This is a genomic window from Holdemania massiliensis AP2 (assembly GCF_000327285.1).
In the GTDB taxonomy this organism is placed as follows: domain Bacteria; phylum Bacillota_I; class Bacilli_A; order Erysipelotrichales; family Erysipelotrichaceae; genus Holdemania; species Holdemania massiliensis.
Window position 1 is genome coordinate 1630527 of the sequence record NZ_HE998567.1, and the last position, 54563, is coordinate 1685089.

General features: G+C 49.1%; 57 protein-coding genes (1 of these 57 only partly in view). 3 read left to right on the forward strand and 54 right to left on the reverse strand.

Going from position 1 to position 54563, the window contains the following annotated elements; genetic code table 11:
• The 6 genes in view from BN162_RS07675 to iolD are tightly spaced (at most 15 nt apart) and all read right to left on the reverse strand, a layout consistent with a single transcriptional unit that may run on beyond the window.
• Positions 1-740, reverse strand: partial view of an ABC transporter ATP-binding protein gene (locus tag BN162_RS07675; protein ID WP_020224493.1) — the 5' portion only. 352 nt of this gene lie to the left of the window's left edge; only the first 740 of its 1092 coding nucleotides appear in the window; its start codon is at positions 738-740; its stop codon lies off the left edge, out of view.
• A gap of 12 nt (positions 741-752) precedes the next feature.
• The gene (locus BN162_RS07680) at positions 753-1808 is read right to left on the reverse strand and encodes a transaldolase family protein (protein WP_020224494.1); all 1056 of its coding nucleotides are present in this window, start codon (positions 1806-1808) and stop codon (positions 753-755) included.
• An 11-nt stretch (positions 1809-1819) separates the two neighbouring features.
• Positions 1820-3256, reverse strand: a complete 1437-nt coding sequence (locus BN162_RS07685) for an aldehyde dehydrogenase family protein (protein ID WP_020224495.1) — start codon at positions 3254-3256, stop codon at positions 1820-1822.
• Positions 3243-4283: an inositol 2-dehydrogenase gene (gene iolG, locus BN162_RS07690; protein WP_020224496.1), complete on the reverse strand. Its 1041-nt coding sequence runs from the start codon at positions 4281-4283 to the stop codon at positions 3243-3245. Before iolG ends, BN162_RS07685 begins: the two co-directional genes overlap by 14 nt.
• A 15-nt stretch (positions 4284-4298) precedes the next feature.
• Complete coding sequence (gene iolE / locus BN162_RS07695) at positions 4299-5195, reverse strand: myo-inosose-2 dehydratase (protein WP_020224497.1); 897 nt, start codon at positions 5193-5195, stop codon at positions 4299-4301.
• Between the two features lies 1 nt (position 5196).
• Positions 5197-7122: a 3D-(3,5/4)-trihydroxycyclohexane-1,2-dione acylhydrolase (decyclizing) gene (gene iolD, locus BN162_RS07700; protein WP_020224498.1), complete on the reverse strand. Its 1926-nt coding sequence runs from the start codon at positions 7120-7122 to the stop codon at positions 5197-5199.
• Positions 7123-7295: 173 nt separating this feature from the next.
• Here iolD and BN162_RS07705 point away from each other — a divergent pair, with 173 nt between their 5' ends.
• A complete protein-coding gene (locus BN162_RS07705; protein ID WP_020224499.1) occupies positions 7296-8051 on the forward strand; it encodes a DeoR/GlpR family DNA-binding transcription regulator in 756 nt (251 codons plus the stop codon).
• Between the two features lie 23 nt (positions 8052-8074).
• On the opposite strand, the gene BN162_RS07710 is transcribed toward BN162_RS07705, so the two are convergent.
• From BN162_RS07710 to BN162_RS07820, 23 genes are all read right to left on the reverse strand, one after another.
• On the reverse strand, positions 8075-9004 hold the full coding sequence (locus BN162_RS07710; protein WP_208854743.1) for a carbohydrate kinase family protein: 930 nt from the start codon (positions 9002-9004) through the stop codon (positions 8075-8077).
• On the reverse strand, positions 9001-10383 hold the full coding sequence (locus BN162_RS07715) for a family 4 glycosyl hydrolase (RefSeq protein WP_020224501.1): 1383 nt from the start codon (positions 10381-10383) through the stop codon (positions 9001-9003). Before BN162_RS07715 ends, BN162_RS07710 begins: the two co-directional genes overlap by 4 nt.
• 15 nt (positions 10384-10398) lie before the next feature.
• Entirely contained in the window at positions 10399-11451 is a 1053-nt protein-coding gene (locus BN162_RS07720; protein ID WP_081587846.1) for an amidohydrolase family protein, read from the reverse strand.
• A 2-nt stretch (positions 11452-11453) separates the two neighbouring features.
• Positions 11454-12164: a PIG-L deacetylase family protein gene (locus BN162_RS07725; protein WP_020224503.1), complete on the reverse strand. Its 711-nt coding sequence runs from the start codon at positions 12162-12164 to the stop codon at positions 11454-11456.
• The gene (locus tag BN162_RS07730; protein ID WP_020224504.1) at positions 12152-12619 is read right to left on the reverse strand and encodes a hypothetical protein; all 468 of its coding nucleotides are present in this window, start codon (positions 12617-12619) and stop codon (positions 12152-12154) included. Before BN162_RS07730 ends, BN162_RS07725 begins: the two co-directional genes overlap by 13 nt.
• Positions 12619-13440 carry a carbohydrate ABC transporter permease gene (locus tag BN162_RS07735; RefSeq protein ID WP_020224505.1) on the reverse strand — a complete coding sequence of 274 codons (822 nt, stop codon included), beginning with the start codon at positions 13438-13440 and terminating at the stop codon, positions 12619-12621. The genes BN162_RS07730 and BN162_RS07735 overlap by 1 nt, the downstream gene beginning before the upstream one ends.
• 10 nt (positions 13441-13450) lie before the next feature.
• Positions 13451-14356 carry a carbohydrate ABC transporter permease gene (locus BN162_RS07740; protein WP_020224506.1) on the reverse strand — a complete coding sequence of 302 codons (906 nt, stop codon included), beginning with the start codon at positions 14354-14356 and terminating at the stop codon, positions 13451-13453.
• Positions 14357-14431: 75 nt separating this feature from the next.
• A complete protein-coding gene (locus tag BN162_RS07745) occupies positions 14432-15712 on the reverse strand; it encodes an ABC transporter substrate-binding protein (protein WP_020224507.1) in 1281 nt (426 codons plus the stop codon).
• 390 nt (positions 15713-16102) lie between these two features.
• Positions 16103-16894: a MerR family transcriptional regulator gene (locus tag BN162_RS07750; RefSeq protein ID WP_020224509.1), complete on the reverse strand. Its 792-nt coding sequence runs from the start codon at positions 16892-16894 to the stop codon at positions 16103-16105.
• Positions 16895-17221: 327 nt separating this feature from the next.
• The gene (locus BN162_RS07755; RefSeq protein WP_020224510.1) at positions 17222-18109 is read right to left on the reverse strand and encodes an RluA family pseudouridine synthase; all 888 of its coding nucleotides are present in this window, start codon (positions 18107-18109) and stop codon (positions 17222-17224) included.
• Positions 18109-19392, reverse strand: a complete 1284-nt coding sequence (locus BN162_RS07760; protein ID WP_020224511.1) for a M20 metallopeptidase family protein — start codon at positions 19390-19392, stop codon at positions 18109-18111. The genes BN162_RS07755 and BN162_RS07760 overlap by 1 nt, the downstream gene beginning before the upstream one ends.
• 62 nt (positions 19393-19454) lie before the next feature.
• Positions 19455-20636, reverse strand: a complete 1182-nt coding sequence (locus BN162_RS07765; protein WP_020224512.1) for an ATP-grasp domain-containing protein — start codon at positions 20634-20636, stop codon at positions 19455-19457.
• Positions 20633-21409, reverse strand: a complete 777-nt coding sequence (locus BN162_RS07770) for an alpha/beta hydrolase (protein ID WP_020224513.1) — start codon at positions 21407-21409, stop codon at positions 20633-20635. Before BN162_RS07770 ends, BN162_RS07765 begins: the two co-directional genes overlap by 4 nt.
• Positions 21410-21548: 139 nt before the next feature.
• Positions 21549-22304, reverse strand: coding sequence for an esterase family protein (locus tag BN162_RS07775; protein WP_020224514.1), 756 nt, complete (start codon positions 22302-22304; stop codon positions 21549-21551).
• A gap of 5 nt (positions 22305-22309) precedes the next feature.
• The gene (locus BN162_RS07780) at positions 22310-23500 is read right to left on the reverse strand and encodes an ATP-grasp domain-containing protein (protein WP_020224515.1); all 1191 of its coding nucleotides are present in this window, start codon (positions 23498-23500) and stop codon (positions 22310-22312) included.
• Between the two features lie 290 nt (positions 23501-23790).
• Positions 23791-24864 carry a type IV pilus twitching motility protein PilT gene (locus BN162_RS07785; protein ID WP_020224516.1) on the reverse strand — a complete coding sequence of 358 codons (1074 nt, stop codon included), beginning with the start codon at positions 24862-24864 and terminating at the stop codon, positions 23791-23793.
• Positions 24864-25070, reverse strand: a complete 207-nt coding sequence (locus BN162_RS07790) for a hypothetical protein (protein WP_020224517.1) — start codon at positions 25068-25070, stop codon at positions 24864-24866. The genes BN162_RS07785 and BN162_RS07790 overlap by 1 nt, the downstream gene beginning before the upstream one ends.
• Entirely contained in the window at positions 25063-25482 is a 420-nt protein-coding gene (locus BN162_RS07795; RefSeq protein WP_020224518.1) for a hypothetical protein, read from the reverse strand. Before BN162_RS07795 ends, BN162_RS07790 begins: the two co-directional genes overlap by 8 nt.
• A complete protein-coding gene (locus BN162_RS07800) occupies positions 25479-25946 on the reverse strand; it encodes a DUF4860 domain-containing protein (RefSeq protein ID WP_020224519.1) in 468 nt (155 codons plus the stop codon). The genes BN162_RS07795 and BN162_RS07800 overlap by 4 nt, the downstream gene beginning before the upstream one ends.
• Positions 25943-26251, reverse strand: coding sequence for a hypothetical protein (locus BN162_RS07805; RefSeq protein ID WP_020224520.1), 309 nt, complete (start codon positions 26249-26251; stop codon positions 25943-25945). Before BN162_RS07805 ends, BN162_RS07800 begins: the two co-directional genes overlap by 4 nt.
• Before the next feature lie 4 nt (positions 26252-26255).
• A complete protein-coding gene (locus tag BN162_RS07810; RefSeq protein ID WP_020224521.1) occupies positions 26256-27290 on the reverse strand; it encodes a type II secretion system F family protein in 1035 nt (344 codons plus the stop codon).
• Between the two features lie 15 nt (positions 27291-27305).
• Positions 27306-28208, reverse strand: a complete 903-nt coding sequence (locus tag BN162_RS07815) for a transglutaminase family protein (protein WP_020224522.1) — start codon at positions 28206-28208, stop codon at positions 27306-27308.
• Between the two features lie 238 nt (positions 28209-28446).
• Complete coding sequence (locus tag BN162_RS07820; protein WP_020224524.1) at positions 28447-29601, reverse strand: AfsR/SARP family transcriptional regulator; 1155 nt, start codon at positions 29599-29601, stop codon at positions 28447-28449.
• A gap of 144 nt (positions 29602-29745) precedes the next feature.
• On the opposite strand from BN162_RS07820, the gene BN162_RS07825 reads away from it, so the two are divergent.
• Positions 29746-31071 (forward strand): GGDEF domain-containing phosphodiesterase, encoded by a 1326-nt coding sequence (locus BN162_RS07825; RefSeq protein ID WP_020224525.1) that lies wholly within the window; start codon positions 29746-29748, stop codon positions 31069-31071.
• Positions 31072-31256: 185 nt separating this feature from the next.
• Here BN162_RS07825 and BN162_RS07830 read toward each other — a convergent pair whose 3' ends face one another.
• The 10 genes from BN162_RS07830 to BN162_RS17840 all read right to left on the reverse strand — a co-directional run bounded on the left by BN162_RS07830 (position 31257) and on the right by BN162_RS17840 (position 40559).
• Positions 31257-31739 (reverse strand): COG2426 family protein, encoded by a 483-nt coding sequence (locus tag BN162_RS07830; protein WP_020224526.1) that lies wholly within the window; start codon positions 31737-31739, stop codon positions 31257-31259.
• Between the two features lie 880 nt (positions 31740-32619).
• Positions 32620-33072, reverse strand: a complete 453-nt coding sequence (locus BN162_RS18885; protein ID WP_315969565.1) for a PDDEXK nuclease domain-containing protein — start codon at positions 33070-33072, stop codon at positions 32620-32622.
• Between the two features lie 83 nt (positions 33073-33155).
• Positions 33156-33356, reverse strand: a complete 201-nt coding sequence (locus tag BN162_RS19250) for a DUF1016 N-terminal domain-containing protein (protein WP_206671274.1) — start codon at positions 33354-33356, stop codon at positions 33156-33158.
• A gap of 258 nt (positions 33357-33614) precedes the next feature.
• Positions 33615-34256 (reverse strand): GIY-YIG nuclease family protein, encoded by a 642-nt coding sequence (locus BN162_RS07840; protein ID WP_020224528.1) that lies wholly within the window; start codon positions 34254-34256, stop codon positions 33615-33617.
• Between the two features lie 2 nt (positions 34257-34258).
• Positions 34259-34909 carry a hypothetical protein gene (locus BN162_RS07845; protein ID WP_020224529.1) on the reverse strand — a complete coding sequence of 217 codons (651 nt, stop codon included), beginning with the start codon at positions 34907-34909 and terminating at the stop codon, positions 34259-34261.
• A 195-nt stretch (positions 34910-35104) separates the two neighbouring features.
• Positions 35105-36487, reverse strand: a complete 1383-nt coding sequence (rlmD, locus tag BN162_RS07850) for a 23S rRNA (uracil(1939)-C(5))-methyltransferase RlmD (RefSeq protein WP_020224530.1) — start codon at positions 36485-36487, stop codon at positions 35105-35107.
• Positions 36488-36498: 11 nt separating this feature from the next.
• Complete coding sequence (locus tag BN162_RS07855) at positions 36499-37302, reverse strand: YihY/virulence factor BrkB family protein (RefSeq protein WP_020224531.1); 804 nt, start codon at positions 37300-37302, stop codon at positions 36499-36501.
• Positions 37303-37462: 160 nt separating this feature from the next.
• Entirely contained in the window at positions 37463-38599 is a 1137-nt protein-coding gene (locus BN162_RS07860) for a DHHW family protein (RefSeq protein WP_020224532.1), read from the reverse strand.
• A 15-nt stretch (positions 38600-38614) separates the two neighbouring features.
• Positions 38615-40012 (reverse strand): MBOAT family O-acyltransferase, encoded by a 1398-nt coding sequence (locus tag BN162_RS07865; RefSeq protein ID WP_020224533.1) that lies wholly within the window; start codon positions 40010-40012, stop codon positions 38615-38617.
• Position 40013: 1 nt separating this feature from the next.
• Positions 40014-40559: a DUF4358 domain-containing protein gene (locus BN162_RS17840; RefSeq protein WP_020224534.1), complete on the reverse strand. Its 546-nt coding sequence runs from the start codon at positions 40557-40559 to the stop codon at positions 40014-40016.
• Positions 40560-40859: 300 nt separating this feature from the next.
• On the opposite strand from BN162_RS17840, the gene BN162_RS07875 reads away from it, so the two are divergent.
• Positions 40860-41399 carry a hypothetical protein gene (locus BN162_RS07875; RefSeq protein ID WP_020224535.1) on the forward strand — a complete coding sequence of 180 codons (540 nt, stop codon included), beginning with the start codon at positions 40860-40862 and terminating at the stop codon, positions 41397-41399.
• An 83-nt stretch (positions 41400-41482) separates the two neighbouring features.
• On the opposite strand, the gene BN162_RS07880 is transcribed toward BN162_RS07875, so the two are convergent.
• The 15 genes from BN162_RS07880 to BN162_RS07950 form a co-directional block, all read right to left on the reverse strand.
• Positions 41483-41875 (reverse strand): hypothetical protein, encoded by a 393-nt coding sequence (locus tag BN162_RS07880; RefSeq protein WP_020224536.1) that lies wholly within the window; start codon positions 41873-41875, stop codon positions 41483-41485.
• A gap of 126 nt (positions 41876-42001) precedes the next feature.
• The gene (locus BN162_RS07885) at positions 42002-43024 is read right to left on the reverse strand and encodes an alpha-hydroxy-acid oxidizing protein (protein WP_020224537.1); all 1023 of its coding nucleotides are present in this window, start codon (positions 43022-43024) and stop codon (positions 42002-42004) included.
• A gap of 93 nt (positions 43025-43117) precedes the next feature.
• Positions 43118-43939: an HAD hydrolase family protein gene (locus BN162_RS07890; RefSeq protein ID WP_081587849.1), complete on the reverse strand. Its 822-nt coding sequence runs from the start codon at positions 43937-43939 to the stop codon at positions 43118-43120.
• A gap of 63 nt (positions 43940-44002) precedes the next feature.
• Positions 44003-45199 carry a helix-turn-helix domain-containing protein gene (locus tag BN162_RS17845; protein ID WP_020224539.1) on the reverse strand — a complete coding sequence of 399 codons (1197 nt, stop codon included), beginning with the start codon at positions 45197-45199 and terminating at the stop codon, positions 44003-44005.
• A gap of 102 nt (positions 45200-45301) precedes the next feature.
• On the reverse strand, positions 45302-45865 hold the full coding sequence (locus BN162_RS07900) for a 3'-5' exonuclease (protein ID WP_020224540.1): 564 nt from the start codon (positions 45863-45865) through the stop codon (positions 45302-45304).
• Complete coding sequence (locus BN162_RS07905; RefSeq protein WP_020224541.1) at positions 45865-46215, reverse strand: ArsR/SmtB family transcription factor; 351 nt, start codon at positions 46213-46215, stop codon at positions 45865-45867. Before BN162_RS07905 ends, BN162_RS07900 begins: the two co-directional genes overlap by 1 nt.
• Positions 46216-46508: 293 nt before the next feature.
• On the reverse strand, positions 46509-46880 hold the full coding sequence (locus BN162_RS07910; protein ID WP_020224542.1) for a VOC family protein: 372 nt from the start codon (positions 46878-46880) through the stop codon (positions 46509-46511).
• Positions 46877-47362: a hypothetical protein gene (locus BN162_RS07915; RefSeq protein WP_020224543.1), complete on the reverse strand. Its 486-nt coding sequence runs from the start codon at positions 47360-47362 to the stop codon at positions 46877-46879. Before BN162_RS07915 ends, BN162_RS07910 begins: the two co-directional genes overlap by 4 nt.
• A gap of 76 nt (positions 47363-47438) precedes the next feature.
• A complete protein-coding gene (locus BN162_RS07920) occupies positions 47439-48500 on the reverse strand; it encodes a serine hydrolase domain-containing protein (RefSeq protein WP_020224544.1) in 1062 nt (353 codons plus the stop codon).
• A gap of 3 nt (positions 48501-48503) precedes the next feature.
• Complete coding sequence (gene hflX, locus BN162_RS07925; protein ID WP_020224545.1) at positions 48504-49652, reverse strand: GTPase HflX; 1149 nt, start codon at positions 49650-49652, stop codon at positions 48504-48506.
• 155 nt (positions 49653-49807) lie between these two features.
• Entirely contained in the window at positions 49808-50758 is a 951-nt protein-coding gene (locus BN162_RS07930) for an L-lactate dehydrogenase (protein WP_020224546.1), read from the reverse strand.
• A 251-nt stretch (positions 50759-51009) separates the two neighbouring features.
• Entirely contained in the window at positions 51010-51924 is a 915-nt protein-coding gene (locus BN162_RS07935) for a TPM domain-containing protein (RefSeq protein WP_020224547.1), read from the reverse strand.
• A gap of 3 nt (positions 51925-51927) precedes the next feature.
• A complete protein-coding gene (locus tag BN162_RS07940; protein ID WP_020224548.1) occupies positions 51928-52479 on the reverse strand; it encodes a hypothetical protein in 552 nt (183 codons plus the stop codon).
• A complete protein-coding gene (locus BN162_RS07945) occupies positions 52476-53132 on the reverse strand; it encodes a 5-bromo-4-chloroindolyl phosphate hydrolysis family protein (protein ID WP_020224549.1) in 657 nt (218 codons plus the stop codon). Before BN162_RS07945 ends, BN162_RS07940 begins: the two co-directional genes overlap by 4 nt.
• Positions 53133-53413: 281 nt before the next feature.
• On the reverse strand, positions 53414-54400 hold the full coding sequence (locus BN162_RS07950; protein ID WP_020224550.1) for a Gfo/Idh/MocA family protein: 987 nt from the start codon (positions 54398-54400) through the stop codon (positions 53414-53416).
• Between the last annotated feature and the right edge of the window lie 163 nt (positions 54401-54563).

Sequence of the window (54563 nt, forward strand, 5' to 3'; positions counted from 1 at the left end):
ATCTTACCGGGAATGAAGTTCATCGCCGGAGAGCCGACAAAGCTCGCAACAAACATATTGACTGGATGATTGTAAATTTCCTTCGGCGTACCGATCTGCTGGATATAACCGTCCTTCATGACGACAATCCGGCTGGCCATCGTCATGGCTTCGGTCTGATCATGTGTGACGTAGATCGTCGTTGCCCCCAGCTTCTCATGCAGCTTGATGATCTCCGAACGCATCTGCACACGCAGCTTGGCATCCAGATTGGACAGCGGTTCATCCATCAGGAAAACCTTGGCATTGCGCACGATTGCCCGCCCCAGGGCAACCCGCTGCCGCTGGCCGCCGGAAAGTGCCTTGGGTTTGCGTTTGAGATATTCTTCAATTTCCAGAATCTTCGCCGCTTCCTTGACACGTTTGTCGATTTCTTCCTTCGGCATTTTCTTCAGCTTTAGTCCGAAGGCCATATTATCATAGACGCTCATGTGCGGATACAAGGCGTAGGATTGGAATACCATGGCGATATCGCGATCCTTCGGCATCACATCGTTCATCGTCTTGCCGTCGATCACCAATTCGCCGGAAGTGATTTCTTCCAAGCCGGCAATCATGCGCAGGGTTGTGGATTTACCGCAGCCTGAAGGGCCGACAAAGACGATAAACTCTTTATCTTCAACGTCCAAATTGAAATCAAACACTGCCTGAACCTTATTGTCATAGATCTTATTAATATTTCTTAAACTGACCGTGGCCATGTCGCTTCCTCCTTATTTCATCATGTAGCTGCGGATCAGCCTGACTAAATCGTCATAGCCGCCCAAAAACTGGTTCATTGTCGCTAAGAATGCTCCGTAATGCTCAAATTCTTCTGGTTTCAGTCCGTCTTCCAAATAAGCTTTCTTGAATTCATCCAGCTTCATTAATTCCTCCATCAGCTTGGGTTCCACCGGCGTGTCGATGTTGTTTTTGATTTCCACATCGCTGCCGTTGTACTTGCGCTGCCAGTCGCTGGTGATCGTCAGCACGATATCCCCGCCGATGAATTCTTCCCAATGATGCTGATTGCGGAAGGCTGCCACTAACAGCTTGGTGCGGTAGCCGCGTTCTTGATATAAGCGGTAAGCATTCTTGACGACCGCAACTCCGGCCCAATCCAACGCCTCAGCGCTGATCAGCACGTCATGCTGCTTCACCCAGGCTTTTAAGTAGTCGTCGGTCCGGCCGGCCATGATCGTGCAGACCGGATGCATTTCAGCTGTCGGCAGGCCTTCGGCTTCGCGCCGGGCTAATCCGCGCTCAACCGCTTCCGCCACCGCAATCGCCTGGGCGCAGGTGAAGGAAACCGTCGCGTTGATGCTGATGCCGCGATAGGTTAATTCCTCGAATGCTTCAACACCGGCTTTGGATGTCGGAGCTTTGATTTGGGAGTTGGGTACGACTGCCGCTAACTCGCAGGCCTGTTCAACCATCTTGTCTTTGCTGCGGTAGAACTTGGCGTTGGTCTGAAAGGAAATCCGGCCTTTCTGACCCTGACTGGCTTCAAACAGTGGCAGTAAGAGCTTGCTGGCCTTGGCGCCCAGGGCTTTGATCACATCCCAAGCGACTTCATCTTCGGTATAAGCCGGATGATCGGCGATGATCGTTTTGATCGTTTCTTCCCATTGCGGCAGTTCTTTCTTCAGGACATTGCCGACGATGACTGGATTTGTGGTCGCGCCGCTGGCACCGTTGTCGATCGCGTACTGCAGTTCCGCGCAGCTGCAGGAGTCGTTCCAGACTTCGGTCTGCGGAAACTGCGTGACGGTTTCATATAATTTATTCATTCGCCGTCCTCCTAACTCAGCCAGTCCTTTTTATCCTTGGGATTCCATTTCGTCGTGACCTTGCGCGTCGTTGTCAAAAACGGCAGCGAACCATAGCCGGTAATATCGCCATATCCAAACTTAGAGCCTTTCAAGCCGCCGAAGGAAAACGGATCGCGCGGAACCGGAACGCCGATGTTGACTCCCAGCATGCCGCTGGATAATCCCAGCACCGCTTTCTGAGCGTAAAGTCCGGTATCCGTAAAAATCGAAGCCCCATTGCCGTACGGCGAACGATTCTGATAAGCAATCGCCTCTTCCAGCGTTGCGGCTTTGATGATTTCCAGAGTGGGCCCGAATACTTCTTCCTTTGGCATAACCTCGAAATCGTCATACAGAATGACGCTCGGACCGATATAATAGCCGTTAGGATCCCCTTCTATTTGGGCTTTTCGACCATCGACAACAATGCTGCCCGGTGTTTTCTCAAGATATTGACATACCTTGTCCACGGCCTTTTGGGAAATCAGCGGCGGACAATCCCGCCCAGCAACCATTTCTTTCGACAGTGTGATGATCTGATCAATGACAGCGTCGCAGTGACCGATCGCCAGCACCACCGAAGCTGCCATGCAGCGCTGGCCGCTCATGCCGTAAGCGGCGGAAGTAATCTCTTTCGCCACGATCTGCGGGTCGACTTCCTCGGTCACCAGGATATGATTTTTAGCTCCGCCCATGGCCAGACAGCGTTTCAAGCTGGCTGTTGCCCGTTTGTAAACCAGTTTGGCAACCGGTGTCGAACCGACAAAGGTCAGGGCGTCGATCCCCGGATGATCGCACAGCGCTTCCACGACTTCCTTTTCGCCATGGACAACGGAAAGCAGACCGTCCGGCAGCCCCGCCTTGGCAAACAATTCCGCGATTTTCATCGCGGTGATCGGCGTGGCTTCACTCGGTTTCAGAATGACCGCGTTGCCGCAGACCAAGGCATTGGGAATCGTCCACATCGGCACCATCAGCGGAAAATTAAACGGAGTAATGCAGGCGAGAACGCCAACAGGAAAGGTCATTTCCTTGACTTCAATTCCACTACTGACAAATTCGGTCCTGCCCGCGATCACGGCAGGGATGCTCACCGCAAATTCACACAGCTCCACAGCCTTGGCGAGGGCGGCGTGCGATTCGGCTAACGATTTGCCGTTTTCCTGCGTGATGATCTGCGCCAGTTCTGCTTCATGATCCAGCAGCTGCTGACGCATCGCAAACAACACTTCGGTGCGTTTCTTATAGGTCAACTGCGCCCATTGCTTTTGGGCTGTCCGGGCTTTGGCCACGGCCTTATCGATCATCGCTGAATCGGCATAGCTGACCTCACCGATCACCTGACCGTTTAGCGGGCTGGTAATCGGATGAACAGCAGCGGGGTTATGCAGCGTTTCGCTGCCGATTTGATTATCAACTTTCCACATCTTCGATGCCTTCTTCCTGCTTGATTTCCGCAATCGTTACCGGACGATGCTCACGCATGGATTTCTCTGCCGCCTTCGCCATCAGCACCGGGATCAGGCCGTCGGCTCCGCCGACAGCGGTCGGTTTGTTTTCCTGAATGGCCTGCGTGAAGCTGATAATCTCCTCGGCAAAGGACTGCATGTAGCGTTCCAGAAAGAAATACAGCGGCTTTTCCGATTGGATTCCCTGTTCATCGCTGAGAATCAGCGTGCTGGCCGTATCATTCTGCGTCGCGGCGCTGCCCTTGCTGCCAAAGACTTCCGCCCGCTGGTCATATCCGTAAGCTGCCCGGCGGCTGTTGCTGATGCAGCCGATCGCTCCGTTTTCAAACCGCAGCGTAATCTGAGCGCTGTCGATATCCCCAAGCTCCTGAATCCGCGGATTGACCAGCGCCGCGCCGGCGGCGTACACCTCGGTGACCTCACTGCCGGACAAATAGCGAACCATATCGAAATCATGAATCGTCATATCCATCAACATTCCGCCTGAAACCTTAACATAATCTAAGCTGGGGGCTTCAGGATCGCGGGAAACGACGGTGATGAAATGGGGGTCACCGATCCGCCCCTGTTCCACAGCCTGACGCAGCGCTTTGAAATTATGATCAAAGCGGCGGTTGAAGCCTACCTGAAAATGAACGCCGGCCTGTTTCACAGCTGTGATGACCTCAACGATTCGCTTGGGATCCGGGTCGATGGGTTTCTCACAGAAAATATGTTTTCCGGCCTTGGCGGCTTCCATGGACAATGCCGCATGGGTATGGGTTGAGCTGCAGATCAAAACGGCATCCAGACGAGGATCCTGGATCAGTTCCTCCGTATCTCTGCCGCATTCCATGATTCCTAATTTTCGGGCTTCGGCTTCCATTTCAGGATTCATAAACGGATCGCAGACCCGCAGAACGCAGGCGTCCTCAACCCGCGTCTGAATGCTGCGGGCATGAACTTTGCCGATCCGGCCGAAGCCGATAATTCCAATGTTCAACATTTTTCATTCCTCCTTTTAACAGCCAGTCTTTTCCCGGATAAATGTCCGGGCCTTGATGGCGTATTCCAATGGATTGGCTTTGGCCGGATCCTGTTCCGCTTCCACGACCATCCAGCCTTCATACTGATGCTGCGCCAGACAGGCAAAGATCGGTTCAAAGCTGATCACGCCGTCCGAGGGTACGGTAAAGCTTCCAGTCCGCACACCTTCCAGAAAACTGAGCTTCTCGCAGCGCACTTTTTCCAAGATTGCCGGCCGGACGTCCTTAAGATGAACGTGAACTACCCGGTTGATATGTTTTTCCAAAACACGCATCACCGCTTCCTGCGTTCCTTCGGAATAATAGAGATGACCGCAGTCGTAAAGCAGGCCAACCTGATTTGAGGTGTGTTCCATTAAATAATCGATTTCGGCTTCGGTCTGGACGCCGGTGCCCATGTGATGATGGACGCCCAGCTTCATGCCCTTTTCCGCCGCCAATGCCGCAAGCTCTTCAAAGCCTTCGATCACAGCCTGCCATTGGGCTTGGGTATAGACCGGCTTGGCGTCGAAGATCGGCAATGTCGTACCCTGAATGCTGTTGCCCTGCTCGCTGATCCCGATGACTTTGGCTCCTAACGCATGCAGGAAATCGCGATGTTCAATAAATTTCGCGATTGTTTCCGCTTTCTGACCGCGGGTGAAATAGGTGGAAAACCAGGCGTTGCAGATCTGTAACCCGCGCAGCTTCAGTGCTTTTTCCAACACTTCCGGATCGCGGGGATATTGGTTTCCGATCTCGCAGCCCGCATAGCCGGCCAGCGCCATTTCACTGATACATTGTTCAAATGTGTTTTCCCTGCCTAAATCAGGCATGTCGTCGTTGGTCCAGGCAATCGGCGCAATGCCGATTTTCACATGATTCAGCTTCATCTTAATATCTCCTTGCCTTTTCGCGCTGACTCTGCAGCTGCTGGTAGGCTTCCTCCACCTTCTCAAACGGACTGACCGAAGCCAGACCGACGTTCCACCAGGCATCATAACCGTCACTCATCGTTTTAGGCAGCACCTTGATGTCAATCAGGACGCTGTGCTTAGCGCGCGCCGCTTTGACGAGCGCCTCTTCCAGCTCTTTCTCACTACGCACCGTCCACGCTTCACAGCCGTAACCGCGGGCCACAGCCGCATAGTCAATCGGGATATAGCTGCCGTCAAGCTTTCCGCTCTGCAGACCGCGGTAGCGGAAATCCGTACAGAAACTCTCCAGACCGTTGGACATCTGCAGATTGCTGATGCAGCCGTTGCTCATATTATCGAACAGGCAGACCGTGATCTTGGCATTTTCCTGCAGCGACGTCACCAGCTCGCCATGCATCATCAGAAAGGCCGCGTCCCCGACCATCGCGTACACCTCACGCTGCGGCTGTGCCAGTTTAGCGCCCAAGGCGGCCGCAATTTCAAAGCCCATGCATGAATATCCATATTCCACGTTGTAGCTGTTTTCACTGCGGCTGATCCACATCCGCTGCAGATCACCCGGCAGCGAACCGCTGGCAGCGACGATTAACGAAGAAGGCGCAATTTTCTCATTGATCAATTTGATCGCGGCGGTCTGCGACAGACAGGACGCCGTCATCCGCTGATATTCCTGCAGCTGCTTTGCGTAATCGTTTTTGATTTCCGGCTGCACTTGCTCGGAATGCCGCACACGGGTAAAACGGGCGACTTCCTCATTCCATTGCCGTTTTACCTTGCTGATGCCGATATCATTTTCATGATGATAGTGATGCTGACGCAGAATCTGAGCCAGCTGCTCCAAAGCCACCTTGACGTCGGCCTTGATCGGCAGCGCGTCCATTTTTAAGCCGTGAAAATCCGACAGATTGATTTGAATCAGCTTGGCTTGGGAAAACAGCTCTTTAGACCCGGTCGTAAAATCCGTCAGCCGCGTACCCAACCCCAGAATCAGATCACAATCCCGAACATAGCGGTTGGCTGCGAGATTGCCGGTAACCCCGATTCCGCCCAGATTATAAAAGAAATCCGAGGTCACGGTGGATTTGCCGGCCTGCGTTTCCGCCATCGGCAGCTTGAACTCATTGCAGAATTCGCGGATCCTTGCCCCGGCCTCGCTGTAACGGCAGCCGCCGCCGACAATTAACAGCGGATGGCGGGAATCCAGAATCTGATAGGCTGCTTTGTGCAGCATCTCGCTGTCGGGAAGCGTACGGATCAGCGTATGAATTCGTTTCTTAAAAAAGCTTTCCGGGAAATCCCAAGCTTCCCCCTGCACGTCCTGCGGCAGGGCGATCGTGACCGCGCCGGTTCCCTGCGGATCACTCAGCACCCGCATTGCGTTGATCATCGCGCTCATCAGCATCTCCGGCCGCAGAATGCGATCAAAATAACGGCTGACCGGACGGAAGGCATCGTTGGTCGTCAAGGACAGATCATACGGCTGCTCAATCTGCTGCAGCACCGGGTCAGGCTGACGGGTCGCGAAGGTATCCCCCGGCAATAGCAGCAGCGGCAGATGATTGGCCGTGGCGGTCGCCGCCGCCGTCACCATGTTGGCGGCCCCCGGACCGACGGAGGAGGCTACGGCGATGATCTTGCGCCGCTGATGCTGCTTCGCAAAGCCGAGCGCCGTATGCGCCATCCCCTGTTCGTTGCGTCCCTGGAATACCTTCAATCCATGATCTTCATGAAGCAGCGCTTCGCCTAATCCCAACACGATTCCATGACCGAAGATCACGCTGACCCCTTCCACAAACTTACTTTCTTTTCCATCCAGGCTGACATACTGCTGATCCAGAAACCGAACCAGCGCCTGCGCCGTTGTACAATGCACTGTTTTCATTCCTTACCCTCCCGATTGCTCCGTCCGTACTTTCTTGTTGTTTCGGGTGCCGATCCCATTCGCCTCTGAAAGTCCCCTATGTTTACTGGACTTTTTAAAGCGAAGCCGCACCGGCGCTTGATTCCTCTGACCTCATTTCTTATAATGAAAACAAAGTCGAGGATAATGAAGCTATGAAATATAACCGTTTAAATGAAATTGAACTGTATTTGTCGCAGAAACAATATGCGTCGATTGAAGATCTTTTGGAAAAATTCAATATTTCCCTGCAGACGCTGCGGCGGGATCTCAAAGAACTCCAGGCCCGCGGCATCATCACCAAGGTATACGGCGGCGTGCTGTTCAAGCGCGGCAATTCCGTTCAGCTGGATCTCAGCCAGCCGGCAGCTCATTCGACGATCAACATTGAAGAAAAAATTAAGATTGGTGAATTAGCCGGATCGCTGGTGGAAAACAACGATATCATCTTCATCGATTCCGGATCCACGGCCCATTACATCGTTGATTTTCTTGCCGACAAAGAGAACATTACCGTCGTCACGCACAGCCTCGACGTCCTCAATGCTGTAAGCAAATACCCGTCAATCCATTGTCTGGCCTTGGGCGGCGCCTATCATCATGAAAGCCGTTCCTATTACGTCGATACCGATACGATGCGGTATCTGTTCAACAAATCCTTCATCGCCACCGTCGGCTTATCTCTGCCCCGGGGTTTAACCAACATGAACTTTTACGAAGCGGCGGTCAAAACCAAGGTCATCGCCAACTCAATCAAAAATTACGTGCTCTGCGATCATACCAAATTCAACGTGACCGCCTTCAATAACTTCGCTTCACTGGAAAAAATTGAAGGCGTGATCACGGATGAATGTCCGCCGGACAATTACCTGAATTACTTCAAGCGCAGCAATATCCAGCTTTTTTATTAATCAATTAGGCAGATCGCCTTGGGTTAAAGTTCAAAATGGGTGACTTCTCTGGCCCTTGGGCATTGCTTCCAATAGTCTTCGATCATCTGTAAATTCAGATCCCAGCGGAAGCAGCCCAGCACTTCCGTGCACAGTCCGCCCATGATATTGCCATAGCGGATGCAGTCCACTAACGGCAGTTCATGGTATAAACCATAGATCAAACCGGTCAGAAAGTTATCGCCGGCGCCGGTGGGATCAATCGTCTTAAACGTTAAGCCCGGCACGTGGATATACTTGGAATTCAGCTTAGCGATGCAGCCCCGCCGTCCGAGTTTGACGATCGGGGTTTTTGTATACGCTTCCAGCCGATCCAACATCGCCAGCGGATCGTGCGTGCCGGTCAGCTTTTCCGCTTCTTTTTCGTTGGGTGTGAAGTAATCGCAGACCTTGAGATGCTCGCCGATCTTCTGAAAGGACAGATCATCCGTCCAGCCGACGTCGAACACAAGAATTTTGCCTTCTTCCTTCAGCTTGCGCGCGACTGATAAATCCTGCGGACAGAAGCAGATGGAACTGGACTTATAAAATTCATAAATCGTTTCCGGACCGCAGTCCAGCTCATCCGCGCCTTCGTTGTAACAGACAAAGCTGCGCTCAGCTTCCGTCGTGATCACGCAGGTCACGACTACCGGATGTTTTTTCCTTGTCTGAAGTGTTTCCACATAATGAAAGCGGATGTCGTTCAGCAGATCGCTGGCAATTCGGGATTGAAAATCATCGCCGAAATACGTTCCCAGTTTGACCGGAATTCCCAGCCGGTTCAGCATGATCGGAATGACCATCGGTCCCCCGCCCAGCTCGATCTTAAAATCGGTTGCGAACACTTCTTCCCCTTCGTTGGGAAAACGGTTGATATCTTTATAGATGAGATCGACGTTCATCTGACCGATCACGGCCACGATTTTACTCATTTCCATGGCGGCATCCCGTCCTTTTGACTTTCCTTTAGGAAAGCATCGACCAGTTTTTCCGCCAGATCAAGATTGGCGACCAGCGGGTGGATCAGCAAGGCTTTCACAGCCAGATCCCGGTCACGATTTAAAATCGCGCGGACAGCGGTGCGTTCGTATTCCTTCATCGTCTGAATCAGATTCATGATCGGCTGAGGAATGTGCTGCTGAGGGATCGGATGAGCGCCGTCATGATCGATCCGGCAGGAAATTTCCACGACGTCCTCATCCCGCAGTCCCGCAATCGCACCGCGGTTGGGAACGGAAAGAATCATTTCAACCGGTTCATCCTGGAAAAGCGCCTTGACAAAACGCAGCGCTACCCCAGCATAGCCGCCTTCATCCGGGGTGGATAAAAATTCCTCCACGCTAGGCACTTCGTAATGCCGCACGCGGGCCTTGCCGGATTCATTCATCATATAGTGATTTTCCCGAATGTTATAATGCTCAAAGAAAATCCGGAACGCTTTTTCAAATTCCTGATCGGGATCGACGTTTTCCAGCGCCTTGTTCATCATCGTGTTGACGCGTTCAATCAGCTGCGCCCGTGATTCCCCGGCCTGTCGGCTGGATTGAATGACCTTGCGGGTGTAATAGTAAAAATACAGATATTCATTAGGCAGACAGCCATCGGTCATTTTCAGAACCTGCGGCTCAAACAGCCGCATCTCGGTTTTGACAAACAGGTTAGGATCGGTAAAGATCGGCTCGGTAACGTCCTTGCCGTCGACCTGAAAATGGGTAAACCACGAGAGATGATTCAAGCCGAAGCATTCACAGGAAAAGCGGTTTTCCGCCACATTGAGCATCGCTGCCAGCTGCTTGACAAATTCGCTTGGGGCATCGCAGATCCCATAAACCGGATAACCGCAGGAATTCAGCGCCTGGGTGACAATCCCGCTGGGATTGGTAAAGTTGAAGATCAGACAGCCGGGATGAGCCAGCTGCTTGATTTTTTCGCAGTAGTCCAACAGCACCGGAATGGAGCGCATCGCCATCGCAAAACCGCAGGCGCCGGTCGTTTCCTGCGCTAATAAACCAGTCTGACTGACGATTTCCTCATCCCGAACGCGGCTGTGATCGCCTCCGGAACGAATTGTCGTGATTACGAAATCCGCGTCGGTTACGGCTTCCTCTACGCTGCGGGTCAGTGTGACCTGCAGCGCGGGGGCGATGCGGATCGCGATCTGCCGGGCCAGTTTGCCATACCGATCCAGCTTGGCTTGATCGACATCCATCAGCACGACTTCCGTCAGATTCGCCAAACCGGCATTGCAGGCAATACTCTTGGCCAGAAAACAGGATCGGACGCCGCCGCCTCCCAATACGCACAGTTTCATAAGAGTTCCCCTTTCTTACAGATAACGGGCAATTTCTTCCTTAAAGAAGTCGATATCGGCAGTGATCAACGCTTCTTCCGGCAGCCCTTTGGCCTTGGCATACAGAGTGTCGGCATAGGTCAGCACCGCGCGGACATCAAGCGGTTTGCCCAAGCTGTTGAACTTGTAGTAATTGTTATGATAGATATCATCCAGCACCGCATCCGGCAGATCCAGACCCCGGCAATGTTCCTCAAACGCCGTAAATTCTTCCTTGGTTTCCAACACCCGCTGCAGGCAATCCACTGTCTGCTGCCAATGATCGGAGAAGGTATCCGTACCATAGAGAATTTTATGGGAATAATCGCGGAAGAAATCCCGCCATAATTCCACATCCTTGGCAAAGTTCTCAAACATTTCCCAGCCCGGCGTGATATCGAAATACAAATTTGGGTAGCGGTCAAGCATTTCACAGCACAATCCGTGCTGATCGGAAATGAAGAAGAAATGCGGAATGCACAGCTTCAAATTGGGATGCTTGCGCAAAAACCCGAAGGTTTCCTGATCAATTTCCAGCTTTTTCGGAAATGTCCCGTCGCCGTAGAAATTCCCCTTGCCCACAGCCCACTGCGGAAGCAGATCGGCATGCCAGAATTCCATCGGATCGTTGATATGATACAGAATCGGGAACTGACGTTTAGCGGCATAGTCGAACATCAGATCATAGGCCGGATCATCCAGCCGACGGTTTAAGCGCTTGCGGATTCCCGGCTTGCCATCGAGCATCTTGATTCCGTCATAGCCCATTTTGTCAAACATCTCGATCTGCGCCCGCAGATTTTCCCCATCCGGCAGCTGCATGCCGTCATAATGAAATGAGGCATAAGCCAAGGCGCGTCCCTGGCCTTTCAGTTTCAGCAGCGCGCCCATCAGATTCTGCGTCAGCGCGCGGCTGCCGATTAAGGTACAGCCTAAGAATGTCCAGTGATCATATCCGCAGGTTTCAACCATGTCGAAGCATTCCTGAATCTTCTCAGGATCAAATAGGTGGATGTGACAGTCGCTGATCGGTCTTCTAAATTGCAGCATGATTAATTCCTTTCCGTTGTCGGAACGATTTTTTCCGGCAGCTCATAGTCGTCGTGGGGCAAAAGCTCATAGGCTTTAACCCATTCAAAACGTTTGTAAAGCCGAAAGCCTTCGGCGTAGCGGATTTCCTGGCGCCGGCACTGCAGCGCGCGGAAACGGTTGACGATTTCGATCATTTCCTTCGGGTCTTCGCTGAACTGCGACTGATGCTGACGAGCCATTGCAAGCTTGGTTTCCATGAATTCAGTAATATCCACATAATAATCCGGATTGAAATCGACCCCGCAGGCTGTATCGGCGAAGAACACCGGCGCCCAGGCGCTGTTGAGAACTAAGCGCGACAGACAGCGGTGATCATTGTGGTAATCGTTGGGGGCACAGGTAAAGATGACGTCGGGGGTCAGCTGTTCCATCACCGTGATGACCTTTTCATAACAATCCCGATCCTCGATCAACCGATGATCCTCCAGATCCAGAAAAATGGGTTCAACGCCCAGCATAGCGCAGGAACGCCGGGCTTCGGCATGACGAATGGAAACGATTTCCTCAGCACTGACGGAATCAGGAAGATGTCCCAGCCCCCGCCGGCCATCCATGGCAATCACCACATGCACCTCATGCCCCTGGGCTTTGTATTTCAGCAGGGTGCCGGCAACCAGTATTTCCATATCATCCGGATGCGGCATCATCGCCACGACTTTTAATTGACGCATAAGGCTCCTTTCTGAGCGCGCTTTTCTGTTTTCAATTCGCGGAATACAGCGCGGCAGGCTGTAGCTTTCATCAGCCAGGTGGCGCTCATAAACAAGATCGTCACGGCTTCAATTCCCCAACCCCAGCGCGCTTCCGCAAAGCTCAGGCATTGATAGATCATCGAGAAGCCGATCCAAAGATAGCTGTAACGGGCGCTGGGTGAAGTCCGAAGCGTTCGTAGCGGATAGAGCATAACCACAAGAGCTGTGTTGATAACAAAAAGCAGAGAAGGCAGCGAAGCACACAGCTGCAGTATTCCTTTCTGCGAATCCAGGACTTCCAGCTGATACAGATCCTGCGCCGGATCGATCAAAAGATAAGCATTATTCTTTAAGATCAAGGTGATCAGACCCGCGCTGATCAGCAGAGAGAACATCCCCAGAATCAAGGTAACCTGATAAACTTTCTTTTTCATCAGCCCTTCACCCCGGTCTTGGCAATGCCTTCAACAAATTGTTTCTGGAAAATCATAAAGATGATGATCATCGGCAAAACGGAAATGACCGCACCGGCCATGACCTGTTCATAGTAAGTCGTATGCTCGCCGATCAGCATCGCCAGACCGGCAGACAGCGTCATTTTTTCAATCGAACGGTTGACGATGATCGGCCACATCAGATTTTTCCAGGTGCTCAGCATCGTCATGATGCCCAGCGCCACTAAGTTCGGCGTGACTAGCGGCAGCATGATCTGCCAGTAGATCCGAAAATACGAACAGCCGTCCATCCGCGCCGCCTCATCCAGATCCTTCGGGATGGTCTGAAATGCCTGACGCAGCAGGAAGACGCCGAACACGCTGAACAAGGACGGCAGCACTAAAGCCGTTAAGGTATTAGTCAGCTTCAGCTGCACCATCAGCCGAAACTGCGGGATCAAGAAGATCTGACCCGGCACCATCATCAGTCCCAGCATGCCGATAAATAGAATGTTCTTCAACGGGAATTCCAGCCGTGCAAAGGCATAGGCTGCCAGAGAAACGATGAACAGCTGTCCGGCAATTGTAACGAGGGTGACGACAATGGTATTCCAGTACAATGTCAAAAATGGAAATTTGTTGTATACGATCTCATAATTGACCCATTGAATTTCCTTTGGAAACATCTGCAAAGGAATCCGAATCGCTTCCTCATAGGTCTTGATTGAGGTCAGAAACATCCAGACAAAGGGGATCAGCATGATCAGCGCAAAGATCACCAGCGCTGCATGAAACAGAAATTTGACTTTATTCTCTTTCATAAGGACCTCCTTAATCGTAATTAACCCAGTATTTCTGGGCTACAAACTGGACGGCGGTGATCGCCAGAATAATCAGAAACAGAACGACCGAGATTGCCGAAGCATAACCACGGATATTCTGGGTAAATGCAATTTCATAGAAGTAGCTGACCAGGCTCATCGAATATTGATAAGCTACGGTATTTCGCTGAATCATTAGGAAGATGAAATCAAAGATCTGCAGGATATTGATCATTGACATGATCGTAACGAAGAAAATCGTCGGGCTTAATAACGGCAAAGTGACCTTGAAGAAAATCTGCATTTTGTTTGCGCCGTCGATTTCCGCCGCCTCATAATAAATCTTAGAAATTCCCTGCAGTCCCGCCAGCATGATGATGACCTGATAGCTGACCATCGACCAGACCAGAACGATCAGAATGGCCCATTTTACAGTATTGGGATCGCTCAGCCAGGCAATCGGCTGTCCGCCGAGCTTGACAATGATGTAGTTCAGCAGGCCGTACTGGTAATTCATCAGCCAGCGCCAAAGCAGGCCGATCGCTGCCGGCATCGTAATCGCCGGAAGAAAGATCGCGGTGCGGTACAAGGTTTGACCCTTGATTTTCTGGTTGAGCAGCCAGGCGATGACGACCGAGAAGCCTACGACTAACGGGACGCCCAGCACTGTGTAAAACAGCGTGTTTTTTAAGGCCGTCCAAAACAAAGGATCGTTGAACAGCCGGATGTAGTTGCTCCAGCCGACAAAGGTCGGCGGTCCGAAGGCACCAACTTTATTGAAGCTGAAATAAATATTTTGAATGAAAGCAAAGAAGTAAAAGATCAGTAAGCCGATCACCATCGGTGCAATAAACAGATACGCCGCGCCGGCTTCCTTGACTTTTCGTCTGGAAAATTTCAGTTTGTTTGTACTCATGGGACTCCTCCTGATTCCAATGAATCAGAGTTAGGCAAAATCAGCTTTGCCTAACTCCGGATCTCGCATAATAAATTAATTCAGCTGATCAAGCACCGCCTGCGCCTTGGCTGCTCCATCCTTCAGCGCCTGTTCGACCGGCTGCTGACCTGAAAGGGCCATCGCAATCGCATCGTTGACGAAGGTGTTCCATTCAAAGTTGCCGTTGGTCGGATATGGGAATCCGGTCTTGGTCACGTCGGCAATCACCTGCGCGTCGATATTCTTAAAGCTCTTGACATATTCTTTCTGAGCTTCAAAGTTAGCCGGGAAGTCGATACCATTCTGTGCTTCCACGCTCATTGCTTCTGCCCCAGTCAAGTATTTGATCAATTCCCAAGCTTCTTCCGGATGCTTGGTCTGGGATGCAATCGCATAGCCTAAACCGCCCAGAACCGACTTGTTATTGACTGCCATGGAAGGCATCGGAATTAACTGAATCGCACCATTCTGACCTAAGCTTGACGTATCCAAAACGGAGGCTTTCCATGAACCGATAAAGACGATCGCGCCCTGACCGGAAACAAACAGGTCTGTCCCTTTAGTTTCGGATAAAACGGTATACGGAGCCATCATTTTCTGATCCATCAGATCAACCATCTGTTGGATTGTGTCGATTCCTGCCGGTTCTGCGACGCCGGTCTTCTTTCCGTCTTCAGACAGATAAACCGCACCGTTTTGTTCAAAGAAATTGACGAAGGAAGGCTGAGCATCCAGTTCCATGACGATCGGATATTCCGTGCCGCCTGCCGCTTCAATCGCATCGCGCAGCTGACCGGCAATTGTCCGCATATCATCCCAAGTCCAGCCTTCTTTCGGCAGCTCGACGTTGTACTTCGTAAAGATTTCGGTATTCAGCGCGACATAGACGGCATCCAGCCCCTTCGGCAGACAGTATTGTGTGCCTTCATAATTGAACGCCTGAACACGGGCATCGACATACTGCGTCAAATCATAACTTTCTGCCTGAATGAATTCATCCAAAGGCTTTAAGACGCCGCCTTCGACATACTTCGGCAAATACGTGTTCATCCACATAACGTCTGCGGATTCTCCGGATTCCAGCGAAGCATCCAGCTTCTGCCAGTAGTTGCTCCACGGAACCTGTTCAATGGTCGCGACGATTTCACCGTCATGCAGTTCATTGAATTTGTCGATATTCTTTTGGATAACTGGTGCCTGAACCTCATCCCACAAGGTAAGGCTGATCTGTACCGGACCGGAGGTTGTACTTTGTCCGCCATTGCCTCCATTAGAACAAGCGGACATGGATAAGACCATAAAGCTGCAGAGAAGAATGCTGAGTAATTTTTTCATAATAATGTTTCTTCCTTTCCGTTGGCGTCAGTGTAAGCGATTACATTTGAAAGTGTCAAATTTTATGTGTTCTTTTCTTGGTATTGTGTAAGAATTATTTTTGTATTTTTTGATACTCTTTTGATACTTTCTTGACTATTTCTTTTATCTTTTCTTATTTCCCGCATCTCATGATCAACAAAAAAAACCGTTCAATATCCACGGTTTTCTCGCCTTTTTCTGTATTTACTGAATTTTGAATCTGATCATTTTGATTTTTGCCGATTTCCAAAAACTTTTTTTACGCTCCTCAGTGCTTTTTTGAAATTCGCATTCAAGTTAGTCAAAAAAACTTTTATTCTCAAGAACTTTATAGCATCCCTGTTTATAACTTTTTTATTTCATCAAGATTTATAAAACACCGGAAACACCAATGCCATGAACAAAACGGCCAGCCCGCATATAGCTGATATAAATCCGCCCGACAATATCCTCTTGGATCGGTTTCCCGCGCCGCTCACATTCGGTAATTAAAGGCAGAAGATCCTGGCGTGTAAGCTGAAAAGGGTCCGCAGCTTCCAGCATATACTGCACTGTTTCCCCTCCTGGTAAAACTGCCATTTCCGCGGGCAGATCCAGTCCCAGCTTATTTTTATTGCGCTCCAGAATTCCCAATCCGATACACACATCCAAGGGTTTTCGATCTTGGATCAGACTTTCAATACCGATTTTAATGGATACGTAGGAAAACGGCATGTTTTCTGCCAATAACTCAATGGCTTCCAAAAGCGCCGGCGTCATCTTAGCTGAAGCGCCAAAATTCCAGACATTATAGCTGTTATCCCGATAATAAAGGGAAAAACCGTTGCGGTATTGGGTGACCATTTTAAAATACTCCTGCATTTCTTTTAATCGCTGCAGCTTAATTTCCTGTTGGTGAATTTGCTTTTCCAGTTCAAGTTCATGAGTCCCCACCCAACGATCAATTTCTTCCAGTTCCTCATTTTCAGCATTTAGTGATTCCTGGATGCTCATATCAAAACTGCGCAGCATCTGCGCATGATAGATTTTCAGCGCATCCTGTGCGGTAAAATTACGGTAATTGTTGTCCTGACGTTCTCCCTGAATCAAGCCCATACGATCATAGTAACGAACTTTACTGCTGACAATACCCAGCTGTCTGGCAAACTCATTCACCTTCATGTCCTTCACCTGTGTTCCTTCTGTTTTACTAGCTTGGTTTTCATCTTAAAACTAATGAAATTTCCGTTTTCATCCGAATCTCTTTCTTTTATTTAAACATAGTTTTCTTCAATTTACAGATGATTCTGTTATAAACTGAAAAAAATATATCATTCCTTTATTATTTCATTCTAAATTTCATCCTGAATTTGATCAAAAATTGAATTGATTCTTTCCTTTAATAATTTCAGCTCATGATCAAAAAAACAGCATAAGCTCAGGCAGAGTACGCTGTTTTCCTTGATTCTAAGCCTCTGTGACACGTTGGATAAAAGTCTGATCCTGTCCTCACCAGAACGCCTGGGGCAGTTCATCCACGACTTCTCTGCGGCAGCCACTCAGCGGATCCGTCCAGACGCATTTCCAGGCATGCAGCTTCATCCTGCCTTGAACAGGACGGGGATTATACAGCGGATCATTGATGATCGGATGCTGAATCGAAGCCAGATGCACACGGATTTGATGCGTTCTGCCCGTTTCCAGTTCACAGCGGACAAGCGTCTGATGCTGCTTTTGACGGCATTGCAGAACCTCAATATGCGTACAGGCTGGCTTTCCTGTGGACGAGATGCGATATGCCTTAGACTGGTGGCGATCCCGGCCAATCGGTTGATCAATCGTCAGTTTCGCCTTCGGCTTCATCACCCCGCTGACCACTGCCAGATAGGTGCGGTAAATTTGCTTCTGCGCCAGCGCCTGATCCAGACGAGGCTGAAAAAACGGACATTTACTGAACAGGACGATGCCGCTGGTTCCTTCATCCAGACGATGAATCGGACGCACCGTGCAGTGCTGGCCTGTGCGGTGATAATACGCTGCCACCTGATTCGCCAGGGTTCCGCTCTTCTGTTTATCATCCGGATGCACAATCATGCCGGAAGGCTTGGACACAGACAGAACCAGCTCATCCTCATACAAGACCGTAAGCGGCTGATCCCACGGGACAAAATCCGGCTCCTCCTGCTGAAATACCTTCAGCGCAAGCCGATCCGCCGTTTTTAATTTTACGTTTTGCCGGACAGGCTGATCGTTAAGCTGGATTCTCTGCTCGGTTTCCAGCTTATACCGATAAGCTTTGGAACACGGCCACGCCATTAAAAAGTCCGCAATGGTTTGTCCCTCGGCCTGCCTCGGAATAATCAGATTCAGCCAGGGACTGTCAATTTGAAAATCCATCAATCCCGACCTTCCGGAAACAAATAGCCAGCCTGTTCAAACAGCGTATCCAGATCCAGCGGATTGGGTTTCCAGTCCTGCGGCCGCGGTTGTTTTAAAAACGCTTCGGCACAAGCCGCATGCGCTGCCGCGCCCTTCCACAGCACGCTTTCGTCCAGATCATGGCGGGAAGTATGCACGTCGGCCGTAATGCCGCGGGCTTCATTGCGCATTCCCAAAAAGGCATACACGCCCGGCATCCGCTGCAAATACAAAGGAAAGCTATCCGTTCCCATCCACGGCTCAGCTTCCATCACTGTCGCTTCCCCCAACAGCTCACGGCAGACCTCGGCCGCCGTTTTCGCATAAGCCGCATCGTTGTTTAACGGAAAGCCTGGGGCGTTCAGTTTCTCAAAATGCGCGGTGCAGTCGTACGCCTCGGCAATATGTTCAACGACATGCCGCAGCTTGGCCTGGAAAGCCAAACCGACCTCACGATTATAAAACCGCACCGTTCCCTTAAACAGACAGGTATCGGGGAGTATATTGGATTTGGTTCCGGACTGAACCAGTCCGGTCGAAATCGTCAGCGGCTCAAACGGACTGACCGTCCGCATCCGCAGCGCGGCCAGCGCCTGACCGATCGCCGCATAACAGTCGATCGGATTGATGCACAAGTCCGGACGTGAGCCATGTCCGCCGCGTCCCTGCAGCCGGACATGAAAGGAGAACATGCCCGCCATTAACGGACCTGCCTGAATTTGCAGCGTCCCGGCTGGCGTATGCGGGGAAACATGCAGACCGAATACACTGTCCGGATGAATTCCGGCTTTTTCCAGTGCCTTCATGATGTGATAAATATTCATCGTCGCTTCTTCACCCCGTTCAAAACACAGAAACACCGTTCCTTCTAAGTCTTCCCGATGGGCTTGAAGCAGCTTCGCCGCCGTCAGAAGCATCGCTGTATGTCCGTCATGACCGCAGGCATGCTGCACACCTTTGACCTCGCTGATGCAGGGTTTCGGCAAACCGCCGCCGTTGACCGCTTCTTCTTCAATCGGCAAGGCGTCAATATCCGCTCTTAACAAGACCGTTCGGCCAGGTTTTCCGCCTTCAATCCAGCCCAGTACCCCGCCATGCTCAACAACTTGGGTGCGGATTCCCTGATCTTTCAAAAACTGATCAATCAGCGCGACCGTAGCTTCCTCTTTCGAGCTTAATTCCGGATGCCGGTGCAGCTTTCGGCGCAGATCAATACAAAGATCACTGAGTGCCAAAGCCTCTTCGTTCCATTGGATTGCCATTGTTTTCTCCTTTATCTCATTCCTGTTTTTTGCTTTGTTGTTTTGTTTATTCCGCTTTGTCGTTAGCGAATGCAGTCGGCATAGAAATCAAAAACCTGCTGCTCGGTTGGGAAGCGGGCGATCAGTACCTCGTCGCCCATGGCCTCAGCCAGCGCCGGATCCATCGCAATTCGTTGCACAATCGCTTCATGATAGTGTTCGACAATCCAGTCCGTCGAATGTTGATAGTGCTGCTCTTTGCGCCGGCCGACAAACACGCTGGAATACGGCCGTTCTGGGTTGTAGCACGGTTCATGGTCAATCAGCGTGTCAGCCCAGATCTGATAGATATCAATGTCATTGGCATAGTCGATCATATCCGGCAGAAACCCTCCTGGTGGACGCATGTTGACCTCTAAGCCGATGATATCGCCCTTATGGCCAAGCCCTTCCTGATCGCAGTCGAGGCGGAAAAATTCCAAGTGGAAAAAGCGGTCGCGTACACCAAAGGCCTGCAAAGTCCGCTCCCCGGCGCTGCGCAGATCCTCCTGTACATTTTTCAGTGAATAACAGCCGATCGGCTGCTTCTCATTGACTGAATCCATGACGGACCCTAGATAGACATGACTGGTGGCAAACACGACCTTGCCCTGATTGTTGATAATCCCGTCAAAGGTACAGACAGTTCCCTGCACGAATTCCTCCACAATCATCCCGGAATGCATCGTTTTCAGCATTGTTTCCAGTTCTTCCGCGTTGTGAATGCGCATCGTATCGCTGGCTCCCACCCCACGGTCAGGCTTAGCTACCATCGAATAATGCACCTGCTGGGCGAACTGGCGGATCGCTTCCGGATCCTCGCTGATCAGCCAGCGTGCTGTCGGAACACCCGCCTCGGCATACTTTGCTTTCATCAGCGACTTGTGCTGACAAACATTCAGCTGGGCAGGGAACATGCCGGTTGTGACATGAAACAATTCACGCAGCTCCGCGTCCAGATTCAGCCAGTATTCATTGTTGGATTCAATCCAATCAAGCTTGCCGTACTTCCATGTAAAATAACCGCAGGCGCGGATCATCTGATCCCGATCGGTCATCGAATAGACACAGTAAACATCATCCAGAACCTTGCGCAGGGAAGAAGGCAGCGATGATTGGGGCGTATCGACAATCCCCAGCACACGCACGCCGCGGTTTTTCAAAGCCCGGGCAAACAGCCAGTAATTCGATGGAAAATGTGGTGAAATTAAAACAAAATTGATCATTCAGCGTCCTCCCAACACCGTTCAAGGATGCCTAATTCTTCCATCCAAACCGGTGTTTCTTCTTCCCAGCACGCTTCGCAATGCGTGCCTTCCGGATAACAATGCAGATAAACTGAGGCTTTCGCTTCCAGGATCTGCTGCACGGTGCAGTTATCGGCCGTCACCTGCGCCAGATCTTCCTGGGAGCCGGTTTCCATCCCACCCCAGCTGATATAGAACTGTGTGTTTTCCTCAATCCAGGCCTCATCCAGATCCCTGCACAGCGGCTCCATCACTAATCCCAGATACGGTGACAGACAAGCCGCCCGGCTGTACACCGCACTGTAGCGGCCGCCGGCATACAGTGCCATCAAGCCGCCCATTGAGCTGCCGCCGATAAAGGTATGTTCACGATCGGTCAGCACGGGCAGATTTTCATCCACCCAGGCCTTCAGCTCACCGCTCATCCAATCCAGAAGCAGTTCTCCCTGTCCTTTCACTTCACCCCAGGCAGGATCGGAAAAATCATAGGGGGAAAACTCCCATAAACGACGGTTGCCCTGGTGATTGCATTCGATTCCCACAACCACTAACGGCAGTCCGGTCTGATCGAGATAATCTTTTAAGCCCCAGCTTTTTCCATAGGTCGCTTCCTCATCCAAAAACAGATTGTGGCCGTCAAACATATACAGCACCGGTACTTTCTGTCCTTCTGTGAGCATGTCGGGTATATACAAATGGAGTGTCCGTGCTTCTTCCAACGGCGTAATCCATGTCTCCTGTTTTATCAGCATGGTTTTGATCCTCTTTTCTAGCCGGAAGCGTCCGGCTGACGATCTCATTGTAGTGAATTTTCAGCTTGAACGCAAGTCTGAAAACCCTCGGCTAAGAATCAGAAACCGCCGGGAATCCCCGACGGTCAGCATTTCACCCTTAACAAAGACGGTTCATAAAATACGGGAATTGTTTCCGCCACCATGGCCAGTCATGAGCCACGTCAGAACCCCAGTAATCGATCCAGGCCGGGATATTTTTGTAGCCTAACAGCTCCTGCATCCGGTGCGTATCCTGCTGAGCTTCCTGTTCCCAATCACCCTGACCACAGCACAGAACGATATCGCAGCTGCGGTATTTCTCCACATACGGATGATCGGCAGGCATCTGATCCAGATAATCGATCGTTGAATTGTTGTAAACCAGATCGTCCATGTAGCTGCCGAAATACCACTTGCTGGAATAAATTCCGCTCAGTCCGACAGTGCCGTTGAACAAATCCGGCCAGCGGAACATGAAATTCACGGCATGTAGCGCGCCCAGACTGCAGCCAGCCGTTAAAATACCGCCGGCACGCTGACCGTCGTTGGACCATTGATTAATTTCAAAAATCCGCGGGGCTAATTCTTCTGTAATGTAGCGGGCATAGGCTTCATGCCGCTCAATCCGGCCGCGGCATTCGCGGTCAAAAGCCGCCCAGGTTTCCCAGTCGATGCTGTCGCAGGCAAACAGCTGCAGCCGTCCCTGCTCCAACAATTCCTGCACCGCCCCCACCATGCCGAAGTTTTCAAAATCATAGAAGCGGCCGCTCTGTGCCGGAAATACTAAACAAGGCCGTCCGGCATGACCGTAAACCTTAAATTCCATCATCCGGTCAAGATGATAGCTGTATTCGTTATAATAGGCTGTATGCATTGTTCTTACTCCTTGCTCATTGTAAAATCTACGAATTCCATCATGGCCTCATAATCCGCAAAGCGGGCGGTAATCATATCGTTGCCCATTGCCGGAGCCAGAACTTCCGGCATCATTTCAGCCATGACAATGGCTTTTTCATACCGCTGATGGACTTCTGCGAGTGTATGCTGATAGGCTAAGCGATGACGCCGGCCGGTATAAACACAGAAATACGGCCGATGCGAAGGGTCGAAATAACCATGATCATACGCGACCATATTCGCCCAGATTTTATAAACGTCGATGTCATTGGCATAGTTCATCATGTCCGGCGTATACCCTCCCGGCGGACGCATGTTGACTTCCAGGCCGATTAAATCACCACATCGCCCCAGTCCTTCCTTATCTTCCGTCAGCCGGAAGAATTCGCAATGGAAAAACCGGCTCTGCGTAGGAAAGGCCGCGATCACCCGCTGACCCGCTTCTTTCAGATCTTCCGGAATTTCACGCACGGAATAATAATAAATATCTTCTTCGTGATTCACGATCTCCATAATTGGCCGCGGGAACACATGCGAAGTTTCAAAAATCGGCTGACGCTGCCGGTCCGCAATGCCGTCATACGATTCGATGGAACCTGGTACATATTCCTCCATAATGTACTGTACCTGCGGCAGATGATCATAAAATTCATGCAACTGATCCTCATTTTCCAGCTTGTAGGTCGCATTGGCGCCGACACCGTTGTCCGGCTTGACAACCACCGGATAACCAGTTTGTTCGACAAATGCCAGACCCGCCTCCCGATCAGAAACCAGATGCCAGCGCGCAGTTCTGATCCCAGCTTTTTCATACAAGGCTTTCATCTGGCTCTTGTATTTAATAAAAGAAATGGCTTCGTTGCGCACACCGCTGGTCACATTGAAATCGGTGCGCAGCTGCGCATCCTGCATCAGCCAGTATTCATTGTTGGATTCAATCCAGTCAATCCTGCCATAACGAAACGCAAAAAAAGCACAGGCCTTATAAACCTCATCATAATTTTCCAGACTTGAAACCTTGTAGTATTCCTGCAGGCTCTGTTTGAGGTTGTCCTCCAGCAGCTCATACGGAGCATCTCCGATGCCCAGCACACGCACTCCGTTCTGTTTTAAACAGCGGCAAAAATTCCAATAGGTTTTCGGAAAGTTCGGCGAAATAAAAATAAAATTCATGGCTATTCCCCACCTTTATCTTAGTTTTATTGTAGCAGAATTGAACTAGTTTTTAAATTGAATGCCGGCTAAAAACAGACAAATTCTGAAATATTTCTGAAAGAAATGAAAATAAAGACATAGATCGTTCAGACAAGGGGATATCGCCCAACCATCCCGAAATCAATAAGAAAAGGATATCCGCTTTTCTCACTCAGATATCCTTTTGTTCTTTGAATCATTTATGGCCTCACTCCGGTCATGGTATTGATTCCCGCAGCAAGGTAGTCCAGCTGTTTGCCCTGCGTTTTTCAGATCAGATTTGTGGCAGCCAGACGTTTGCGCATTAAATCCGGATCTGAGCAGGCCAGCAGTGCGGTTTCCTTGGTAATCCGTCCGGCTTTCAGCAGACTCAATAAACTGACGTCCATTGTGACCATGCCGTCGCGGGCGTTGGCCTGGATCGTGTTGTCGATCTGATGAATCTTATTTTCCCGGATCTGCGTCTGCACGGCATTGTTCACCTTCATAATTTCAAAGGCTGGGATCAAGCCGCCGCCGACTGCCGGTACCAACTGTTGGGAAACGATCGCCTGCAGCACCATCGACAGCTGCACGCGAATCTGCTGCTGCTTTTCAGCGGGGAAAACATCAATGATGCGGTTGATCGTATTCGCAGCTCCGGTTGTATGCAGCGAAGAAAACACCAAATGCCCAGTCTCCGCTGCTGACAGAACCGTCTGCATCGTTTCCAAATCGCGCATCTCACCGACCAAAATCACATCCGGCGCTTCGCGCAGCGCCGCGGTCAGAGCGTGGATATAGTCCGGCGTATCCTGGCCGATCTCCCGCTGGCTGACAATGCTTTGCTGATGCCGATGCAGCACTTCAATCGGATCTTCGATCGTAATGATATGCCCGCTGCGGCTGCGGTTGATCGCGTCGATCAGACAGGCCAAAGTTGTGGACTTCCCGCTTCCAGCCGCACCGGTGATCAAAACCAGACCCTTTTTCAGATGGGCAAAGGAAAGAATTTGTTCATCGATGTTGAGCTCCTTCGCATCCGGAAGGACAAAGCGAACGACCCGCAGCACCGCGGCCAGAGATCCACGCTGGCGATAGACATTGACACGGAAACGCCCCATCTGCGTAAGTGAAAATGAAAAATCATCTTCCCCAGTCTGCTGCAGCCGGTGCATCGTCCGATTCTGACTCAGCTTGAAGATTTCCTGGATCATCGTTTCCGTCATTTCCGGTGTCAGCCGCTGATCATCCAGCCGGATCATCTCCCCGTTGATTTTGACCGTCAGCGGCGTTCCGGCAACAATAAAAATATCTGAAGCCTGACGCTCAACCGCCGTTTTCAGCATCGTTGAACACTCCATCAGCGATTCTCCCCTCTCTGTTCAATCTGGGTATAACTGACCTGCATCCGGGTGATGGCTTTATCGCTCATTTTCAGCTGCGCACTCGCCTGGACATAGGACAGAACGGCAAACGTCGTCATGCACAAAAGACAAAACAACATCAATAACGGAGCGATGCCGGTGCCGATATTCACTGCCGTCTGAGTGTCATGATTCTCATTCATGCGCTTCTGCCTCCTTAATTGGGTTCAGTTCCAATAATAACCGTGCATCGTGAACCCGAATCACGCGCAGGGATGTTTCAACACTCTCATTGTGGACCTGCCGAAGGATTTCAATCTGATAGACACCCTTTTCCTGCGGCATTCCGGTTTCATCACTCTGCCACATACAAAACTTCTCTGTGCAAAGTTCGGGAAACAGCTGATCCAATGGCGTATTGGAAGCATAGCGCAGCTGTTCCGCCAGCGGCTGAGCCAGCCGCAGCGCCTGATTCTGATCTAAGGCCAGCTGATGCTTCTGATCGGCCAGCGCAAACAAACGCACGCACAGCACAGAGCCTAAGGCGAAGCAGAGGATCACAAACAACAGTTCACCTAAGAAATAAAACGAACTGGAACGCTGACGTATTTTCATTCGGCTCCCCCCTTCAGGATCAGGCTTAAAGTGGCGGAGGGTCCCTGATCGTTCTGCCAGCGCACCTGCAGCCGGTCAGACTCAAGCTCAAAGCTCAGCGGCTGACTGGAAACTAGGATTTCTCCGGCAGTTAAGTCGAGTTCATGCTCTGTCCCGGTCAACAGCTCCATCAGCGCGCCGTTTTGATAATAAAACAGAGTTTCATAAGTTCGGCCTTCGATTTCTTCCTGAATCACCAGGCATTCAGTCCCGGCCCATTCCCGCACCGTCACTTGATCCGCCGGCACGTTCTGCAGACGGTTGAACAGAACAAGATAGGGCAGCTGCACCTGATCATCTGCCTGCTGCTCACGCAGCATCGACTGATAAAAGCTGGCACAGCGTTCAATCGTTACAAAGGAGCAGCCGACAAACAGCAGCATCAATAACAGCATGAACACCATTTCAGTCAGCGGACGCTTCATCGAACCGCCCCCTTCCGGTACACCTGAACCTCCGGCTTCATATTGGAGCCGAGCGATTGGTAGAAAACATTGTATTTTTCGCTGTCAATCACCACACCGTAGTTTTGTTCCAGATAACTGATTTCCTCCGGATAGCTGCCTTCTAAGGCGTAGCACAGCACAGCCGCCTGCTCGATCCGCTGCTCAATCAGCTGGGCTTCCTCATTGCGGATCTGACCTGAAGTCTGGCTCAGCGCATCGCCAAGTCCCCTCAGGATAACCGCAAAAACCGCGGCGGCCATCATGATTTTTCCAAATCGTTTCATCGGCTTACCCGATACTGGACATGATGTTCATCAACGGCAGCATGACCGACAGCAGGATCGCGCCGACAATCACCGACAGCAGGACGATCATCAGCGGTTCAATCGTATTGAGAAATTGATTCACGGCAGTTTCCGTATCTTCATCATAGCGCTGTGCGACCTGGGCGATCATCTCATCCCCCCGGCCTGCCCGCAGTCCAATGCCAATCATCCGCGCATAGGCTTCTTTGAATAATCCGCAGTCCAACAAAGCCCGATCCAGGTTTTCCCCGGCCGCGACTTTCTGAGCGCATTGCTGAATCTGCTTTTTGACTGCCGGATGTTCGATCAAACTTTCGACCCCCTGCAGCGCTTCACTGATTTCTACACCGCTGCGGGTAAACAGCGACAGGGCAAACGCCGCCTGCGCCAACGCCAGTTCCCGGCACACCCCGCGGATCAAAGGCACACCCGCTAGCAGCGCAGTAAGCGATTGTTGGGGATTGCGGATATGCCGCCAGCCGATCCAGGCGGCACCCAAAAGAGCCAGCACTGCCACCGCGGCCGCCGCCAAAATCAGCGCAGTCCCCGCCTGCATCAGCATTTGTGCCGATATCGGCAGCGATACGCCAAGATTGCGCAGCACTTCATCAAAGACCGGCAGCACCTTGAACAAAATCACACCGACGACCACTAACACCATGATTAACAGGATCAGTGGGTAGGTCAGCGCGTTTTTCAGATTGATCCGAATCTTTTCCATGCGCTGATAATACTGGGACAGCGCTTCCAGCACCTGATCCAGATAGCCGGTCTGTTCACCGATCTGAACCATCCGGATCATATAGGAATCAAACGCTTCCGTTTTTGCCAGACTCTCCGCCAGCGTTTCTCCCAGCTCTACTTCATTCTTCATTTTCAACAGTGCATCATGCATTTCCGTATCCGGCTGGTCGTTGGCAATGACCGCCAGGCCTTCTTCGCAGGATAAGCCTGAGCTGATCATCATAGCCAGCTGCTGACACAACAATGCACATTCATTTCCGGAGATTTTTTTCATCGTTTCCTGCCCCCTTTAATAACGATATTTATCATGATATTCGCCCTTGTATTTCATCTGGGTTGAGGCATAAGTCGGATCCATCCGCGTCCATGTTTCCTTTTCAAAATAGATTTCCGGGTTGATCCAGCCCGCACCGCGGACATAGACTTCTACCCAGGCATGATAACCTTCGTCTACATAGCCGGTGATCAGCCGCGTCGGTATCTGCTGAACCCGCAGCATCGCACTCATCAAGGCCGCATAATCAAAGCAGATCCCTTTGCCTTCCGCCAGGGTCTCATCGACAATCGGCAGCACGTACTGATCTTTGACTTTTTCAACCTTATCCCAATCATAGCTGACATGACCGACCACATAGTTATAAATCGTCAGCACCCGCTCCAATTCTGTCCTGCAGGTCTGCGTCAGATCAAATGACTTGAGCACGCTGGCTGACTGCGGCGTATAGTTCACAATCTGATTGGGATAGAGATACGGCAGCGTTTCTTCCGCCAGCTGCACATCCAAAGTCTGTTTAAACAGAACCGCATAGCGTGTTCCTTCAATATTCTCATAACCGCGAAGCTCATACTGCCCGCTGCCCTGAGTCAGAGGATAAGTGATATATTCCCCATCCCGATCAATATCGTACGGATATTCCTCGCCGTCCTTCATGATCTTCAATTTCAGGCGGCGATGATCGGTGCTTAACGTTTTCACCATAATGTAGCCTTGATCGGTATGACTGGCGTCAATCTGAATCAGGCTGTCCCCCAGGATAACATTCCCGGAGGCTTCCGGAAGCCGAATTTCTGAGGGCGTGGGGGAAGGTGTCTGTTCGGTGGGCGTCGGGTATTCCTGCGCCGCAGCCGGTTTTCCAGAGGAGCTGCAGGCCGTTAGCAGCAATGCCAAAGCCAGCCATCTGCGTATTTTCAAGATCAGCCCTCCTCCTTTCCTTCTTTTCCTGTTTTATTATAGCACAATCCGACTGATTCCCAAGCCGCAGATCGCGGTCGGACCGAACCTTGCAAACACCGCATTCAAGACCTGTTGAAAAGTTGTCAGGCGGTTTTTTCGTGCCGGATTGCCGCTCATCTTCAGCGTTTTTTATTATGCCAGAAGGAAGTTAGAAAACCGTTAGAATCGAAAGAAATTCCGGAATAATTTTGATTTTTCAGCCTTGCCGGCTTTTCTCTTTCAGCTGCTCATATTCATAATTCAGCCGGCAGCGTGAAGATGGGATTTTTTTATAAAAGCGCCGTGCCAAACGATCCATGACCAACGCCGTATCTTCCTTTTGCCGCACATTCATCAGAATACCGAACTGCGTCTTGCTGAAACGGGTATAAACGTCGTTAGCCCGCAGTCCGGAACGAATAATGCGGTTTAACTGATCTCCGCTGTCCTGCGTGGATAATTTCGCATCCGTGACTTTCAAACTGACGATCACCAGTACGGCGGGTTCCTGATTCCGGCATGCCTCCAACCGTTTATTCTGTACCAGCTTGGCGAAGACCGGACGTTCGCAATAAAAAGCAGCTGGCTCCGAAGCACTCTCCAACTCCGCTAAGTAATCCACGGGCGTCAGCTCTTTCTCCTCATTATTGGCTTTTACAAAGTAGACCAGCGACTGGCTTTGACCTTGAAATTCCATTCCAAACTCCTTGTAAAACGAACCGGATATTTTCTCATAATGCTGAATCGCCCGTGCATATTTCTTCTGATCCAGCAGAATTTTCAAATACAGATAATTCAGCTGATCTTGATACTGATCCTGCTGAAGAGCTTTCAACAGTATATTTTCCGCCTGCTGTGTGCGCTGCTGATCGGCCAGTGTCTGAGCGGCTGTCTGTACACGCTGCAAATACAGCTGCCAGTATTGTTCACGATACGTATAGATCCAGCTTTGATCCAAACCTGGAAGAAACTCTCCGGGATATTGCTGCATCAGCGCTTCCGTCTGTTCTTCGTTCAAGGATGAAACATCCAGCGGAATATTCAGAGCATCGATGTCCAAGCTCAGATTCGCACAGTTAAAACTGTAGCCTCCCCGCTGCGTCAAAATCCAGCTGCCGGCTTCCGAAACGGGCAGTTCTTCCAAACATTTACGCAAGCGATGGACTGTAAACTTCATCGCGTTGAGCGGATTTTTTGAATCTTCCCAAAACATCTCGATCAGCTTTTCTTTCGTAACCAGTATATTATGATTCAAACAAAGGTAAGCAAGAAAAGAAGCCGTCTGCTTTCCTAAATAGCCGACCAGATCAATTGTTTGATCCTGACTTCTCAAAATAAATCCGCCGAGCATCTGAATGCTAATCTTCTCCATCCTCTGGCCTCCCCACCTAATGCACCCCTATTATAGAGCAATCCTCATGATTTTTGTAACTTCTGAACGCTATTTGTTAAAAATATTTTGGTTATCAAATTGTAGATGATATAATAAAAGACAGTAAAAACGGGGGTGTTTTTCATGGCCCATCGCATCCATCGTCCCTTACCTTCCGCCTCATTGACAATTGACCAGCAACATCCAAAATCGCTCTTTTATCAACAAAAGCGGCAGTTTCCCCATTCACTGGTTTTGATGATCATCGATATCAAAAAGTTTCAGCGCATCAATACCCTTTACGGCTATGCGGCCGGGGATGAAATTCTGCGGCAGGTTTATGCCGTGCTGCAGAAGCATCGGCAAAAAGAAGAGGCGCTGTTCCGTTTGGCGGAAGATCAATTTTTGTTCTTCCTGCATGATGAAACCAACGAGATTACCCTTGAGCGACTGCTCGTCTTTGACCGTGAGATTTATCAGCTGCATTATCAAGGACAATGGCTGCGGCTCCTATTGTCCTTCGGCATTCATCGGGTGCAGCCTGGCGATGAATATCAGCAGGCTTTGGATTATGCCGATAACGCACGTCGCTATGAACCGGATTATTCACGATACAGTTCCTCTTATGAATTTTCCAGTCCGGCGATCCAGGACCCGATCACCCAGCGGGCGCAGATTGAAACGTGGATGCATCCGGCCCTGGACAAACCGGAGTTTGTGGTTTTCATTCAGCCGAAAATCAGGTTAAACGACGGTCGGATTGATGGCGGGGAAGCTTTGATCCGCTGGTATCACGAGGGGGCGCAGGTTCCGCTGCATGTTTTTCTGCCCATCTTTGTCCAAAATACCTTTATCCGTAAAATCGACCAGTTTGTCTTCGATCAGCTTTGCCAGTGTTTTACCCGCTGGTTAGATCAAGGTTTGCCGGTTGTCCCCATCAGCTGCAATCTTTCACGGCCTTCCTTTATGGACACGGAATATCTCAGTGAAATCCTAACGATTTTTAATCGCTACGCGCTGCCGCAATCGCTGTTTGAATTTGAATTGTCGGAAGAAATTGAATTGAACAACGAAGTCACCTTACTGGACTCCATGCAGGATATTCAAAAACGGGGTTTTTCCTGTTCGCTGGATGACTTCGGGTCCGGTTATTCCTCACTCAGTCTGCTCAGCTCCCTGCCGGTTTCTACGATTAAGCTGGACCGCAGCTTTTTCAATGAACCGTTGAATGAAAAGAAGCAAATTGTATTGCGAGAGCTGTTGACGATTCTGCACGGATTGGGTATGCAAACCGTCGCTGAGGGTGTAGAATCTCAGGAATACATTGATTTCCTGCGGACACACGGCTGTGATTTCGTACAGGGGTTTTATTACAGCACGCCGGTGCCGATTCCGGAATTCGAACGCATGTTGATTCAGCAACCCTTTCTTCATCACGAACAATCAACAAGAAAGGACTGTAACGTTTAAAAAAGAGCTGAATGAAGCATTTTAGGTTCTTACTCAGTTAAGGGTATAGCTAAAGACATGATAAAAGGAACAGTAAAATTATGCCGTTCACTGCGCATAATTCCGCTGTTCCTCTTTTTTGTTGTTTACGATTCATCCAAATCCAAGTAAGAACCGCGTTTTGCAACGTTTCGACAGATTCTTTCTTAACCTAAAATAAAGTGATTGAGCGCTCCGAATAAACCTGCGCTGGCTAACCCCATGATGATGCCGGCTAACAAAACACCGCCCATAACGGCCATGACACTGGATTTAAAATCCATATCCAGAAAACTGGCGGCCAGTGTTCCGGTCCAGGCGCCGGTACCCGGCAGCGGAATTCCAACGAACAGCAGCAGCGCGATAAACAAACCGCGGCCAGCTTTGGCCTGAAGTTTTTTCCCGCCCTTTTCTCCTTTGTCCAGACAATAGGTGAAGAACTTGCCGATTATCGGTTTATCCGCGCCCCAGATCAGCACCTTGCGGGCAAACAAGTAAATAAACGGAACCGGCAGCATATTGCCGACAATGGCGACAACATAGGAAGACCACAGCGGCATCCCGAAAGCCTGAGAGTAAGGAATAGCTCCGCGCAGCTCAATCAGGGGAACCATGGATATTAGAAAAACTAAGAAATATTTTTTTAACATGCTTGAGTACTCCAATTCTTTTTTATCTTTACAGCATTGCCATTGTACACGAATTCAAACTAAGATACAAGGCAAAACCGTGTTTCTTAAGGGTTTCTTAGAAATTTCCAATTTCCTCTTATCCAGGCATAAATTCTGCCGAAAACGATCCGATATCTTTTTTCATGAAGTATCATTCAGATGATGAAACAGGGGGGAAAGCTGCTGCGAACTGCCGCTTTCTTGAGTTTTTCCCTTTTCGCTTGTTCAGCCTGACTGCTTTATTTCCGCAGCGACCGGCCATCGTAAATTGTTGGCAGCCTCATAATAGCCCAATTGGCGGCAGGTCTCGATGACCAGACGCTAAATCCGCTCAGACAACGCTGCGCATTTCTCCGCAAAATCATACTGATCATGGCCCTGTTTATTTGCTGGGATATCCTTTTACCCTTTACAGAATGGTATTGCTCGCAGAAAAAGCCTTGATTTTATAAGGCTTTCCCGGCAGGATAGAGCATTCTATCCCCACCGATAATTTACTAGAAATTAATCAGAAGCCCTCTGATCAATCGATAATCTTTATCCTTTTTCAAAACATTTTTGAAAAATTATTCAATCTCCGTGCGGCCTTCTGCAGCAACGTCACGCTTTCCACATTCGTACCAAATCAAAACATATCCCCCACAAAATCACAGAAATGTGGGCAATATTTATACAGTTCTAATACTGTTCGTGCATCCCTTTTCCCACAAAATATAAGTTCCATTAATTTTGCACCACCCTGAGGCAAAATTTATTATTTTTTTATATCGCCGATGTTCTCTTCCCCTGTCTTACCAGCTTCCAACGCTTGATATTCCTGATTTAATTCTCGCAGCAATTCTTCCTCACTTGGTAAATACTATTTGTATTTTGAGGCAAAAATCTGTGTTTCATTTTCTGGCAACGTATATTTGACCACAGATTCGCTTTTGTCCGCACATAACACAATATCAATTGGTGGATTATCTCCTTCATTCATAAGCTCTCGTTTATAATAATGAACATACATCTGCATCTGCCCTAAATCCTGATGTGTTAAATCCTCAACTTTTAAATCTATTAAGACAAAACATTTTAAAATATAATTATAAAATACAAGGTCAATTCTAAAATGACGTCCATCAAATGTTATTCTTTTCTGCCTCGCAACAAATGAAAAACCTCTGCCAAGTTCCAAAAGGAATTTCTGCAAATGTGTGATTAACACTTGTTCTAAATCACTTTCATAGAAATCATCATTCTGTGTTAGCCCAAGAAATTCCAACACATATAGGTCGCGATAACATCCTCTGGTTTCTTCGCCGGCTCTAATATCTGTATTTCCTTTGCAACTTGCTCTTTATTTTTACTGGATAGTAACCTTTCATAAAAGTAGGAATTTATCTGACGCTCAAGTTATCTTGTACTCCATTGGGATTTTACAGCTTCCTGCATATAAAATTCTCGTGCATTTTCATTCTCCACTCTCATCAGAAGCCGATAATGCGTCCAACTCAATTCGCTACGCAGTGCGTAGCCATTTGGAAATGTTAAATAAAATTGCCGCATATTTTTCAAATTCGCAATTGTAAATCCCTTTCCAAAATCCTTTGTCATCTGCTTTGATATTATTCTCGTATTTTGTTATTTTACTATTTTATTACAATCCATCTTCCATCTCGTTTTGATCCGATTCTTTCGATAACTTTTTTATTTTGTAGAGAGATGAAAGTTCGCTCTATGGTTCTTTTTGTTAATCCAATCTTAGCTGCAAGCTCTTCTGAAGTGTAGGCTGAATCTTCAATGAGTAAAGAAACAACTTTCTTCTCAGTCTTATTCAAACCGACATTCAAACCGACATTCAAACCGACATTTTTAATTATCAGGATTTAACTTTGCTCTTAAGTCTGCAAGAATTATACCATTGTAAGTAAAGTGCTGTGGACCAGCAATTGATTTTACACCAAGAAGAACACCCGCAAGAGAACTAAGTGAATAATCTTCTCCCTCGTAAGAAATATGTCTATCATCAATAACCGTACATACAACTTCCGGATGTTCTAAAGAAATCACTTTTTCTCCAGGCTTGATATTGCACATAGAAAATCTAAATGAACTAAGCCTTGCTTTTTTTGCTTGCTGTTCTTCCTCTTGTTCCTCAGGTGACGCAACATGCTTAACCAGATTATCTTCTAAACCATTTATTTGAGCAATTGCTTCGAATAATTTATATGCTTCTTCCGGTGTCATATTATAAAACTCTCTTACTCTGACTTTACCATCACTTAAAGAATCTTTTGAACGTAAACTTGGATTCAATGAATCAATAATATCATGCACCTTTTTATCTTGAAGACGATTATTCACTTCATATGTCGCATAAATTCTAAATGCAAATGGTGTACATTCAGTCTTGTTTAATTGATTCAGTCTTTTCTGTGGGTCATCAGCATATCCTATTTTTACCCAATCAGGAAAAGAAGGATTTGTTAAAATATAAATATATCCTTTACTCATGATTACTTTTCTCCATATAGCACTTTATCTTCAGCTTCATTTTTCCTTTTTATAGGAATCATAAAAATTTCATCGCGTAAATCACAAGAAGAAATTTTGACAACATTTGCAATGCTTTCTATTGAAGATTCAAACGAGTATTCTTTATGATCACATTCTTTCGGCAATGATTCGAAAACAACAAGTCGATATTCTTTCTGATGCACATAAAACGGATGTTTGATAAATAGATTTAATCCGTTCTTATTATTGACCAATATTGCAAACTCGTTGTTTCTTATAACATGATATTGAACCTCTCCAGCGTTCATTTTATATCCATAGGTATTTAACGTTGGCAAAACACTTACAAATTTTTCATAGTCTAAAACAACAGCATATCCATTCTGACAGTGAAAATCATCAATACATTTTTTTAACACTTTAATAAATCCATTTTCGATTTCACTCTCTTCAACAGAATACAAGCAATAAATCGGAAAATGATTATTCATATATATCATTTTATTATGAGATAATGCACCCTCACGAATATCACCTTGGCCTAATTCAAAACTATGATAATAGGAAGCGGGACGCATAAACAACTTGCCATTTGTTAAAGTTTTAGCGTGTAATTCTTCTGAAACAAATTTTATTAAATATTTAGGCATTTCATCACTCCCTTGGTTTAATTATTTCTTTAATAAAGGCAATTTCATCTTCTGATAAATTTCTAAAATAGACTTAATCTATACAATATTTGACTCTTAATAAAATCTTGAACTCGAATATTTTCAAATACTTGTTTTGAAAATTTAACTTTAGTAGTCATCTATTAAATCATCTGAAAATGCCTAAACGTATCTTTAATTGCCTCTTCTTTTTCTATCGGTCAAGTCGTAAGTCGTCATTTTTAGATGTTTGGAAAGCAACACGATGGTTTCAACATGCGCGGTATTGGGGAACATGTCGAACGGAATTACAGTCTTAACCTCATACAGATCCTTCAGTTCTTTTATGTTCTTGCCCAAAGTCGCTGGATTGCAGGAAATATAAACAATCTGTTCAGGCTGGCATTGACGCAGACTTTCGATCATGGCTCCGTCCAGTCCGATTCTTGGCGGATCCACAACGACCGCATCAATCTTCCGCTTTCTACTGATTTTTTTCATTTCCTTAGCCGCATCCCCACAAACAAAACGAACATGATCGGCCTGATTCAGCCGGGCATTTTCATTCGCATTGTCCACAGCTTCCTGAATGGATTCAATGCCGATGATCGTTTTTGCTTTGTCTTTCAGCATCAGCGAAATTCCGCCGATCCCGCTGTAAGCCTCCACCAGAGTTGTGCAGGGCTTGATCAGCGACGCTGCTTTTTGATAAAGCTGATAGGCCTGCGGACGGTTCAGCTGAAAGAAGGAAGCACAGGATAAATTAAGCTGCAGCCGGCCTAACTGAACCGGCAGCTGATCCTCACCCGCCAACAATTTCCAGCGCGATGAAAACAACTGCCGCGAACGCTTATCCGGATTGATATTCTGCATCAGACAGACCAATTCTGGTATTTGTTTCAGCTTCTCGATCAAACCTGAAGGCAGCACAGACTTGCCAGTGACCAGCACACACTGAAACTGGCCATCTAAATAGCGCAGCACCAACGTCCGCAGACCCGTTTCCGTTTTGGGATCATAGGCGCTTAGTTTAAACTGGTTCAACAAACCCATAATCTGTTTCCGCAGCGCTTCCAGATGTTCATCATGAATCAAGCAGGAATGGATCGGTATGATCCGATTGCTTCCCTCTTCATACAAACCGCTGACCAGCTGACCGTGTTCCTGTCGGATCGGCAGCTTGCATTGATTGCGGTATCCCAAAGGAAGCGGACTGGCTGTGACCGGCTGCACCAAGCTGCGTGGGAGTCCGGCATATTTGATCAGCGCTTCCTGCACCAATTCCCGTTTCATCTGCAGCTGCGCCTGCGGCTGTAAAATCATTAACGGACAGCCGGAACAACGTCCCTGAACAGAGCAGGCGGGAAGGATCCGCAGCGGACTGTCATTCAGGCGCTTATTAATCCTGCCCTTGGCATAACGTTCTTTGGTTTCAATCAGACTGATTTCCGCCGTTTCCCCCGGCAGCAGCTGATCGACAAAGACCGGCTTGCCATCTAGGTAACCAATTCCTTCTCCATTGATGCCCAGTTTTTTGGCCGTCACATTCACGGACTGTTTGCTTTTCTTCTTTTCCATCGGTATCCCCCTTATTTTAATAATGTAAACGGAAAGATTTTTTCCAGTATTTTAACGGCCGTCACGTAATGTTTCAGCGGCTGCACCATGTCTTTTTCCACAAACACCTGATTGACGCAGAATCCCAGATAAACGATGGAAGCGATAATATACACGCTCAAAAACAAAATGACCATCGAAGACAGCGGTCCATAGATGGATTCATAGCGGGTGAAATGATTGATGACAAAGAAGAAAAACGTTCCCAAAAGCGACATACAGATCGTAGTGAACAAAGCGCCGGGAGCGACAGCCCGCCATTGATAATTGCGAAACGACAACAGTCGGTAAAAGATGCAAAATCCGAAAAACAGCACAGCCACCTGCGTCAGCAAGCCGGTAAATGGGAACTGCTGCAAAACAAAAACCATCAGGCCCAAAATAACTAACAGAACGATGAAATCGACCAGCGACACACCGCGCATAAACCACTGCGGCAGCTCCACTTCATCCAGATGGGCGGAGATCATCAGAAATGAATAGATCGCACGGGAGGCAACCCATAAAGAAACCACGATAAAGAAGATCAGCGGAATCAGCTCCACAGGAGAATTATTCAGGAAAAAGTCGATAAATGGACTCAACAGATCCTCTGGAATATATTGTTCCGCAAAGGTCAGTATACTTTCCAGACCAGCCGGTGACCAGCGGAAGAAAACGACTAACAGCGCCGCCAAAGGAGCCAGTGAAAGCAGCAGCGAATAGGACAGTGCATAGACAAAGGTTGTACCATCATAAGAAGTAAACATATCATAAACCTGCAGGATCTTTTTCATGGGGTTCTCCTTTCCACTCTACTTTCTATTTTACCATCGCTATCCGTAAACGAACAGCGTTTTCCCCAAAGAAGAAAGCCAGAGGCGTCTGGCTTTCTTCAGCGTATTCTGCTGCTTTGGGAAATCATTTTTCACATTCTGATTGTTCCGCAGATCCAGCTTATTTCAATAAGCTCAGATTGGTATCGGTACAGAAATTATCCACACTGTAAACCAACAGGATCCGATCCGCGCCCATCTGTCTTGCCAGTTCAGACATCGGCAGCCGATAATAGCGCAGATCCGCCATCGTGATCGAACGGAAATGCGGCGCTAAATAGGGAATCAGCACGTGGGCATAAGAATCCTTGATGACCAACAGCTTCTCATTCGATGAACTGGAAGTTTCTATTTCTGCAAGCGCATGATTTCCATCGAGATAAACCATGTATTTATCTTTCTCCGCTAACCGCTTCAAGCTGAACAGCGAAGTATCAGTCTGACTTTGATCATAGACCACCTGAACCGTCAGCGGATCAGTATAGCTCCACGTCCACACCGGATCACCGCTGTGCCAAAAGGCTCCGGAGCGGGAATACTGCGTCCCCTTGAACCCTTCTGCCGCCAGCTGATAGGTAAAATCCTGGCCTAGCTGCAGGGCCGTTTGCCCCCAGGCGGACATCAGCGCTTCATAGCCCGCTTCCGCGCCCAGTGCCGTCCAATGATGATCAGTTTTAAAGTACAAGGTTTCTTCAGAATTCAGCCGCTGCTTCTGTTGGATCAGAGCGGCTCGGACGTCGATGATCTGAACGGAAGTCAGCTGGTCTTCCAGACTGTCCAATAAAACATTTTGATCGGTATTGTACGCTCCGCCCGGCAGTTTGTCCTTTTCGATTTCCGCCGCCGTCGGCACCAGCATGAGCGAAACCGGGATTTCCGACTGTTCGGCAAAAGCATTGATCTTCGCAATATTTTTCTGACTCTGGGTTAAGTCCTGAATATCAATCTGTCCGATCAGCCAGTCTTCATGCCCGAAATAGACATTTTGATTTTCGATTTTGCCCAACGCTCTTTCACTTGCCGCTTTTACTCCGATCCAGGTATCCCGGCCGATAAACTGATCGGTGAACCATTCTTCCAGATCTGCGGTGTAATTGTCAAAGAAGAAACGCTTCCAGCTGAACTCTGGGAATTGTGCCAATACCCGGTTTTCCGCATCCGAGAAGGAGCGCTGTTCCGTAAACAAATTGAAGATGGAAAACCCGCCGAGAAAACCGCAGAACAGGATTATTGTCAGTCCTTGGATTTTTTTATTCATCATCCTGCCTCCTCGCTAAAATCGGAAATATAAAAATGGATTGTAGGATGCATCGACCAAATAAGCCGTACACAGCACTAACCCTGCCGCCACTAACAGCGGTACGATCCACTCACCGCGCCTTCCACGGATTTTCGTCTGATAGAACGTTCGGCCTAACGGCAGGCTGGCCAGGACCATCAACAGTAAAAGGAGCCCATAGTCCCGCAGATAAAACACCGTTCGGGCATTGATCAAACTCACGGATCCTAACCCCAGCATCATCTTAAGATAAGCCAGGCCCGCATCCAGATCCGTAAACGCAAACAGCACCCAACCCAATAAAATCAGAATTAAAGCATAGCCATGCTGCAGCACTACCGGCAGCCGATCCAGCAGCGGCTTAAGAAAGAACTTTTCCACAATCAGGATGACGCCGAAATAGATGCCCCACAGCAGGAAATTCCAGCTTGCTCCATGCCAGAAGCCAGTCAGCAGCCACACAATCATCAGATTGCGGATCTGCTTTGCCCGCCCCTGCCGGCTTCCGCCCAAAGGAATGTAGACATAATCGCGAAACCAGGTGCTTAACGAGATGTGCCAGCGCCGCCAGAATTCGGTAATCGAGCGGGAAATATACGGATAATTGAAGTTTTCCAGAAACTCAAAGCCGAGCATTTTGCCCAAACCGATCGCCATATCGCTGTATCCGCTGAAATCAAAGTAGATCTGAAAAGCAAAAGCGACGATCCCTAGCCAAGCCCCGACTACGCTCATCTCACTTTTCGGCAAAGTTGACAATGTATCCCACAAACTGCCGATCGCGTTGGCCAGCAGCACTTTTTTAGCCAGACCGCAGACAAACCGCTGAATTCCCTGGACAAACTGATCTGCCGTTTCCTTGCGGTGATCCAGCTGCTCGGCAATATCTTTATAGCGGACAATCGGACCGGCAATCAGCTGCGGAAACAGCGTAACATAAGCCCCAAAAGAAACAACGCTTTTTTGAACCGGGGCCTGTCCGCGATAGACGTCGATCGGATAGGACATCGTCTGAAATGTATAAAAGGAAATGCCCACAGGCAAGGACAGATGCAGCGGACTCAGCGGCAAGCCGAGTGCCTGCAGATTAAGAATGAAAAAATCAGCATATTTAAAAAAGCCTAAAAGACTTAAATTGAAAATGACGGAGAACCAGACAAACCGCTTCGCTTTTCTTCGATCATCACGATAATGATCGACCATCCGGCCATTGACATAATCGACCAGTGTAGAGATCAGCATGATGAGAATATACACCGGCTCCGACCAGCCGTAGAAAATTAAGGAAACGGCAAAAAGACAAAAATTCCTGGCGTGCAGCGGTGCACATTTAAGCACCACCAGCACGACAGGAAGATAACCAAAAAGAAATGGCAGACTGCTGAAAACCATGTTACTGTGCGGATGCGTTCAGACTGTCGGTAATGTCTTTCAGGATCGCATCGGCCTGATCCGCAATCACAATTACGATCACATTGCCTTGTTCTAGCGTTTTCCGGTTTTTAACCAGCTCATACTGTTCCGGAAGATACGTTGACCAGGTTTTTTCGATCGTTTCCAACCGCTTATCCAGTGCCTTTTTTACTTCTTCCAGTTTTCCATCCTGGGCTTCGACTAAAATAATCTCCGTCGCATGCACATTCATCGCCGGCATGAAGATCGCATAATCCTTAACCAGGTCGCTGGACAGACCATACATGTCCATTAAGACTGTATCGTCGACATCCATCGACATAGGAAGCTGATATTCATCGTTGCGGCGAATAGCTTCCATAATTCCTTTCAAGCCTTCCGCGGTTTCCGGCGAAGCACTCGGCGTCATCGTCGGTTCCGTTGACGGGGTAACACTCGGCGTCGGTGTTGGCTGCGGATTCTTCTTTGAGCAGCCCGTCAGCATCAGACAGCTGACTACAATACATCCAATGATTAATTTTTTCATTTTTAAATCCCTCCGTGGCATTAGCATGCCCCTTGCCGATCACGGGTATACCCCGGATCGTATGAGAATTATATCAAAAGCGTGTTTAAAAAACTATCCTTTGACCTGCTTTGATTTCTTAACTTTTCCTTAACGGAATCAGGAAGCAACCATCCAGGCTTTGTCTTCAGGGAAAAGAAATGGAAGAACTGTTTTTAACATCCGTTGAATTTATCAAGAACAGGCTTAAAAATACACTGATGGTTGCAGAAAAATGTTAAACTAAAACTAGAATAGACTAAAGATACGGAGGGAAAACGCATGAAAAAACGAATGGGTTCCGCGCTTTTTAAAACGATCCCTTTTCTATTCTTTTCGCTGATGCTCGTTTTTCTGTTATCCTGGACTTTCGTTCCCTATCTTCAGGAAAATGCTGCCCGACATGATTTTACTGATTATACGATTTTAGTAAAAAATGATGCGCTGAAGGAAGCCTTTCCCGATTCCTTTATGGATCTGGCCTGGCAGCCATCAGAAGAAGAACGGGACTGGATCCTGGCATTTCTGCGCCAGCTCAAACCTGTTCAAACAGATGATTTCAATCAAAGCGCGGACTTATTTGTTCTGACCGGCCGTGATCCGCAAGGGGTTATTCTTTATCATGACGCATATCTATACCGCGTATGTACGGCCGGAAAATCTTATCAAGGCCAGCCTTTGCTTATCATTTATAAACAAAGCATTGACGGGCAAACGCTAAAGTTGAAAGAATCGGTGTATTACCGCAGCGAACAGGACGTGGATGCCTGGATGGATAATCTAGCCATGATTCGCGGACAAGTTGTCGAATACCCTTACTGATCTAAAGATATGGCTCCTGCCCTATTCTTATCTGTACAATTTCAGACCAAAAGAAAAACAGCACTCGGCTGTCTTACCCTCAATTAGTCTGTTAATCCCCACTCCGGAATCTCGTTGCCGCGGCGGACTAAAATTGTTTTCTGGAAATCGGTCTGATTTAAGAAACGCAGGATTAAATCTTCTTCCGCTTTCGTGCAGCCCACCAGCAATTTTACATCAATTTCTTTCTGTAAAATATCCGCGGCGATCACTGCCGTTTTCACCATTGAGGATTTTTCACTGCCGCGAAAAACAGCGATTCCCCCTTCGTTCGTATCAGCTGCCAGATCGACATAATGACCATAGTCTACCGGATAGATCAAATTCTTATATTCCGGATGCTGCTCGCCCTGTTTCCGACTTAAAACAAATTTACTGGAAAAGACGAGGGTATCTATCTTCTGCCAAAAGAACGCATTGTTTTCATAATTGCCCATTGATAAATCTCCTATCTCTTTTGTATTATATCGAAAATGAAAAGACTTGTAAATCATTAATCATTCTTTACAAGTCAGTTTGAGGCTTTTTTACAGCCTTTTATGAAAATTGTTTACGCGATTTTCTTAATCGACGTGCACATGATCGCGGGTAATCTCAGCAATCGTGCTGCAGCCCGACATGATCATCGTTTCGCGCAGTTCACCGCGAAGCTTATCCAAAGCCAAACGCACGCCGTCCTTGCCGCCGCCGACTGCGGCTAAAGCTAACGGCCGGCCGATCAAAACGCCGTCGGCGCCGAGCGCTAAGGCTTTAAACACATCCAATCCGGTACGGAACCCGCCGTCGACTAAAATCGTGATCTGACCCTTGACCGCCGCTGCGATTTCCGGCAGCACTTCAATCGTGGATAAAGCATCGTCCAGCACGCGGCCGCCATGATTGCTCACAACGATCGCATCCGCCCCCGCTGCTACACATTTCCGTGCGCCCTCGACAGTGAGTACGCCTTTGACGATAAGCGGAATCCCGCCGGCCATGACCTTCATTTTCGTCAGATCAGCAACGCTCTTGTTGACTACCGGCGTCGTGCCTTTGCGCAGCAGCACCAGACCTGCGGCATCCACATCGGTCGCCAACGCAAGCACCTTCTGTCCCTTGAACCGGTCGATCCGCGCCTGCACGCCTTCTTCGCACCACGGTTTGATCGTAGGGATGCCCATCCCCTCATGATCCAACACCGCCTGTAACGGCTTGGCAAACAAATTGTCAATATCAATGCCGTCGCCGGTAAACGCCAGCGTGCCGGCTTCCAAACAGCCTTCGACTGTCGCTTTGTTGTATTCTTCCTCGCCCATCTCTGCGCCATAGTTATTCTTAATTCCGGCAACCGGCGCACAATAAACCGGCAAGGCAACCGGATGTCCGAATAAGGCTGATGTCGTATCAATCTCTTTGTTCTCGACTAAAACGTCCATTTGAATCCGGACGGATTTCAGCTTTTCCACATTGCGGATAAAGGTACTGCCGCTGCCTTTGCCGCCTAAACCAGGGATTTCCCCCTTGCAGGCTAAGCCGTTGCAGACCGGACAAACCCGGCACTTCGGCGCTTTTCTCTTTGCTTCCTGAAGCATTTCTTCTAAGGTCATTCTCTGCCAACCCCTTTCCCTGTTTTTCATTATAAGAGTCCCGCTCTTTGAAAACAAGCAGTATTTGACAGAATTCGCTCCGGTCATCCAAACTCAGTGGCTCCGGTCCATCGCTGCGGCATTCTCCCTTTGAATTAAGGCCAGGGCCTCAGCCACAGAAGCTACAGTCCAACGCGCCTGTCTTTGAATTTCAGGTTCTGCCGAAGCCATGCAGAAACTGGCTGGAAAAGTCTTGAAGCAGGTTAAATCATTGTAATCATCGCCGATCACGGCGACTTCTTCCTTCTTTAGTCCCAGCTGGACTGCCGCTTCAAGAATACCGCAGGCTTTATCCACCTGCTTATCCGTGATCATCAACGTTCGCGGACTTGTCCATATGCCATGCAGCCCGGTCGAAGCCAGCCGCTCTCTGATTGCCTGCGCGGTGGGGGCATCGGGATACACCGCGAAGATCACCGCGATGGAATCATGCTTGGAGCGTGAGTCCCATTCCACAACCCGGCGATGATCCTGAATCAGTCCCAACGGATTTTCGCAATAACCGCGGACAAGCGGAAAGGTCAGGTCATAGACCAGGAAATCATTGTCCGTCGTCACCATTACCACCCTGTTCTGCGGCTGATCCCCAGCTAAGGTTTTCCACAGCGGTTTGATGTCCTGTTTGGGCAGCGGATGCAGCTGCAGTGTGCCTGCCGTCTGAATTGCCGCACCGTTCCAGCCGACGATGGCCGACCAAGTGCGGCGGCTGAAATGGCGGATATAGCCTGGCGAACGGGAAGTCGCAATACCGGTCAGACCGCCGGCTTTTTCAAAGCGGATCAGAGCCTGTTCGTTTTCGTCGCTGATCCCGGCAGTTTTCTGATCTTTAATCCGCAGCAGTGTTCCATCCAGATCCATCATTACACATCGTATCATCCTGTTTCCTCCTGCCCTTATTATTTCAAAGCGAAGGAAGAAAGACCAGGGGGCAGTGTCAGCTTACAGACATGCTTGCTGGATCAGAGTGCAGGCCATTTGGGGTTCCCCAGCCTCCACCAAAGTCTGAAAGCGCAGCAAAAGCAGTTTCTTCTGCAGCGGTCCGGCCAGCGGATCAGGCTGTAAGCTGAATTGAATGAGCTGCTTTAAATCCTGATGGAGCAATGCTTCAATCCAGCGGAAGGTCGTATCCGTCTGCTTTTTGCGGCGGCATTCTGCCATGCCCCGGTTAATAAAAAACTGACATTCTTCCGGCCGATGGCACTGATAAGCCGCCAGCGCTCCACAGATCAGCAGAGCCGGTCGGTGAATCACCTCACAGGCCTGGGCATGAGCTAAAGCCGCTTCCGGCTGATTCAGCAGTAAAGCTGCCAGCGCCAATCGTTCTTCCGCCATCAGCCGGGCATGCGGACATTGAAACTGTTCAGCTTCCTGCCGCACCCGCAGCGCCAGAGCCTGGGCATGAGCGGGCTCATCGTTTAAAAACAGATCGATCTGATGGATCCGCGTGTGAATCGCCCGAACGAAATATCCGCCATGGGAAAACTGATCAAGTGCTCTCTGGTTCATCAGCAGAGCACTCTGCGGCTGATGCAGACGAATCAAGCAATCGGCATGATGATAATCAATCAGGGCTTTAACGCCTTCATCCTGTCCTGATTTTGCAGTTTGGATCAGCCAGTGCAACGCCGATTCTACTTCATCCAACGCTTTCTCATGAATTCCCAAATATAACTGGTACCAGCATAAATCTGTCCCTTCCAGCCCTGCTTCCATCTGCATCAGCGATGCCTTCAGCGCTAAGGTTTCCGCACTTCGATTCTCACCCCGGCTGACCTGAACGATCCATCGAGCGAGAAGAAATTGAGCGCAGTGGCAGCTGGCCATTAGGCTTTCCCGGCGTGCATTCAGCTGCTCAGCCAGCTGATCCCGCACCTCCATCCGAAAATCGAGAATGGCCTGATACAACGGCGCCAGACTGAATTCCGGCTGCCAGATCAAGTCAGGATCATACGGCAGAGCCAGTTCGCTGAACAGCTTGCGCAGTGTATAATCCGCCGGCCGCTGCACGCCGTTTTCCACATCGCTCAAATACATGGCGGAAATTCCTGTTCGCTGCGCCAAGGTACGCAGTGATAAATTCTGATCACTTCGATGATGTCTTAACATCACACCCAAGGCTTTTTTAGGATATTCCATGCTTTCTGCTCCTTTTTTTCTTTTTATTAATCGCTTGCCTGCTGACTCCCTTTTGACATTCAGAAGCCAGCCAAGATGACAAAAAGTCTGCCCACAGGCAGACTAATCCAGAATCTTTTTGATGGGAATCTGACACGCCTCTGCCAGCGGCAGCGGCTCATAGATCTGCATCAGATTCATTGTATTCGCCACGATCAGGGCACAGCCGCGGGCATCGCTGCCGGCGTCATGATGATCCAGCTGAATTCCCATATAATCACAGACGTCGTTAAGCCGATGATGACTAAGGTAAGGATAAACCTTGCGGCTCAGCCGAACTGTACAGAAATAAGGAACATCCGGAATTTCCAGGCGGTACAGTGAACAACAGCTGGCCAGCACCTTCATATCAAACTCTGCATTGTGAGCGCACAAGACACCGCCGTCCAGCCAGGGTTTAAGCTGATTGTAGACCGTAGGAAAAAACGGGGCGTCCGCAACCTGGGAAGAGGTTATGCCGTGAATATCAATAAAGGAAGGATAGAACGCATCATAATACGGATGAGGCCGGATCAGCCAGCTGTCGCTGAACACCATCTCTCCCTCATCAAACACCGTCAGCCCTACGGCACAGGCGCTCATCGAAGAAGGATTGGCGGTTTCAAAGTCAATCGCTGCCCACTTCATTATTCGCGGACGTGATCCAGAGCTTTCTGGAATATTTCTTCAATATGATCGTCATCCAGCGAGTAGTACACCACTTTGCCGTCTTTACGGCTGCGCACCAGCCGGGTTTTTTTGAGTGAAGCGAGCTGATGCGAAACGGCAGAATGCGTCATCTTGAGCAGCACAGCCAGATCGCCGACACACATTTCCCGCTCAAACAGCGCTTTCAGCACTTTTAAACGTGTGGAATCAGCAAACATTTTAAACAATAACGCCAGATCCTCAAATTCACTTTCGCTAAGCATTTTTTTCTCGACTTCTGCTACAATCTCAGGATGAACGATTTTTTCCTGCAATTCTTCCTTCTCCATACGCTTCACCACCAATGGTTTTATTATAGCACATTCCGACGGTTTTCGGGCAAGGAGGGAAGGGTTATGATGTGAATCGGTCTGGAAAATGTTGACGATCAAGAAATCATGAGTTCTTAATCTGGATCATTGATAAACTGAATAAACATACAAAAGACCGTTTCCCTTCTCCTTCGGCACGCTGCTCCTGCCGATAAGTTTGGGTTACGGTCTTTTCTTTTTGAATTCAGATCCGATAAGCGTTGATCCAGCGCAGCTCCTCTGCTTTGCGGAAACGAACACTTCCTGCCTGCTTATTTTTTAGCCGGTACAATTTCGATCCAGTAGCCATCCGGATCTTCAATGAAATAAATGCCCATTCCCGGATTTTCAAAACAGATCACGCCCATCTCCTGATGAATGCGGTGCGCTTCTTCAAAGTGATCGCTTGTGAAAGCTAGGTGGAATTCACACTCACCCAAATCATATTTCTCTGTCCGGTCTTTCAGCTCTGTCAGTTCCAGCTGAAACTGCCCCAGATCATCTTCCAGATAAATCAGCTGGAAGCTTCCGTCGGCCGCGGTATGTTTGCGGGCGATATGCAGCCCCAATGCCTGTTCGTAAAATTCCAGCGAACGCTGCATGTTCAGAACGTTGAAGTTAAAATGATTAAACGTAAATTTCATATTTTCTGCCGGGAACTGGCGGTTGACCGCCGGCGCCGTGCCGGTTTCAGCTGCCGTTCTTTTCCTTTCGCATAAATTTTAAAATAAGGTACGATTTTATTGCGGTTGAAACATTCAATTGTTTCCGTCTGGCCATCGGTCAGCTGCAGCCATAACTGATCCTCATTGTTATGCTTCTGATACTGCCAAAGCAAGATTTCATCCCAATAAATCAACATACATTCATCACGGTTTTTCCGATTATACAACACGAGAAACTCATCCGTAAACTGCATTAAAATTCGGTCGGGCATCACCAGCAGCGCATATGAAGAAATCGCCAGTAATACAACGCCCATTATGGCAATGGTGGATCCGGAAATAATGAAAACTCCGGAAACCAGCATCAAGGCCAGCAGTGAACCGATCGGTTTCACCTTGACTTCATTCAGCACCTGCATTTCTGCGGGCAAATTGCGAATTTTCAATACTTTTGATTTCACAGAAAGAGCTTCCTTTCTTTTTCCAACATCCTTATTATACCGTGATTTTTTAACTCTGCGTGATTTTCACATCACATCACAAAATGTCGTCGGTTGCCTGGAGTGCTAAATTGTGAATCTGATTGCGGGCGGTTAGAATCTTGCCGTTGGAACGCGTTGGATGAACGCGGTTGGCCAGCGTTACAACCCCGATCCCCAGTTTGAAGTCGACAATGATCGACGGACCGGAAAAGCCGGTATGATACAGGCAAGCATCGCTGGTGTAGTCGCCTAAAGCGTAATTAGGATCGGAGAGAATCCAGCCGATGGAACGCTTCTCATTCAGACCGGTTGTCTGGCATTTCTGCAGAAGCTCGATCGTCCGCGGACTGAAATAACGCTTACCGTTATAAACGCCGCCGTTGAGCAGCATTGAGATATAATGGGAAATATCTTCTAAGGTTGAGAATACGCCGGCATGACCGCTGACGCCGCCCAGCTTGAAGGCCTTGCCGTCATGGACGATTCCGCGAACTACGCCGCCGCGGCTCTCCATCACTTCTTCCGCGCAGCAGCGCTCCGCCAGCGACGGATCCGGATTGTAACAAGTTTCCCGCATTTCCAATGGTTCGAACATGACTTCTCTGGCATAGCCGTCCAGACTGCCTTTCAGCTGGGCGATAACTAAACCCAACAGAATGAAATTGACGTCGGAATATTTAACCTGAGTTCCGGTCGGATATTCCAGCTCCATCTTCCATACGGCTTCGATCATTTCATCGCGGTCCTTCATCAACTTATATCCGTTGATATCCGCAGGCAGACCGGAGGTATGCGTGATACAGTCCTTGATCGTCAGTTCTTTCTGGCAAAACTGCGGCAGGATCTCCGCAATCTTTGTTTTCAGCGTGATCGCACCTTCTTCAATCAGCTTCAGAATGCAGGTCGTCGTTACCAGTACCTTGGAGATCGAAGCCAGATCGTAGATCGTATCCAGGCTGTTCGCCTCTTTTTCAGGAACCAGCTGCTTATAACCCACGCTGCATTTCCATTGTTCATCCTGGGTGATCACCGCGCAGTTGCAGCCCGGAAAGGTACCGTTATCCACACAGCTCTCTAAATATTGTTTTAATGCTTCCAGTTTCTTTTCATTCAACATCGCTCATTCTCCTCTTTCGTCCTCATTATAGCTTAGTTCCGATAAAAATTCATCCCCTATTTCCGGTTTGGCCAGCGACGTTAAATCCAGCCGTAAAAGCAGTTCCTGGATCAGTTCTTCCAGCCCCTGTCCGGTCTGACAGCTGATGAGAATCCCATCCTTGCGCGGCCACTGTTCAACCCGATCCGCCCTGTTGAAAACCAACAGCCGATCCAGCTGCAGAACCTGCAGCCGGCGCAGCGTCTGCATGACAACTTCATGCTGGAATTCCCATTGCGGATCAGAGGCATCGATCACCTCCAGCAGCAGATCCGCTTCCTGAATTTCCTGCAGCGTCGATTCAAAGGCGTCGAGCAGAAAATCAGGCAGATCCCGGACAAAACCGACGGTATCACTGAGCAGAATTTCAGCCCGTCCGGCCAGTTTGATTCTGCGCGTCGCTGAATCCAGTGTCGCAAACAGCTGATCCGCCGCGTCGACCTGCTTTGTGGGCGAAATCGAACGAAAGGTGAGCAGCGCGTTCATCAACGAGGACTTCCCGGCATTGGAATACCCGATCAGGCATACCTGCTTCAGTCCGCTGCGGCGGCGTTTCCGGCTTTGGACAGACTGTTGAAGCTGCAGCTGTTTAAGCTGCGCATGAAGATCCCGGATTTGTTTTTCGATTGTCCGCCGGGAGCGTTCCAGGCGCGTTTCCCCGGCTCCGCGGTTGCGGACACCGCCGCCCTGCTGCTGATCGGCATGGATCTGACCGAGAACCAGACGCGGCAGCTGATAGGCCAGCCGAGCCGCTTCCACCTGCAGCCGCGCTTGACGAGTGCGGGCCCGCTGCTCAAAGATTTCCAGAATTAGCGCACTGCGGTCGATTACGGACAAGGCTAATTCCTGACTGAGATTGCGCAGCTGAATTCCGCTCAGTTCATTGATAAAAACGACGCCTTCCGCCTGTTCTACCGCACTGATCTGTTTCAGTTCAGCGACTTTCCCCGACCCGATTAAGGTGCGCGGATGGGTTTTCTGCCCCTTCTGCGACACGCGGGCCTTCACTTCCATGCCGCAGGCTTTGCACAACATCGCCGCTTCGCTGAGCTTCTGTTCCCACTCGGCTTCGTTCTCCTGAATTCTTAGTCCTGCCAATACGATAGATTTCATTCCGGTTTGCCCTTTCTTATGTCTCAATCACGATCTTTTTCTGAAACGGCGTTGACCTGATCGCTGCTTTGATCGCTTTGCCCATCACAAGAAAATCGGGCCAAGACCCGATTCTCCTCGTTCTTCTTGCTTCGCACAGCCGCATGCCGCTGCCATTAGCGCATGATCGGCGCGATGGTTGAATCAATAATCTCTTTCAACGTTTCACAGCTGGCATCAAACTTCCCCTGATCGACCTCATTCAGCTTCAGTTTGATGATCGTTTCCACGCCGGAGCGCGTAATGATCGCCGGCACACCGATATACAGTCCTTCCTGACCATACTCCTGATTCTGATAACAGGAGACTGTCAGAATTACATGTTCATCGTCTAGGATGGCCCGCACTAATCGATTCAGCGATAAGCCGATTCCATAATATGTTGATTTCTTGCGGTTAATGATTTCATAGGCGGCCTGCTGAACCTGATGGTAAATTTCGTTGAGATCCTGCAGATCGCGATGATTCTCATCCAGCATTTCCAATAAGTTCTTGCATCCAATATAGGCATGCGTCCACGGCACGAAGCTGGAATCGCCATGTTCACCCATGATGTAAGCATGAATGTTGCTTGTAGAAATTCCCAGATATTCGCTCATTAAATAGCGCAGCCGGGCGGTATCGAGAATGGTTCCGGAACCGATGACGCGATTTTTCGGCAAACCGGAAACCTGCTGGGCAACATAGGTCATCAAATCAACCGGATTGGAGGCCACTAACAGAATACCGTCAAACCCAGAAGCCATGATGTTTTCCGTGATGCTCTTCATGATCTTGGTGTTGACCGCCGTCATATCCAGCCGGGTCTGACCGGGCTTCTGAGCGGTACCGGCTGTGATTACCACCATTTCCGCATCGGCACATTCTTCATAACCGCCGGCTTTAATGATCAGTTTGTTGCGGGCATACGGCAGACCATGCTGCAGATCCATCGTTTCCCCGATGGCCTTTTCTTCATCGACGTCCACTAAGACCAGTTCATCAATTCCGCCTGTGGTCAAAAACGAATACGCCATGCTCATTCCGACAAAACCCGTGCCTACCAAAACGATTTTTCTGTCTTTCATAAGAGTTCAGCTCCTTTTCCAGGGTATCTACCCTTCTCTATTCTTTATTGTAACAGGATTGCCGGGAATCGGGGGAACTATGCGCTGAAAACCTTGTGAATCTTTTGAATTTCATATTTTTTTGAGACTTCTGTCATTTTTATCTCAAGACTTGCTGAACAACGAAAAAAGGCAAAGGGAAAACCGCTCTGCCTATGTTATGCAATATTCGTTTATAAGTCTGATCTTGATCTACAATGAGACAGAGCTGTTTATTTCCGACGGCCAACTCCGCCGCCTCGGCTCACACCCCCACCGCCGCGGTTCATCCCGCCGCCAAAGGAACGGCCGGCTCCGGAAGACCGAGATGCAGATCCGCCGCCAAAAGAACTACGGGTAGAAGAAGAACGGTAGGTTGGACGGGGTTCACGCGGACGGCGCTCCGGCCCCCATGGGTCCATTGGACGCGGACGAGGTCCGTAATAACGGCGGCGCGGACGGAATACCGGGCCGCCATAATAACGCCGGCGGCGCGGTGTAAAAGCGGACAAAAGTACGACGACGATCACAAAGACGAAGAGCATGAGGAAGATAGCAGGCAGCATCCCAAAGAAGCTAAAGGATGAATGTGCGGTATAGGGCGTTCCTCCCCCGCCGCCTTGCGACGGCGCGGTGTTGACCACCGGTGTTCCTGCCGTTTTTTCTAGTCGCAGCGCCAGAGCCTGGACTGTTTTTAAAGCCCCGCTGCTGTAATTGCCCGCGGCAAACTCAGGTTCCAGCACGGAATCCAGAATGGTTTGGATTTCCGAGGTAGGCAGGGTCTTTTCCAAGCCTTTGCCCTGGAGACAATAATAATCCTCTTCCCCAATTGCCAGCACCAGCAAGACACCGTTGTTATCCGCCGCGCTGCCGATCTTCCAGCCATTGAACAAATCATAAGCAACGTCGTCAATCGCCTCGCCGTTCAGAAAATCAAAGGTAGCAACAACAATCTGCGATCCATTTTTAGCTTCCAGTGTTTGATTCGCTGAACGGATGGCCTCTGCATCCTGACTGTTGATCACATTGGCATAATCAGCAACATAGAAGTTTTCCAGCGGCTGCGGTACGGTGAAAGCGCTGATTGTCCAGATGCTGAGCGCGATCATCGCCAGAAAAGAAATCAGTCCCTGTGCGAGCTTTTTCATAAACTATCCTCCAATTTGATAAATATCCAGTGAACTGGCCGTCAGTTTTTGCAGCAATGACGGAAACCAACCGGCCGTATCCTTCAAAACCGCAGCGGCTTTCTCATGATAGGGATCGCGTTCAATCCGATCCTGACTGGCCAGATATTCCGACATGAAGCCGATGACATAGGCTTCGTCTTTCTGCGAAAGCGAGGCTTCTAAAAGCGCTGAGCTGAGTGAAGCAAAGGCCGTATCCAGCTTGGTTTCCAAGCGCCGGCGTTCACCCATTGAGTCTGCCTGATCCAAATTTTCCGCGGCGTTTTCTACCGCGGTGATCAGCGAAGCGTTGATCGCAGAGTCATATCGGCGGGCAACGGTCACACAGTTGCGGGCCGTATTCTGCTTGGCCTGGATATCCTGAGCGATCGACTGGCCGTCATGATCCACGCCTTCCGTATATACAACATCCAGCTGCTTCTGCATCGAACTGAATGTCAGCCGGGCTTTGCCCCAGGCACTGCCCAGAACCAGGAGGGCCGCCAGAATAAAAGCGGTTTTCTGCGTCATTTTCATGCCTTATCCTCCTTTTGTCCCGGCGATACTAAACCTTGCTTGACCAGCAGCGTTTCCAGCACATCGCTGTCGGCCTGAATTTCCATTGACTGATGTTCATGCAGATCATCCCACTGCTTAACAAACGCTTCGGCGCACAGCTTCACAGTTTTTTTGATATTCTGACGGGAATTCTGAATGTTCTGCGTCTGCAGCGGATCTGCTTCCAGCTCATCATAGGTTTCCAACAGCTTCGTCAGCATCGGCAGGTAATAATCAACCAGCCGGCGGGCCTGATCGTTAAAGCGCTGCTGCTTCTCCATTTCCTCGACGATCTGACGGCAGACAGATTCAATCTTCCGCAGATCCTGAGTCATGGCCGGATCCTCAACCTTCGCGGCTGCCTGCTGCAGCCCGGTTAAGGCAGAGCGGGCCGCTTCCAGCTGCTGAAGCTGCTGTTGCTGCAGCGGAGTCAGCGGAATCTCCACTTCGATTTCCTGATCCGGAATTTGATGACGGGCAATCCCATAAGCGATCCCGCCAGCCGCAAGTGCAGCTAGATAGTGCCAGAGCTGGATCATCGGCAAAATCAGACAAACAATCGCCCACGCCAAAGCAGCGATAAGAATAGGCCAGGGCGAAGGCTTTCGGATGATTTCTGTTTTCCCAGTCATGTTGTACCTCCTGTTGGGTTGTCCTGCAGGCTTGAATCTTGTCAGATTGGGTTCTCGATTAAGCCGACAGCGGCAAGTTTCTAGGTCTCGTTAATTCTGCAGGAATTGCAGAATATGCTTTCTGTTGAAAGTCTGGACATGCAGCACTCTCCACATCTGTTTTCTATTGTATCGTATTCCATGCCGTTTTTCCACCGAAAGCGAAGTTAGATCCTGAAACAGACTGTGATCGATTCCAGCCCAAACAAGGAAAAATCCCTGTTGCCAGGGATCAATTCATCTTAATTCTGATCAGCCGCGAATCGAACGCCGGCCGCTAAACGCGCGGTATGGACAAGTTCCATGACCTGATAGGAATATTCAAGCTTTTGATAACAGCCTTCATAATCCTCATTCTCGATCATCTGCTTGAAGTTCTTGACCTCAAAGTAATGTCCGCCATGGCCTTCCATCAGGTCGATGACTTCCGGTTCTTTCGCGCCTTTCAGCCAGACTTCCGCTTTCGCGCAGACGGAAGACGCGCTGTGAACGACGATATATCCGTTGTCGCCCTGCAACTGACAGATATTTTCACTTGCGGAATCCTTGCAGCCGATACCGCACGCCAGAAAACCATCATAATCAAAAACGAGAATACCCGAAGTATCAATGCCATTGGCCGCGATGTTTGGAACATACTTCAAGGATTTCGGCGCACCGAATAAGCCGATAATAAAGTGCGCGTTATAAATATTAATGTCCATCAGCGCGCCGCCGGAAAACTGCGGATTGAAAACGTTTGGATTTTCATTGTTTTTAAACTTGTCAAACTTGCTGGAATACTGGGAGAAATTGCACTGCACCATCTTCAGTGAGCCCAGTTCGGCAATCCGTTCTTGAATGACTTGATAGTTCGGATTGTACGGTACCGTAATCGCCTCAAATAAGAAACGGTGATGTTTCTTGGCAGTTTCAATCAAGGTTCGACATTCCTCAATCGTGGAAACAAATGGTTTCTCCAAAATGACATTCTTGCCGGCTTCCAATGCCTTTATCGCTTGCGAATAATGCAGACTGTTGGGTGAAGCAATATAGATGCAGTCCAGTTCTTCATCATGAAGCATTGCATCCAAATCCGTATACACCTTCGGCATGTTGTATTTGTCAGCCAACCGCCGACCGGTTTCCTCTTTGCGGGAATAGACTGCCGTACATTCTAATCCGTTGTCCTCAAAGGCTGTGTTCAGCCACTCTGTAATCATACCTGTGCCAATCGTTCCCATTTTCATTTGTAATCACCTCTGCTCCTATTGTAACAGAACCTGTCCGCTTTGTCTTGAGCGCGGGACAAAAAAACGCTGAATTCGTAAAAGGAATGAAGTTTTAATTCAAGGGACAAGAAAAAACAGGGACTTTCCAAGCAAAAGAAGACAAAAAAAGGCTCCCTGGGAA

Bases quoted from the DNA above. Each gene is read 5' to 3' on its own strand.
- BN162_RS07735 (WP_020224505.1), bottom strand. From the start codon at position 13,440: ATGAAAGAGAATAAAGTCAAATTTCTGTTTCATGCAGCGCTGGTGATC.
- BN162_RS07945 (WP_020224549.1), bottom strand. From the start codon at position 53,132: ATGACTGGGAAAACAGAAATCATCCGAAAGCCTTCGCCCTGGCCTATT.
- BN162_RS07745 (WP_020224507.1), bottom strand. From the start codon at position 15,712: ATGAAAAAATTACTCAGCATTCTTCTCTGCAGCTTTATGGTCTTATCC.
- BN162_RS19250 (WP_206671274.1), bottom strand. From the start codon at position 33,356: ATGACAAAGGATTTTGGAAAGGGATTTACAATTGCGAATTTGAAAAAT.
- BN162_RS07760 (WP_020224511.1), bottom strand. From the start codon at position 19,392: ATGGCAATCCAATGGAACGAAGAGGCTTTGGCACTCAGTGATCTTTGT.
- BN162_RS07935 (WP_020224547.1), bottom strand. From the start codon at position 51,924: ATGAAAAAGCTCGCACAGGGACTGATTTCTTTTCTGGCGATGATCGCG.
- BN162_RS07765 (WP_020224512.1), bottom strand. From the start codon at position 20,636: ATGATCAATTTTGTTTTAATTTCACCACATTTTCCATCGAATTACTGG.
- BN162_RS07720 (WP_081587846.1), bottom strand. From the start codon at position 11,451: ATGCTGCAATTTAGAAGACCGATCAGCGACTGTCACATCCACCTATTT.
- iolG (WP_020224496.1), bottom strand. From the start codon at position 4,283: ATGTTGAACATTGGAATTATCGGCTTCGGCCGGATCGGCAAAGTTCAT.
- BN162_RS07740 (WP_020224506.1), bottom strand. From the start codon at position 14,356: ATGAGTACAAACAAACTGAAATTTTCCAGACGAAAAGTCAAGGAAGCC.
- BN162_RS07820 (WP_020224524.1), bottom strand. From the start codon at position 29,601: ATGGAGAAGATTAGCATTCAGATGCTCGGCGGATTTATTTTGAGAAGT.
- BN162_RS07770 (WP_020224513.1), bottom strand. From the start codon at position 21,409: ATGCTGATAAAACAGGAGACATGGATTACGCCGTTGGAAGAAGCACGG.
- BN162_RS07920 (WP_020224544.1), bottom strand. From the start codon at position 48,500: ATGTTGAATGAAAAGAAACTGGAAGCATTAAAACAATATTTAGAGAGC.
- BN162_RS07710 (WP_208854743.1), bottom strand. From the start codon at position 9,004: ATGAGTAAAATCGTGGCCGTGATCGGTCAGATGAACGTCGATCTCATC.
- BN162_RS07680 (WP_020224494.1), bottom strand. From the start codon at position 1,808: ATGAATAAATTATATGAAACCGTCACGCAGTTTCCGCAGACCGAAGTC.
- BN162_RS07875 (WP_020224535.1), top strand. From the start codon at position 40,860: ATGAAAAAACGAATGGGTTCCGCGCTTTTTAAAACGATCCCTTTTCTA.
- BN162_RS07795 (WP_020224518.1), bottom strand. From the start codon at position 25,482: ATGAAAATACGTCAGCGTTCCAGTTCGTTTTATTTCTTAGGTGAACTG.
- iolD (WP_020224498.1), bottom strand. From the start codon at position 7,122: ATGAAAACAGTGCATTGTACAACGGCGCAGGCGCTGGTTCGGTTTCTG.
- BN162_RS07825 (WP_020224525.1), top strand. From the start codon at position 29,746: ATGGCCCATCGCATCCATCGTCCCTTACCTTCCGCCTCATTGACAATT.
- BN162_RS17845 (WP_020224539.1), bottom strand. From the start codon at position 45,199: ATGGAATATCCTAAAAAAGCCTTGGGTGTGATGTTAAGACATCATCGA.
- iolE (WP_020224497.1), bottom strand. From the start codon at position 5,195: ATGAAGCTGAATCATGTGAAAATCGGCATTGCGCCGATTGCCTGGACC.
- BN162_RS07930 (WP_020224546.1), bottom strand. From the start codon at position 50,758: ATGAAAGACAGAAAAATCGTTTTGGTAGGCACGGGTTTTGTCGGAATG.
- BN162_RS07940 (WP_020224548.1), bottom strand. From the start codon at position 52,479: ATGAAAATGACGCAGAAAACCGCTTTTATTCTGGCGGCCCTCCTGGTT.
- BN162_RS07775 (WP_020224514.1), bottom strand. From the start codon at position 22,304: ATGCATACAGCCTATTATAACGAATACAGCTATCATCTTGACCGGATG.
- BN162_RS07950 (WP_020224550.1), bottom strand. From the start codon at position 54,400: ATGAAAATGGGAACGATTGGCACAGGTATGATTACAGAGTGGCTGAAC.
- BN162_RS07865 (WP_020224533.1), bottom strand. From the start codon at position 40,012: ATGGTTTTCAGCAGTCTGCCATTTCTTTTTGGTTATCTTCCTGTCGTG.
- BN162_RS07685 (WP_020224495.1), bottom strand. From the start codon at position 3,256: ATGTGGAAAGTTGATAATCAAATCGGCAGCGAAACGCTGCATAACCCC.
- rlmD (WP_020224530.1), bottom strand. From the start codon at position 36,487: ATGGAAAAGAAGAAAAGCAAACAGTCCGTGAATGTGACGGCCAAAAAA.
- BN162_RS07855 (WP_020224531.1), bottom strand. From the start codon at position 37,302: ATGAAAAAGATCCTGCAGGTTTATGATATGTTTACTTCTTATGATGGT.
- BN162_RS07885 (WP_020224537.1), bottom strand. From the start codon at position 43,024: ATGACCTTAGAAGAAATGCTTCAGGAAGCAAAGAGAAAAGCGCCGAAG.
- BN162_RS07785 (WP_020224516.1), bottom strand. From the start codon at position 24,864: ATGGAGTGTTCAACGATGCTGAAAACGGCGGTTGAGCGTCAGGCTTCA.
- BN162_RS07730 (WP_020224504.1), bottom strand. From the start codon at position 12,619: ATGAAAAAGAAAGTTTATCAGGTTACCTTGATTCTGGGGATGTTCTCT.
- BN162_RS07705 (WP_020224499.1), top strand. From the start codon at position 7,296: ATGAAATATAACCGTTTAAATGAAATTGAACTGTATTTGTCGCAGAAA.
- BN162_RS07890 (WP_081587849.1), bottom strand. From the start codon at position 43,939: ATGATACGATGTGTAATGATGGATCTGGATGGAACACTGCTGCGGATT.
- BN162_RS07715 (WP_020224501.1), bottom strand. From the start codon at position 10,383: ATGAAACTGTGCGTATTGGGAGGCGGCGGCGTCCGATCCTGTTTTCTG.
- BN162_RS07750 (WP_020224509.1), bottom strand. From the start codon at position 16,894: ATGAAGGTGAATGAGTTTGCCAGACAGCTGGGTATTGTCAGCAGTAAA.
- hflX (WP_020224545.1), bottom strand. From the start codon at position 49,652: ATGAAATCTATCGTATTGGCAGGACTAAGAATTCAGGAGAACGAAGCC.
- BN162_RS07880 (WP_020224536.1), bottom strand. From the start codon at position 41,875: ATGGGCAATTATGAAAACAATGCGTTCTTTTGGCAGAAGATAGATACC.
- BN162_RS07905 (WP_020224541.1), bottom strand. From the start codon at position 46,215: ATGGAGAAGGAAGAATTGCAGGAAAAAATCGTTCATCCTGAGATTGTA.
- BN162_RS07910 (WP_020224542.1), bottom strand. From the start codon at position 46,880: ATGAAATTTACGTTTAATCATTTTAACTTCAACGTTCTGAACATGCAG.
- BN162_RS07845 (WP_020224529.1), bottom strand. From the start codon at position 34,909: ATGCCTAAATATTTAATAAAATTTGTTTCAGAAGAATTACACGCTAAA.
- BN162_RS07900 (WP_020224540.1), bottom strand. From the start codon at position 45,865: ATGAAGTGGGCAGCGATTGACTTTGAAACCGCCAATCCTTCTTCGATG.
- BN162_RS17840 (WP_020224534.1), bottom strand. From the start codon at position 40,559: ATGAAAAAATTAATCATTGGATGTATTGTAGTCAGCTGTCTGATGCTG.
- BN162_RS07725 (WP_020224503.1), bottom strand. From the start codon at position 12,164: ATGCGTCAATTAAAAGTCGTGGCGATGATGCCGCATCCGGATGATATG.
- BN162_RS07810 (WP_020224521.1), bottom strand. From the start codon at position 27,290: ATGAAAAAAATCTCCGGAAATGAATGTGCATTGTTGTGTCAGCAGCTG.
- BN162_RS07830 (WP_020224526.1), bottom strand. From the start codon at position 31,739: ATGTTAAAAAAATATTTCTTAGTTTTTCTAATATCCATGGTTCCCCTG.
- BN162_RS07805 (WP_020224520.1), bottom strand. From the start codon at position 26,251: ATGAAACGATTTGGAAAAATCATGATGGCCGCCGCGGTTTTTGCGGTT.
- BN162_RS07860 (WP_020224532.1), bottom strand. From the start codon at position 38,599: ATGAATAAAAAAATCCAAGGACTGACAATAATCCTGTTCTGCGGTTTT.
- BN162_RS07780 (WP_020224515.1), bottom strand. From the start codon at position 23,500: ATGAATTTTATTTTTATTTCGCCGAACTTTCCGAAAACCTATTGGAAT.
- BN162_RS07755 (WP_020224510.1), bottom strand. From the start codon at position 18,109: ATGGATTTTCAAATTGACAGTCCCTGGCTGAATCTGATTATTCCGAGG.
- BN162_RS07790 (WP_020224517.1), bottom strand. From the start codon at position 25,070: ATGAATGAGAATCATGACACTCAGACGGCAGTGAATATCGGCACCGGC.
- BN162_RS07840 (WP_020224528.1), bottom strand. From the start codon at position 34,256: ATGAGTAAAGGATATATTTATATTTTAACAAATCCTTCTTTTCCTGAT.
- BN162_RS07800 (WP_020224519.1), bottom strand. From the start codon at position 25,946: ATGAAGCGTCCGCTGACTGAAATGGTGTTCATGCTGTTATTGATGCTG.